Origin of the sequence: Burkholderia sp. Bp9004 (assembly GCF_003858025.1) — a bacterium.
GTDB classification, from domain to species: Bacteria; Pseudomonadota; Gammaproteobacteria; order Burkholderiales; family Burkholderiaceae; genus Burkholderia; species Burkholderia diffusa.
This window is the reverse complement of record NZ_QTQD01000004.1, coordinates 282,904-340,368: the sequence shown is the minus strand read 5'-3', so window position 1 is coordinate 340,368 and position 57,465 is coordinate 282,904. Positions and strand designations below refer to the sequence as shown.

Below are 57,465 nucleotides of genomic sequence, written 5' to 3'. Positions count from 1 at the left end.
GACCACCGATCAATGGACGAACGCGTAAACGAACAGGCGCTGAAGTCGCATACCGACAGGCGCCAGCTGCACCAGATCATCGCGGGGCTCGCCGAGGGCGTGATCCTGATCGAGCCCGACCAGCGCATCGTGTGGGCGAACGAGGCCGCGCTCGCGATGCACGGCGTCACCGAGCTCGACGCGCTCGGCGCGGACGTCACCGAGTATCGCGAGCGCTTCCGGCTTCGCTACCGGAACAATCATCCGGTGCGCGACGGCCACTATCCGATGGATCGCGTGATCGCGGGTGAGGAATTCAGCGACGTGACCGTCGAAGTCGAATCGGCCGCCGACGAGAACGTGAGCTGGGTCCACCGCATCCGCAGCCTCGTGCTGACGAACGCGGCCGGCGAGCCCGACTGCCTCGCGCTCGTGCTGCACGATGCGACCGAATGGGCGAGCGCCGAGGACCGCTTCGAGCGCACGTTCAACGCGAACCCGGCGCCGGCCGTGATCTGCCGGCTCGACGACCTGCGCTACGTGAAGGTCAATCAAGGCTTCCTCGAGATGACGGGCCATGCGCGCGACGACGTGCTCGGCCGCTCCGTCTACGAAGTCGACGTGCTCGAACAGGCCGAGCGGCGCGAACTCGCGATCGAGCGGCTGGGTGACGGCGCGACGATCCCGCAGATGGAGGCCGTGCTCAAGTGCGCGGACGGCGGCACGAAGGCGGTGGTGGTTGCCGGGCAGCCGATCGACATGAACGGCGAGGCGTGCATGCTGTTCACGTTCATGGATCTCGAGCCGCGCAAGCAGGCCGAGCTCGCGCTGCGGCAGAGCGAAGAGCGTTTCGCGAAGGCGTTCCGGATGGCGCCGGTCGCGACCGCGATCGTCACGGCCGGCCGCTTCGAGCTGCTCGACGTGAACGATGCCTTCGTCGGGATGGCCGGCCATGCGCGCGACGATCTGCTCGGCAAGTCGGCGGACGAGATCGGGCTGTGGGCCGACCGCGGGGCCCGGCAGCGCATCGACAGCCAGCTCGCGCGCGACGGCAACGTGCGCAACGCGGACGTGCAGATCCGCACGCGCGACGGCGACGTGCGCGATTGCGTCGTGTCGGCCGAACCGGTCGCGATTCACGGGCAGGATTGCCTGCTGATCGCGCTGCTCGATATCAGCGACCGCAAGCGCACCGAGATGGAGCTCGTCTATGCGATCGAGACCGCGATGCAGGACGCGTCGTGGTTCAGCCGCACGCTGATCGAAAAACTGGCGAACGTGCGGCGCGCGAATGCGCCGGACGCGGGCGCGCAGCTGTCGGACCTCACCGCGCGCGAGCGCGACGTGTTCGACCTGCTGTGTCACGGCCTCGCCGACAAGGAGATCGCCGCTCGCCTCGGGCTCGCGCCGAACACGGTCCGCAATCACGTCGCGACGATCTACGCGAAGCTCGACGTGCATAGCCGCGGCGAGGCGATCGTGTGGGCGCGCGAGCGGGGGATCGTCGGCGCGTCCGACACGAACGGCGTGCGGGGCGAGAAGGGCGCCGACAAGGGCGGCGACAAGGGCGGCGACAAGGGCGGCGACAAGGGCGGCGACAAGGGCGGCGCGAGCGGCAAGGACTGACGCCGGGCGTCGGGCCATCGGTGCGAATGCACCATGCAGGCTGGTGCATCCGCATCTGCCGCGCGCGGCGCGCGGCTGCGATCCTGTCCACTCGGCGGTGCGGCGCAGGCTGCCGTGCCGTCGGCTCTCTCTCCCCAACTCATCGCAGGAGACGACCATGGACAGGAATCGCATCGAAGGCAAACTCAAACAAGTGAAGGGTTCGGTCAAGGAAGCGCTCGGCAAGGTGACGGGCGACCGCGAGACGGAAGCGGAAGGCGTGGCCGAACAGCAGGCCGGCGAGGTCCAGGAGAAGGCCGGCGAGGCGGCCGATGCCGTGCGCAAGCAGACGGGCACCGATAGGCATTGACCGGCCCCGCGTCATCGACCGGATCGCGCGATGTGCCGAGCGTTACCGCTGCCTGATTCGGTGATGATGCTTCATCGGCATTACCCCCGCGCAGCCTCGGTGCAACGGGGCAAGCGCGCACCCCGCTGATGTTTCTTCTCCCCGGCCCGCCGTCGCGCGGGCCGCGTGCCGTCGGCAGCGTCGGCACTTGATGACAATTCCTCACAACGTAGTTCCGATATTTCGTTTGCTGCACGCGTATTGGCTACCCACAATCGGTTCACCTCTTTCGCGCCGACAGGTTTCCCGGAGACGGAACCGCGAAGATCGACCGGCAAGTGACGCGCCATCGGCGCCAGGCCGGCGACAGAACAATCACCGGCACGCGGGAGGTCGCCGGCGCGCGATGATCGCGCGTCGCATCCCGACCCACAGAAGAAGGATTGGCTGATGACGTTCCGCATTCGTTCGCTTTCCGGTATTGCACTGACCGCCGCGATCCTCGCATTCCAGACGGGCGCGGCCCACGCGCAGGAGACGGTCGTCAAGGTCGGCGTGGCCGTGCCGCTGACCGGCGGCGGCGCCGCGTACGGCAAGGACATCGAGAACGGCGTGCGCATGGCCGTGGATGAAGCGAACGCCGCGCACACGACGATCGGCGGCAAGCCGGTGAAGTTCGTCGTCGCGTCGCAGGACGACCAGAGCGATCCGCGCATCGGCGTGCAGGCCGCGCAGCAGTTGACCGACGCGCAGGTGGCCGTCGTGATCGGCCACTTCAATTCCGGCACGACGCTGCCCGCGTCGAAGATCTACGCGAAGGCCGGCATTCCGATGATCACGCCGTCGGCGACCAATCCGGACATCACGCGCGCCGGGCTCGGCACCGTGTATCGGGTGATCGCGACCGACGCGCAGAACGCCGGCAACGCCGGTTCGTATGCGGCGGGTGTGACCAAGGCGAAGCGCATCGCGATCATCGACGACCGCACCGCGTTCGGCCAGGGCGAAGCCGACGAGTTCGAGAAGGCCGCGAAGGCGAACGGCGGCACGATCGTCGCGCGCGAATTCACGAACGACAAGGCCGTCGACTTCAGCGCGCAGCTCACGAAGATCAAGAGCACGAATGCCGACCTGGTGTTCTTCGGCGGCCTCGACGCGCAGTCCGCGATGCTGGTCAAGCGCATGCGCCAGCTCGGCATCCGCGCGCAGTTCCTGGCCGGCGGCGGCGTGATGAACGCGAACTTCATCAAGCTCGCCGGCAACGCGGCCGAAGGCGCGGCCGTGTGGGAATACGGGCAGCCGCTCGCGCGTCTCGCGAAGGGCAAGCAGTTCGAAACGAAGTTCAGGCAGAAGTACGGCGTCGACATGCTCGCTTATGCGCCGTTCGCGTACGACGCGACGTGGATCGCGATCAACGCGATGCAGAAGGCGAACTCGACGAAGCCGGCCGATTTCAACGGCGCGCTGAAGGGCACGCGCTACGACGGCATCACCGGCACGATCGCGTTCACGAACACGGGCGACCTGAAGAACCCGAGCTCGACGCTGTATGAAGTGAAGAACGCCGCGTGGCAGCCCGTCACCACGCAAACGGCGGACTGAATACCCGAACGCGCGCGGACTTTCGCGGCGACGCAGGACGTGCTGAAATAGCCGGAGCGATCGGATGCGGTCGCGGCGCACGTCGGGGCGATTCGCCGGGTGGTCCGCTCGCACGGCGCCGCGCGCGACGCGGCACGAACAACCTTCGGCGCGGCCGGCCGGCCGCGCCTTTCACGTGCAACTGGAGTCAGTCGTGAGTTCTCAAGTCGTCATCGTCGGCGGTGGTGTGATCGGCAGCTCGATCGCCTATTTCCTGCGTGCTACCGATCCGACGGTGTCCGTGACCGTCATCGAACGCGATCCCACCTATGCGAGGTCGTCGTCGGCGCTGTCGGCCGCGTCGATTCGCCAGCAGTTCTCGACGCCGCTGTCGATCGAGATGTCGCTGTTCGGGATCGACTTCCTGCGCACGATCGGCGAACGGCTCGAGGTCGACGGCACGCGGCCGTCGATCGATCTGCACGAAGGCGGTTATCTGTTTCTCGCGACGCCGGCGGGCGATGCGACGCTGCGCGAGAACCATGCGCTGCAGACGAAGCTCGGCGCCGATATCCTGCTGATGGATCGCGATGCGCTGCGCGCGAAGTTTCCCTGGCTGAACGTCGACGATCTCGTGTCGGGCTGCTATGGCGTGAGCGGCGAAGGGTGGTTCGACGGTTACGGGCTCGTGCAGGCGCTGCGCAAGAAGGCGCAGGCACTGGGCGCGCGGTATGTGCCGGCCGATGTGACCGGCGTCGTTCGCGACGGTCGCAAGGTCACGCACGTGGTGACGAACGACGGCGAGCGCTACGCATGCGACACGCTCGTCAACGCGGCCGGTGCGTGGACGCGCACGCTGTCGTCGATGATGGGCATCGACATCCCCGTGTATGCGCGGCGTCGCAGCATCTTCAACGTGTCGTCGCCGGCGAAGCTGACCGATTGCCCGCTGCTGATCGATCCGACGGGCGTGTATTTCCGGCCGGAAGGGCGCACGTACATCTGCGGAACATCGCCGAGCCCGGATCGCGATCCCGACGACCTGCCGCTCGACGAGGTCGATCACGACCTGTTCGACGAGGTGATCTGGCCGACGCTCGCGAATCGCGTGCCGGAGTTCGAAGCGCTGCGCGTGGAGAACTGCTGGTCCGGGTACTACGAGTACAACGTGTTCGATCACAACGCGATCATCGGATATCACCCCGAACTCGACAACGTGGTGTTCGCGAACGGGTATAGCGGGCACGGGCTGCAGCAAGGGCCCGCGACGGGGCGTGGAGTGAGTGAACTGATCCTGGGCGGGCGGTATGAATCGCTCGACCTGTCGTCGCTCGGCTGGGAGCGTGTGCTCGAAAACCGGCCGATCGTCGAAAAGAACGTCGTGTAGCGCGGCGTGACCGCCCGGTGTGGGGTGGGCGGGATTCTCCTTGTGTCTCAATCTGATTGGCCCGGCTTTGCCGGGCTTTTTTTTCGGAGCGGGGATGCAGGATGCGCCGCTCTCGCGCGCGCAACTCACGCCAGCAGGCACGCGATCAGTTCGTGGGTCGTGCGTACCTCGTATTTCCTCAACAAGCTCGCGCGATGAATATCGACCGTGCGCGGGCTGATGCTCAGTTCCTTGCCGATTTCCTTGCTGGTGAGCCCGTGAACCAGGAATGCCGCGACGTCGCGCTCGCGATCGGTCAAGGTGCTGGTGACGTCGGGATGCTTGGCGTTCTCCGACAGGTCGGTGAAGGTCCAGATGGCCAGCTCGAAGGGCCGCTTCGGGTTGTAGCCGAAGCCGCACACGGTGACCCAGAAATGACTGCCGTCGACGCGACGCATGATGCGGTCGTCGCTGAACCCCGCATGTTTCGCGAGCAGCGGCGCGAGGCGGCGGCCCGTCGTCGCGAAGTCCTTCTGCTGCGGATACAGCTTCGCGAACGACTGGTCGATGATGTCGTCGCGGGTCGCCCGGAACAGTTGCAGCGCCTTCTCGTTGCAGTCGACCATGATGCGTTCCCTGGCGACGATGGCCGCGACGGGCAGATGCCTGAAGAGATCTTCGTAGTCGAGGCTTGGCATCGTGTCGGTCATGGTCGGCATCTTGTCGACGGGTCCGAACCGTGTTCGGACCAAGGCTATCGGGCGGGTTCGCTCCCGTCGGATTGTAGCGCTTGCAACGGTTTGCGCCCGACATGAAAGACACAGCAGTCGTGTCCTTCTCCCGCGCACCGGACCTCCGAAGCATGCGCGCGCGGGCCCTTGCTCGCCGTGTCGAGCGCGGTGTCGTTGACCCAGTCCATCGCGCCGGCGAACCAGCCCGCGAACATGTAGCAGAGCTTGCCGTGCTTGTCGGGCTGCGCCAGCACGAACGACGAGTGGTGCAGATGGATGCGCGCATGCGACGTCGCCGGATCGGCTTCCGCGATGCTGAACACGCCCCAGCCGCGCTGCGACAGCCGTTTCAGATAATGCTCGAACACGGCCATGCCGCCGATGCCGTGCTGCTTCGCTTCCTTGTCGCACCAGTGATGGGCGGACTTGTAGCCGGCCGTGTAGAGAATCGACGCGTAGGCGGCGCGGCCGAGCGCTTCCTCGACGGCGACATGATTGTTCGTGAAGAAGTGACGCGGCACGTACAGCATCGGCAGCGCGTCGGTGGTCCAGACACCGGAGTCCGGATCGACGTCGATGGGCAATTGCGGTTGCATGGCGGGTGTGTATGCGTCGTGCGATTCAGCCGTTCCAGACTTCGCCGAACACCCGCAGCCAGTTCTCGCCCATCACTTTGCGGATGCGCGATTCGCTCCAGCCGGCGCGTTGCATCGCGGCCGTGAGGTTCGGGAATTCGCCGATCGTTCGGATGCCTTCCGGATTGACGACCTTGCCGAAATCCGTCAGGCGACGATAGCGGCCCTTGTCGTGCGTGATCCAGTCGAAGAACTCGGTGCTGTAGCCCTGCGTGAAGTCCGTGCCGATACCGACCTTGTCCTCGCCGATCAAGTCGATCACATATTCGATCGCTTCCAGATAATCGTCGATGGTCGCGTCGGCGCCGCGTCGCAGGAACGGCATGAACATCGTCACGCCCACGAAGCCGTTTGCTTCCGCGATCTCGCGCAGCTGATCGTCCGTCTTGTTGCGCGGATGCGCCTTCAGCGCGGACGGGCAGCAGTGCGAATAGGTGACCGGCTTCTTCGAACAGGCGATCGCGTCGGACGACGTCTTCGCGCCGACGTGCGAGAGATCCACCATGATGCCGACCCGGTTCATCTCCTGAATCACTTCGCGGCCGTATCCGGACAGCCCGCCGTCGGGTTCGTAGGAACCCGTGCCGACGAGGTTCTGCGTGTTGTAGCAGAGCTGCACCACATTCACGCCGAGTTCCTTGAATACCTCGATATAGCCGAGGTTGTCCTCGAACGCATACGAGTTCTGGAAGCCGAGAATGATGCCGGTCTTGTTCTCCCGCTTCGCGCGCACGATATCGTCCGTCGTGCGCACGAGCGTGAGGATTTCGCTGTATTCGCGGATCTGCTGCTTCATTTCCGCGATGTTGTCGATCGTCTTCTGGAAGTCTTCCCACACGGAGACCGTGCAGTTGACGGCCGTGACGCCGCCCGTGCGCATGTCTTCGAACACCGAACGCTCGAATCGGGAAATGTTCAGGCCGTCGATGATGATGCTGGAGTCGTGAAGGCTGGTCATGGTGTCTGTCGATGCGTTGGATGCTTGCGGACAGGCTGCGGAAGCGGCGCCCGTGCTCAAACGGCGCCTTCGACGCCGCGCTTGGCGGACCGGGCGGCGCCCGCGATCGCCGGACCGGCTTCCTCGAGTGCCGTCTTCGACGTTTCCGGCAGGGACAGGCCGCCGATCATCGCGAAGAGCGACACGGCGATCAGGTAGTACGCGGGCGACAGGTTCGTGCCGGTCGCGGAGATCAGCCACGTGGCGACGAGCGGCGCGGTACCGCCGAAGATCGTGTAGGCGAGGTTGTACGTGATCGCCGATGCCGTGTAGCGCGTTTTCGTCGCGAACACTTCGGACATCAGCGGTGCCGTCACCACGCCCGAGAACACCGCGCCGATCGCAAGCAGCGCGACGCCGATCAGCGATTGCGACAGCACGCCCGAGCCGCCGAGCGAGAACGCCGGATAAACCGACACGATGATGAAGATGCCGGTCGTGGCGATCGTCGCGCGGCGGCCGACGAGGTCGGAGAACAAGCCGGCGACCGGGCACAGGGCCGCGGCGAAGAAGAGCGCGAGCACCGTCACGAGAAGCGACGTGCCGCGAGACAAGTGCCCGGCCACTTGAAGGTAGGTCGCGAAATACGTCGTGAACGTATAGAACGACAGCGCCGTCACGGAAACGAACGCGCCGAGCTTCAGGATATTCAACGACTGCGAATGCAGCGTTTCCATCAGCGGGGCATGCGCGATGTCGTGCTTGCCTTCGAGCGCCTGGAACGCGGGCGTTTCATTCAGGTTCACACGCAGGTAGACGCCGATGAGGCCGACCGGTGCCGCGATCAGGAACGGCACGCGCCAGCCCCATTCGACCATGGCCTGCGACGACAGCGACGATTCGAGCAGATAGGCCACCACCGCCGCGCAAGCGAACGACGAGAAGGTCGATACCGGCACGAAGCTGCCGAAGAAGGCGCGGCGGCGGCGCGGTGCATGTTCCATCACGTACGCGCATGCGCCGGCGTATTCGCCGCCTGCGGAGAACCCCTGGACGCAGCGAATGATCGTGAGCAGCAACGGTGCCCAGTAGCCGATGCTCGCGTAGGTCGGGAGCAGGCCGATCAACGTCGTCGAGCCGGCCATCATCAGGATCGTCAGCGCGAGGGTGCGCTTGCGTCCGATCCGGTCGCCGATCACGCCGAAGACGAGGCCGCCCAGCGGGCGGAATGCGAAGGCCACCGCGAACACCGCGAAAGTCTTCAGGAGCCCGATCGTTGGGTCGCCGCTGGGGAAGAATTCGCGCGTCAGGATGGTGGCGAGAAAGCCGTATGCGGCGAAATCGAACCATTCGACGAAATTGCCGATCGACGCTGCGGCGATCACGCGTCGTAGCGTGCTGGTATCGACGTCCTGGGTGGTCATGGTCGTGTCCTCTTTATGTGGGCGCTTGGATTCGCGTCGAAAACCATGGTAAGGAGGACAATTACCTAGGTCTATACGTGTCAATTACCTAGGTAATCAGGGTGGGCTGCGAGGCTGCCGACCATTGAACCGGGCAACCGGGGTTGCCGTTTTGACGGTGTTACCGTCCCGCGAGCATGGCGCTGCGTTGTAAAAGTCGGCGCGCGGCCGATGAAGAGAAGGGCGTCAGAACAGGAGTCCCAGAATGGTCGCCTTGACCGCGGCTTCGGTCTTGTTGGTCGCATTCAGCTTGCGCATCGCATTGACGAGGTGAAATTTCACGGTGCGCTCGTCGACATGCATGATCTTGCCGATCTCGACGTAGGTTTTCCCCGCAGCAGACCATTGCAGCGACTCCCGCTCGCGAGCTGTCAACTCGACGGCAAAGTAGTTTTGACTCACATCGCGCTTGACCCACGGCTCCGGATAATTGGGCTGCAGCATGAACTGCGGATTGGTCACCGGGAACGGAATGCGCAGGCCGAACGAACAATACTCGAATCCAAGTGCTCGCACATCGCACGCAGGCGTGTCCGCCCGGCGTCATGGCGTTGATGGTGTCGCGGCGTGTGCGGGCCGGACGGACGTGGACGAAACGCGGCTCTGCCTCAAGTGCGGACGCCGCGGGTGTGCTGGGAATTCTGCGCAGACCCTGGCCACCCGCCTCGCACACAGCCCTCAACGAACCGTCGCCTCGACGCGCGCATCCCCGCCGACTTCCCGGCGCTCAGTCGCCAATACGGTGGCCGGTACATGCGGTCCCGGCACCCGGAATACGGCGACCCTGCGAATCAGATACAGCGTGATAAAGCTGACCGTCACCGCGATGCATTTCGCGGCGTTATTGCCGAGCAGTGCCGAAGCAACGTGCACGATGCCCCCAGTTAGCAGCGAACCGAACCCGCAGCTCGCCGCGAACAGCAGCGCTTCGCCGAGCTGCCGGCGGCCTGTCGTCTCCGAGCGGAATACGAAGCGGCGCGAAAGCATGTAATTCACGACGCCGCCGATCAGGTACGCCATCCACGCCGACATTCCGGCATCGATCTGCATGGTCGAGGTCAGCGCGAGGAACAGAGACCAGTCGGCGACGAGCGACAGTGCGCTCACGACGAAATAGCTGGAAAACATCATGTCCGCCCCCACTGAACAGTGCGGGCCGGGACCGCGCGCAACCCCGATGCGCCGGCTTGCGGTTCGCTGCCACTCTCGTGATATTCCGCGTCCTCATTGACGGCCCAGACGTCGCGAAGCTTGTGCCCGGCGACGATGTTCTCGACGGTCAACATCGCGGTCATCATCGCGTGATCCTGATTGTTGTACTTGTGCATTCCGTTACGGCCGACGAGATGCAGGTTCGGATAGTGCTCGGCCAGATCCGTGCGGACCTGATCCACGATGTCGCGATATTCGTCGTCGTACACGGGATATGCTTTCGGCTGACGAACGACGCGCGATCCGCGAATCTGGTCGCGCGTTGCAAGACCGATTTTCGCGAGTTCAACGATCGCAAGTTCGGTGATATCGGCGTCGCTGCTTTCCCACATCGAATCGCCGTCGAAGCAAAAGTATTCGAGTCCGAGGCAACCGCCCGTCGCCGCGTCCGGCACCATCTCGGGCGACCACGACGCGAAATTCTGGATGCGCCCGACCTTGACGGACGGGTCGTGGATGTAGATCCAGTTGTCCGTGAATGTGGCGGGCCTATCGAGTATCAGTGCGACCGTGATGAAGTCTCGATACTGCAGCTTCGACGCCGCAGCCGCGGATGACGGAGCGGGTGAAATTGCGTTAAGCGTTTCACGCAGCGGCGCGGTGCACACCACGTCACGCGCGCTGATGCGATTTATCTGGCCGTCCTGGCCGAGGGTTTCGACGAGCCAGCGCTGCGCGCGGCAGTCGTAGTGCATCGCACCGGCAGCTTGTCCCATCATCAGTCGTCCGCCCTGATCCTGGAATTTCCGGGCGGCGGCTTCCCACAACATGCCGGGGCCGCGGCGCGGGTAATGGAAGGATTCGATCAGGGTCTTGACCTGGGTCTTGCGCGACCGGATGCCGAGTGAGCGCTTCACTGCACTGACGATGGCGGTAGACAGGCTCAGGCCCTTGATGCGTTGCGCGGCCCAGTCGGCCGAAATCTCGTCGCACGACATGCCCCAGACCTTTTCGGTATACGTCTTGAAGAAGATCGAGAAAAGTCGTTCTCCGAATTGATTGGCGACCCATTGATGAAAGGACTTCGGGTTCGGGCAAGGCTTGACGCGGGCTGCAAGGTACGAAAGCACGCAGCGAGTACTTTCGATGATGCCGAGATTAAGCAGGGCCTCGATTCCGTCGAGTGGGTAACGGTAGAACTTGTTTCGGTAAAAGATGCGCGAGCTGCGCGGGCGCTCGATGAAGTCGTCCGGCAGCAGTTCATGCCACAGTGCGACCACGTCCGCGGATTTGGAGAAGAAGCGGTGTCCCCCGATGTCGAAGCAGTGGCCGTTGAACCGTTCGGTACGACTGATGCCGCCGACATAGTGAGGATCCTTCTCGACGAGTGCGACCGACAGCTCGGTCTGCTTGGTCAGCAGATAGCCGGCGGTGAGGCCGCCCGGCCCCGCGCCGATGATGAGTACGTCAACCGATTGATCCATGTTGTCACCCCGAGTCTTAGATCGCTGGTCCATTGACTTTCGTATCGGCCGCGCCAGCTGGACGGCAAACTGCCATGTCGAATCGATGATTGGGATTTCCCGTTCAAACGTCGTGTGCTGGCGCGGAGCGAGATCGGGATGCATCGCCTCGAGCGGCAGTTGGTGGTCGCGCGGGCACCGCGTTGATCTTGTTGGCTTGTTGCGTGCTCACGAATGACGCGTTCCGAGCTGCGGCAGTCGTCCTGATGCTGCGGCAGTCGTACAGCCAGACAGTGTTGTTGGGTTCGGGTGACCAGGCGTAGCGGGTCACCAGCTCCGGGTAGCGCTGATGCGACACGATGAAATCCAGCACCGGGTCTGCACAGATGTGCTGGATGCCCGCTCGGGTCAGCGGAACGTATTCATACTTGGACACGAAAACGGTCGACTTTTTTTCCGTGCCGTTGTCGCCGCGTGGTCGCGCGGCATACGGGTCTTGTTTGATCAGTTCGACCCGCCGTACGGCCTCGAAGGTAGTCCGGCGGTGGAAGATCAGACCTGCAGCCTGTGTCGACGAGTAATAGCTCGACGTCTTCATCATTAGCCACGGATAGACCACTTCGTCCTCCGGGCCGTCCCAATAGACGATGTCGCCGCGTGCGACCGTACCTTCGAATGGCGCGAGGTCCGCGCGGTCGGCGCCGGCTTCCATGATCTTGGCCGGTTCCGAGCGCTGGTCGATATTGACAAGTCCGTAGCCGGCGAATGCGACCAGCATGACGGGCAGGCCGATGACCGCGATGCGTTTTCGCGACAGATTGAGCATGACGAACAACGCGACCAGTGTGACGGCCAGGTGCGTGTGAATGAGCGTTTCGAGCCACGGGATGTCCAGCATCACGCTGCCGGTCGGATATGCGACGCGACCGACCTGATACGCGCACTGGAAGACGATCCAGACCGTCGCGGCAACGAGCGTCGTGCCGATCCACGTATAGCGAAGTGCCGGGGCGAGGTCGCTGAGAAGTGCCCTCGGAGCGCCGGGTGCCGGCCGTCCGGCCGTCGCGTTGTGCGCCACGGAGATTGCCAGCGCGATGATTCCACCGCCGACGTCGAGCAGTAGCCAGCAAATCGCGAACAACCAGATCAGCGTCGGTTGCGTGTGACACTCGCGTCGCACGAGCAATATCGCCGCAGGCCATTGCATCAACGTCAGCAGCCACAGCGCGCGCCAAGGTTGCAGCTGTATCCAGACCGCGTCCTGTCCGGTCAAGTCCGCGATCGTGGTTAGCGCGACACCGGCAACACCGATCAGCGTGAGGTTCGACCACAGCGTCCGGTAATCCTGAACTTGGGTCGCACATAGCGTCGCAGGAAGTGCGATAGCCCAACACACCTTGCTCCACTCAGTGAGCGACCATAAGGTCGGAAACAGGAATGGCGCGTTGTAGCGCGCGATTGACCGCCATTCCGGATCGAACGGATACAGGTGCAGCGCCTTGAACGGCGGCATCTGGACGACGGCGAAAGCGATCAGCGCGAGCGGCAATAGCCGCCACCACTTCGCCCGTGGCATCCGGCCGAGTACGACGAAGATAAACGAAGCGCCGCCGATCAGCGGATGAACGGCAGTTGCGACGATTGTCAGCGCAATGGCAATGCGATATCGGCGCTCGAGCATCGACGCAAGCGCCCACAGGCCAAGCGCTTCGGCGGGAAGCCGGGCGGTGAGAAAGCCTTCGTCGTACGAGAAGATCAACCCGGCGCCGTAATCGGACGGCATGCAGGCAACGAAGAACAATGCGAGCCAATGCCATGGTTCGGGCAGCAGTTTCTTTGTCAGCCGCCACATGCCGCTCCACCAGAGTGCCTGCGCTGCGATCAGGCACGCGAGATTGCTCGCGCGGAGTCCGAACGCTGAGACGAGCTTCGCGAAGATTCGGCCATAAATCGTCCAGCGATCCTGGGAGCCATATTCAAAGAACAGGTCGTGCGAAAAATTCTCGGGATGAGCGTTATATAGCGCCTGCGCGGTATACAGGATCGCGTCGTGTCGAATGCCTGTATAAGGGTGAGTTATCAGGAACAGAACGACCAGCGAAAGCGCAAGTGCGATGACCGAATAAGGTCGTTTCTGAGTCCGATTCATGATTGAATGGAAGACTTTTATCGACGATATTTCATGAGCCCGGCAATCCGTACGCGGCGGAGCGAAACGAGGGGTTCAGGCTTCGCTGATGGCGGCGGGTACATCCTGACGGTCCGGGCCTTTCGGTGAAAGGCCGGGCGGCGCTCAGGGCGTGCGTTGCGGCTTGCAGTCCATAGCCCGCGATACGCGGGTGCTCATGCCGACGACGTGAGAGGTGGCATGGTGCGGTCGTGCGCGCACAGACTTCCGCGGTTTCTGATTCCGCGCGGATGCCTGTCGGAATGTCCGGCAACTGCCGGAGACCGCTCCCGGTGCGATCGTTGCTGCGCCGCTGCTCATCCCCGACGACGCCGCGATCGAAATGATGATGCTTGTTCTCATCGTGTCCCCCGATGCGTCCTGCACCGAAAAAGCGCTTTTACTGGTGCATCGGACGCGGACTCTGTAGAAATTTTTGGTTAAGCGCCGGGACGGCTGGCCCAGCGCGTTTGACGCGAACGCACGGAGCGTGCCACGGCGTTCGGAGCGTGCGTTCCAGGCTGATGAGGCGGCATCGATGCGAGCCGAAGTCCCGGTTGTCGTGCGAAATGTGTCAGTCTTGAAACCACCGGATCGGCTCGGCAGTCCATCGCGGCGCGGTTGAACGTGGACGGCGGGCACATCACGATCGGTTTTGATCTTGAAGCAGAGGCCGGCGAGCGATGGCGAGACCCTCCCCCGGCGAGCGAGTCCTCGGTGTCGGACAGGCAACCAGGCACTCGCCGACCGCGAGCATGGCGGGAATCAGCGGTCGTGTCGGCGCATGTGCGCATGGGGTGCGCCCGGACAACCGGAACGTGCGCAATGTTTCAGATTTGAAACGTTGCTTTGGAAAATGCCCTTGCGATCACGCTGGGCCGAAAGTCGGCAACGGATCGAGAACCGCCGGTCATCTCGACCACACGGTCCACCCGGTCGCGTGCTTTCGCACCGCCGGCAAGCACCGGCCTGCTGCCGCCAATTGATGACCAAACCGCAAGACCTAGTGCATAGATATCGTTTGCCGCGGCGTTAATGACTATCGACAATCGTGGCTCGAATTCCCGCCGTTGCGCCAGAAGCGCGCGTTGGCGGGCGGCCCCTGTCGGCTATCCCGGCCGTCTCCGCCACCCAGATCACGACGACATGTACGCGTTCACGCCCTCATTCCAGAATCCCGCCGGTTCGCCGATCCGCGAGCTGTTCAAGTACCTCTCCGAGCCGGGGATGATTTCGTTCGCCGGCGGCTACCCGGCCAGCGACCTGTTCGACGTCGACGGCCTGAACACGGCTGCCGAACGCGCGTACGCGCAGCCGGTCCGCTGCCTGCAATACGGCCCGACCGACGGCCTTGCCGAACTGAAGCAGCAACTGATCGCGTTGATGGCGCGCCGCAACGTGACGTGCACGCCGGCCGAACTGCTCGTCACGACCGGCTCGCAACAGGGCCTCGATCTGCTGCTGCGCGTGATGGTCGCCCCGGGCGACGTCGTGTTGACCGAACAACCGGCGTATCCGGCGACGCTGTCGGCGATGCGCCTGCAGCAGGCGCGCATCGTGACGATCCCCGTCGACGGCGATGGCCTCGATGCCGACCGCCTCGCGTCGCAACTCGCATCCGGCGCGATCGTGCAGCCGAAGCTGCTCTACACGGTGCCGACCTTCGCGAATCCGACCGGCGCGACGCTTGCGCGCGAACGCCGCCTGAAGCTGCTGCGCCTCGCGGTGCAATACCGTTTCCTGATCGTCGAGGACGATCCCTACGGCGACCTGCGTTTCGCGGGAGAACCGGTGCCGTCGATGCTCGCGCTCGCGAACGAAGTCGAAGGCGCACGCGACTGGATCGTGCACTTCGCAAGCCTGTCGAAAATCGTCGCGCCGGGGCTGCGCGTGGGCTGGACGATCGCGCCGGCCGAGATCGTACGGCGCTGCGTGATCGCGAAGCAGACGGTCGACCTGTGCAGCGCGCCGTGGACGCAAGCCACCGCCGCCGAATATCTCGCCGCCGGCGCGCTCGAGCGTCATCTGCCGCGCATCACGGCGGCCTACAAGCGCAAGTGCGATGCGATGTGCGACGCGCTGCGCGACGGCTTCGGCGATGCGATCACGTTCCATCGTCCCGAAGGCGGGATGTTCGTGTGGGCGCGGATCGGCGCGGTGTCGTCGGACGTGCTGCTGCAACAGGCGATCGCGAACAAGGTCGTGTTCGTGCCGGGCAAGGCGTTCTTCGCGGACAACGTCGACGCCGCTTCGCTGCGGCTGTCGTTCGCCGCGCCCGACGTCGACGCGATCCGGGAAGGCGTGGCGCGCCTCGTGCGCGCGTATGGTGCGGCGCTGGCCGCGTGAGGAGGAGAGACACATGAGCATCGTCGTCAACGACACCGCACGGATGGATGAAGCGCCGCGCATCGCCGGTATCCGTCCCGTCCAACACAAGTCGTCGCAGATCGGCGCGGGGCCGCAGTACGTCGCCGACGTGCTCGGCCGCTTCGGCGCGGATTCGACCGACACGCACGACGCCGCACCGGTCGTCCTCGGCTACAACTGAACCGCATGGCGGGGGCCTGCAACGCAATCCCGCCGCCGAAACGATTAAGCTGGCGTGATCGAACCACGCAGGATCGCCAGATCATCATGTCCGACATCGATATCGAATCGCTCACGGAAACGTACGACCGCCTCTGGTCGTGCCTCGAGTCCGGCGTCGGCGCACAGCGCTCGCCGTTCACCATGGTGCAGGCCGCGACGCTCGGCCTCGACGGCGCGCCGAAGGTGCGCACGATCGTGCTGCGGCAAGTGAGCCGCGCCGATCATCGGCTGTCGTTCCATACCGATGCGCGCTCGGAGAAGGTCGTGGAGCTGCGCCGCGATCCGCGTATCGCGATCGTCGCGTACGATCTCGATTCACTCGTGCAGATTCGCGCGGAAGGCGTTGCGACGATTTGCGACGACGAAGCACAACGTCGCGCGGTCTGGCAATCGAGCCGTCCGCATACGCTGCTGCTGTATCGTGCACCGCTGCGCCCGGGCACGCCGATCGAGTCGCCGGAAGACGCGCACGTCACCGCAAGTCCGGGCACGGGCACGGCGACCACCGACGACGGCTACCGGAACTTCTGCCTGCTCCACGTCACGGTGACGCGCATCGACTGGCTCGACCTCGCCCGCGACGGCCATCGTCGCGCGGTGTTCGACGTGAGCGGCGACGGCTACGAAGGCCGCTGGATCGCGCCCTGACGGCGCGGTCGCGTCCCGGCTACAAACGCGTACAAACCAGACACATCCCCGATACGTCAGACCTTTCAAATGGGCAACGCCGCGCAACCGGCGCCCGCCCGAATGAAAGCGAAGGCGCGCCCCGCCGCGCGGCATGTTCACTTTCCACTTCACGAAAGGAGATGCCGAACGATGTCTTCCACACAGTTTTCCCCGATGCGTCGCCACCTGCTGGCCACTTCCGTGGCCGCCGGCGTATCCGCGATGTTGCCCACCGCGCTGCAGGCGGCAACCGGCGGCGACGGCATACGTCCGTTTACCGCCCATATCCCCGATGAAGCGCTGGCCGACCTGCGCCGCCGCATTGCAGCGACGCGCTGGCCGGGCCGCGAGACCGTCGCCGACGAATCGCAGGGCGTGCGGCTCGCGCGCATGCAGGCGCTGCTCCGTTACTGGGGCACCGACTACGACTGGCGCAAGGGCGAGGCGCGCCTGAACGGGTTCCCGATGTTCATCACCGAAATCGACGGGCTCGACATTCACTTCATCCACGTGCGTTCGCGGCACGCGAACGCGATGCCGATGATCATGACGCACGGCTGGCCGGGTTCGATCTTCGAGCTGCTGAAGGCGATCGGCCCGCTGACGGATCCGACCGCACACGGCGCGAGTGCCGACGATGCGTTCCACGTCGTCGTGCCGTCGCTGCCGGGTTTCGGTTTTTCGGGCCGTCCGACGAAGACGGGCTGGGGCTCCGATCACATCGCGCGTGCATGGGGCGAGCTGATGGCGCGCCTCGGCTATACGCGCTTCGTGTCGCAGGGCGGCGACTGCGGCTCGGTGATCTCGCACCGGATGGCGATGCAGCGCGTACAGGGCCTGGCCGGGATTCACGTGAACATGCCGGCGACGGTGCCGCCGGATATCGCGACGCTGCTCCAGACCGACGCGCCGGCACCGGCGTCGTTGTCGCCGAAGGAGAAGGCCGCGTACGAGAAGCTCGCGACGTTCTACCGCGACAACTGCGGCTACTCGGCGATGATGGTCACGCGCCCGCAGACGGTCGGCTATGCGCTCGCCGATTCGCCGTCGGGTCAGGCCGCGTGGATGTACGACAAGATCTCGCAGTGGACCTACAGCGGCGGCGTGCCCGAACGCTCGATCCCGCGCGACGAGATTCTCGACGACATTTCGTTGTACTGGCTGACCGACACGGCGACGTCCGCCGCGCAGATCTACTGGGAGGATCACTCGAACAACTTCAACGCGGTGGACATCTCGCTGCCGGCGGCGATCACGGTGTTCCCCGGCGAGATCTACCAGGCGCCGCGCAGCTGGGCCGAGCGCAGCTATCGGAACCTGATCTACTTCAACGAAGTCGACAAGGGCGGGCATTTCGCGGCCTGGGAGGAGCCGGAACTGTTCGCCCGGGAAGTGCGTGCCGGGTTCCGGCCGTTGCGTCGCGCGTAAGCGGGGTTTGACGGGAAAACGCGGGCCGGTTGCGATGCCGGCCCGCGTTCATTGCGACGTGAGCGTCTTCAACGCGTGCGCAAACCGCTTGTCCGCCAGATACGCGACGTTGAACCGGCAATACGCGGACGGCTGATCGGCCTGCGGCGAGAACACCGCGCCCGGCGCGAGGATCACGCCGCGCTCCAGCATCGCCTGCGCCAGTGCCATCGAATCCGGCCAGCCGGGCATCGCGGCCCACAGATACAGGTTCTGCTCGCTCGGCCGATAGACCTGTGCGCCGAGCCGGTCGAGCGCGTCGAGGGCGGTGCCGGTCGCACGTCGCAGCTTCTCCTGAAGATGATTCGTATGCCGGAGAAAATGCCCGTCGCTGACGATTGCGTCGAGCGTGCGCTCGCAATACTCGGAGCTGCTCACATGGGTCAGCATCTTCACGTCGGCGAGGTCGCTCGCGAGTGCCGCATTGCACGCGAGGAAACCCACGCGCAGCGCTGCCGATACCGACTTCGAGAAACTGCCGATATAGATCGTGCGGCGCAACTGATCGAGTGTCGAGATGCGCGTGAGCGAGCGTGGCCGAAGGTCGGCCAGCGCGTCGTCCTCGACGATGATCAGGTCGTGCGCCTCAGCGAGCTGCAGGATGCGGTGCGCCTTGGCCGCACTGGTATCGGTCGCGGTCGGGTTGTGCCCGACCGATTGCGTGAAGAACAGCTTCGGCCGGTAGGCGGCGATATGCTCGGCCAGCTTCGCGACATCGGGGCCGTCGATCTCGCGCGGCACGCCCACGACGTTCGCGCCGCTCAGCTTGAGCTTGCCGAACAGCGGGTAGTAGCCCGGGTCGTCGACGAGCACGGTGTCGCCGGGGCGCACGAAGTAGCGCAGCACGAGATCCATCGCCTGGTTCGCGCCGTGCGTGAGTACGATCTGCGCGGGCGGTGCCTCGATCTCGTAGCCGGCGAGCTTCTGCTGCAGCGACTGGCGCAGCGGCAGATACCCGAAGCGGCTGCCGTAGCGGAACAGCGACGCGGAGCCGGTACGCATGATGCGCTGCTGGTACTGGTTCAGCCGCGTCTCCTCGAGCCATTCGATCGGCGGGAAGCCTTCGCCCAGATTGAGCACGTCGGGCTTCTCGTGAAGCTGCTCGCGCATCAGCCACACGATGTCCATCGCGCGGTCGAGCGAGCTCGGCTCGTCGATGGTGGGCGCGGCTGCCGCGCGCCGCGTGACGAAGAAGCCGGAGCCGCGGCGCGGCTCGATCAGGCCATCGGCGGCGAGCAGCTCGAACGCGCTGATCACGGTGTTCTTCGAACACCCGGACGCCTCGGCGTATTCCCTGATGGAAGGCAGTTTCGCGCCGGCCGGCAACACGCCTTCCTCGATCTGTCTGGCGAGATTGTCCGCCATGGCGCCAGACAGGCTGGCTCTTGCACGCTGTTTCATCGCGATGTTCCGTCGGGCGGATTCACTGTCATGGGTACGGATGTCCGGCTGTCTGGACGGTCTGTACCTTTTCAATGGGTACAGCGTGACTATTATTCGGCTATCCGCTGCCCGCCGCAACCGTGGCAGGCCACACCGCCACCCCGAGACAGAACGACATCATGTCCATCGATTCCGCGTTGCCGAATTTCCGTGCGCTGACGCCCGCACAACGTTTGTCCTACCTCGCCGGCGTCGTCGGGCTCGGCGATGCCGAGCACGCGCTGTTCGCTTCGCCGGGCGCGCTGCCGCTCGATACCGCGAACGGGATGATCGAGAACGTGATCGGCACGTTCGAGCTGCCGATGGCCGTGGCCGGGTACTTCCGGATCAACGATCGCGACGTGATCGTGCCGATGGCCGTCGAGGAACCGTCGATCGTGGCGGCCGCATCGTATATGGCGAAGCTGTCCCGCGCGGCCGGCGGCTTTCGCACGTCGAGCAGCGGCCCGCTGATGCGCGCGCAGGTGCAGGTGATCGGCGTCGGCGACCCGTACGGCGCGCGGCTCGCCATCCTGCGGCACGCGGCCGAACTGGTCGAACTGGCGAACAGTCGCGACAAGGTGCTCGTCGGCCTCGGCGGTGGTTGTCGCGACATCGAGGTACACGTGTTTCCCGACACGCCGCGCGGTGCGATGGTGGTCGCGCACCTGATCGTCGACGTGCGCGACGCGATGGGCGCGAATACGGTCAACACGATGGCCGAAGCCGTCGCGACCCGCATCGAAGCGATCACCGGCGGGCAGGTACGGTTGCGGATACTGTCCAACCTCGCCGATCTTCGCCTGGCGCGCGCAGAGGTACGGTACTCGGCGCAGACGCTCGCGACCGACGACTATTCGGGCGAAGCGGTGATCGATCGGGTGATCGATGCATACGTATTCGCGGCGACCGACCCGTACCGCGCCGCGACACACAACAAGGGGATCATGAACGGCATCGATCCGGTGGTGGTCGCGACCGGCAACGACTGGCGCGCGGTGGAAGCCGGCGCGCACGCGTATGCGAGCCGCAACGGCCGCTACACGTCGCTGACGACGTGGGAGAAGGCCGACAACGGCGACCTCGTGGGCACGATCGAGATGCCGATGCCGGTCGGGCTCGTCGGCGGCGCGACGAAGACGCACCCGCTCGCGCGTCTCGCGCTGAAGATCATGAACGTGACGTCGGCGCAGGAACTCGGCGAGATTGCGGTCGCGGTCGGGCTTGCGCAGAATCTCGGGGCGCTGCGCGCGCTCGCGACCGAAGGGATCCAGCGCGGCCACATGGCGCTGCATGCGCGCAACATCGCGGTGGCGGCCGGTGCAACCGGCGCGGACATCGACCGGATCGCGCAACGGATGGTCGCGGCGAACGACGTGCGCACGGATTTCGCGGTCGCGTTGCTGGCAGGGCGCAGCGACGGCTGATCCGCGGCCCTCGTGCGGCATGCCGCATGACGCGCCGGTACGGCCGGCGACATATCAATCAAGGAGGAGACACATGGAACAGACCGGTTCAAGCGCCGTATCGGCGGTGCCGCCTCGCGGACGGCCATCCGCGCATGTCGATGCGTCCGCCGACACGCTCGTCGAGGTGTGGGGCGACACGGTCGCCACGAAACACCTGGCATGGTCGGTCCTGCTCGGCGTCGCGATCAGCCTCGGCGCCTTCGAGGCCGGCCGGTTCGCACTCGCGTCGTTCGTGCAGGATGCGGCCATCGCGCGGGCTTATGCAATGCTGATCGGCCTCGGCGGCTGCCTGCTGGGCGGCGTGCTGTGCGCGTTGCTGTTCAAGCCGAAGCGCACAGTGATCGAGCACGCGGCCGGCGGCCCCGAGCGCGACGAAGCGCTCCGGCAACTTGCCGAAGCATCGGGCGGCCTCGGCGCGGCAAGCGACCTGTCACCGAGTGCGCGTGCCGAAATGGAAGAACTCGGGCTGCTCGACCTGTTCGCCTCCTACGAAGCGTCGTCCGCGCGGGCGCGCACGGGAGGCCGCTGATGGACGCATTCGTGCATGCGTTGCCGTCCGCGCTGGCGATGGGGCTGCTCGGCGCGATCGTGTTCTCGGGCATCGGCCTGATCTCCGGCACGGACGAAACGACGACGATCGCGCCGCTTACGCTGCTCGTCGCGCTGCTCGGCGTGCCGCCCGCCGGTGTGTTCACGTTCTTTCTCGCGGGCGCGGTGGCCAAGCACATCACGCATTCGATCCCGACGGCGCTGCTCGGCATTCCCGGCGACACGATGGCCGCGCCGCTGTTGCAGCAGGCGACGCTGCTGCGGGCGCTCGGCGTACCGCACATCGCACTGCGCAAGATGATTTCCGGCGCGATCGTCGCCGCGTTCGTCGCGCTGCCGCTCGCGGTGCTGTTCGCGTCGCTGCTCGCACCGTTCGGCACGGCGATCGCGAAGGCCGCACCGTGGGTGTTCCTCGCGGCAGCGGTCGGCATCGCATATTTTTCGGCCGGGCGCTGGGCGTCGGTGCTGCTGCTCGTGCCGTTCGTGATGCTGGTGGTCGGGCTGCAGGCGCTGACCGGTCGTTACGGCGTGAAGCTGAGCGTCAGCTACTTCCTCGGGATCGCGATCGGTCCGTTGGTCGCCGACCTGTTCTCGATCCTGTCCCCGGCCGAGCGGCGGCGCATGCGTCGCGACGGGCCGTCGACGTTCGTGCTCGCGCCGGACGTGAAGGGCTGGCGCGGTTACTTCCCGAATCCGCTGAAGGTGCTGGACCGCGAACAGGTCGGATGGACCATCGGGACGGCCGTCGTGTCGAGCGCGACCTTCGTGTTCAGCCCGGTCGCGATGACGGTGCTGATGGGCGAGATCGTCGGCGCGCGCGTGCGCCATGCGTATCAGCGCCTGACGACCGTGATCGCCGCGCGCAACGGCGTGACCGAGGCGACCTACATCGCGGAGGCGCTGATTCCGCTGATCGCGTTCGGGTTGCCGCTGAGCCCGGTGGCGGCAGGCCCGGCTGCGCCGCTGTTCAATGCGCCGCCGCGCTTCACGGTCGACGCGGCGAGCGGGCAAATTCACAACCTGCATACGCTGATGAGCTGGCCGGAGTTCCTCGGCTACGGCCTGCTGTCGATCCTGCTGGCCGCGCTGATCGCGTATCCGCTCGCGATGCACCACGCGCACCGCGCGGCGGCGTTCGTCGCGCGCAAGCTGAGCCACGAGGCGATCATCGCGACATTCGCGGGGCTGATCGTCGTGATCGGCGTATGGGAAGGGCAGTTGCCGGGGCTCGCGGTGATCGTCACGGTCGGCCTGTTCGGCGGGATGCTGTCGCGCCTGTTCGCATTCAACACGGGCGTGCAGTTCATGGGGTATTACGTCGCGGTGCTCAGCGTGCCGGCGATCGTCAAGCTGTTCTGAAGCGCCGGCGCACGGGGTCGCGTGTGCCGCGCGGCCCCGGGACGCGCCGTTTCGCAGGTGATTTTTGAATCGCTGTATGTCGTACCGGAACACAGATACGTTGGGATACAAAGCGTCCGGATGGTTCGGCTATAAAACCGGTGAAGCGATTCACAAGGGCGGCGCGGTGCCACGTGCCGCCGCCGTGAACGGCGATACCTGAACGCCCGCACGCGCCGCGGGCCACTTCCTTAGCGATCGACAATGGAGAACGCGTCATGCCTGATACCGTGAACACCCGCCGCCGCCTGATTCTGGGCACGACACTCGCCAGCCTGAGCCTCGCCGACCTCGGGTTCGGCTCGCTGGCACGCGCGCAGTCGGCGCCCGATGCGTCTGCGCCGAAGCGCGCGGCCGGCGCGGCCTCGCTCGGCAAGATCCAACAGATCGACGCGGGCGTGCTGAACGTCGGGTATGCGGATCTCGGACCGAAGAACGGCCCCGTCGTGTTCCTGCTGCACGGCTGGCCGTACGACATCTACAGCTACGCGGAAGTCGCGCCGCTGCTCACGGCGGCCGGCTATCGCGTGATCGTGCCGTACCTGCGCGGCTACGGGTCGACGACGTTCCGCTCGGCCGACACCGTGCGCAACGGCCAGCAGGCGGTGACTGCTGTCGACATCGTCGCGCTGATGGATGCGCTGAAGATCGATCGCGCGGTGTTCGGCGGCTACGACTGGGGTGCGCGCACGGCCGATATCATCGCGGCACTCTGGCCGCAGCGCGTGAAGGCGCTGGTGTCGGTGAGCGGCTACCTGATCGGCAGCCAGGAGGCGAACCGCAAGCCGCTGCCGCCGCAGGCGGAATTCCAGTGGTGGTATCAGTTCTACTTCACGACCGAGCGCGGTGCGCTCGGCTACGCGGCGAACCGCGACGCGTTCAACAAGCTGATCTGGCAGCTCGCGTCGCCGAAGTGGCAGTTCTCCGACGAAACCTACGCGCGCAGCGCCGCATCGTTCCAGAACCCCGACCACGTGGCCGTCGTGATCCACAACTATCGCTGGCGCCTCGGGCTTGCGAAGGGCGAAGCCCAATACGACGACATCGAGCGGCGGCTCGCCGCCGGCCCGGCCATCACCGTGCCGACGATCACGATGGAGGGCGACGCGAACGGCGCGCCGCATCCGGAGCCTGCCGCTTATGCGAAGAAGTTCACGGGCAAGTATCAGCACCGGACCATCACCGGCGGCATCGGCCACAACCTGCCGCAGGAAGCGCCGCAGGCGTTCGCGGATGCGATCCTGCAAGTGGAACACCTGTGATGCGGGCAGACACGGGTGCGTTGCGCCGCGGCGCGCGCCGTGCGCTCGTCGCGGGCGCGCTGCTGGCGGGCGCGTGGTCGGCGAGCGGTCCGGCCGCGTTCGCGGAGCAGCCGAAGCCGGCGGCATCGCCGATCTACGGCGTGACGATCCCGCCCGGCTACCGCAAGTGGGAAATGGTCGCGCCGGCCGAGGAAGCGGCGCCGCTCGACGAATTGCGCGTGGTCCTCGGCAATCCCGTCGCGATCCGCGCGCTCGAACGGTCGACGCTACCGTTTCCGGACGGCACGATCCTCGTGAAGCTCGCGTACAAGCGCAAGCAGTCCGAAGAGTTCGCGCCGGCGACGGTGCCCGGCCAGGCGACGACCGTGCAGGTGATGGTGAAGGATTCGCGCCGTTACGCGTCGACGGGCGGCTGGGGCTTCGGGCGCTTCATCAACGGCGTGCCGGCTGATATCGGTCAGCACCAGACCTGCTTCGCGTGTCATCAGGCGCGCGTGAAGAATCACGATTTTGTGTTCACGCGGCTTGCGCCATGATGTGACCTGACCGGATCGGTCTGACGGAAAGGCGTGCCCCGCGTGGCACGCCTTTTTTCATGGTGGGGGGCGAGCGGTGTGTTGGTTACCGGGTTTGTATCGCACTGTATCGGGAACCGCTGCGGAAACATCGGATTGCACAACGCCCCTGTTTCGGAAACATGCCGGATACGTGAGCGGGTTCTACTGTCGACATGCAGCAAACGTTCGGTGCGAGACGTTCGCACCGGATGCCGAGTGATCGATACCCCAACTTCCTCCAAGGAGAAATCTCATGAAAGCCGCTCGAATCCTCGCAGTTGCCGTGCTCGCTTCGATCCCCGCATTGTCGTTCGCCGATACCGGCCACGGCCTCACGCGTGCCGACGTGCGCGCCGACCTCATCCGGCTCGAGAAGGCCGGCTACAACCCCGCCGGCAGTGAAGCGCATTACCCGGACGATATCGCCGCCGCAGAGAGCGCCGTCGCCGCGGCGCAGCAGGTGGCACGCTCGGACCAGAACGGCCCGTCGAAGTCGCAGGACGACAACGTGGCTGCCGCGTCGGCGCCTGCCACCCGCTACGCCGCGGCCGACAAGCGCGCCGCACGGAACGCGCGGACGGACACCGACGATCTGTACGCACATTCGTGATGCAATCGCCGCGCCTGCCGCGCGCGGGCGCGGCCGCATCGGAAACACTTCAGATGAACGACACGACGGAAAGGAGCATGAAGATGATCGGTTTGACGAAACGGGTTCTGGTGTCCGCAGCGGTGCTCGGCGGGCTGTTCGGTGCGGTCGCGGCGCAGGCCGCGCCGAAGGACGACCTGAAAGGCACGAACGTCGTGCTCGTGCACGGCGCATTCGCCGACGGGTCGAGCTGGAACCGCGTGATTCCGCTGCTCGAAGCGCGCGGCCTGCACGTCGTGTCGGTGCAGAACCCGCTGAGCTCGCTGGCCGACGACGCAGCCGCGACGAAGCGCGCGATCGACGAACAGAAGGGCCCTGTCGTGCTGGTCGGCCATTCGTGGGCCGGCGTCGTGATCAGCGACGCCGGCAATGACGACAAGGTGAAGTCGCTCGTCTACGTCGCGGCATTCGCGCCGGACAACGGCCAGTCGATCGCCGACGTCACGCAGGGGTTGCCGGCGCCGTCGTGGGCCGGCGAGCTGCGCAAGGACGGAGGCGGTTTCGCGACGCTGTCGGACAAGGCGATCGCGCAGGATTTCGCACCGGACCTTCCGCCCGCGCAGCAACGCGTCGTCGCGGCGACGCAAGGGCCGTGGTACGGTGGCTGCATTTCGGAGAAGGTCGCGCAGGCCGCGTGGCATGCAAAGCCGTCGTCGTTCGTCGTCGCGACGCAGGACCGGATGATCGATCCGAAGCTGCAAGAGGCGATGGCGAAGCGGATCGGCGCGACGGTCACGCGCGTGAACGGCAGCCACGTCGCGATGCTGAGCCAGCCCAAGGCCGTGGCCGACGCGATCATCGCGGCCGCGGAACGTGCGAAGCAGGATGCGCAGTGAGTGAATGCGGCGCCGCGTGGCGGATGACGTGGCGCCGTCGGTGATTGTGATGTCCTTTCACGAGGAGAAGTCATGACGCAGCAACTCTGGCAACTGTCGGCGACTGAAATTGCGAAACGCGTGCGGCAACGTGAAGTGTCCGCGCGGGAAGTGGCGGATGCCGCACTGGCCCGCCTCGAGGCGGTGAACCCGGCGATCAACGCGGTGGTCGAGCATCGCCCCGACGACGTGCGGCGGCAGGCCGACGACGTCGATCGCGCGATCGCCCGCGGCGACGATCCGGGCCCGCTTGCCGGGGTGCCCGTGACCGTGAAGATCAACGTCGACGTCGCGGCGTTCGCGACGACCAACGGCACGCGGTTGCAGGAAAACCTGATCGCGAGCGCCGACAGCCCGTCGGTGTCGAACCTGAGAAAGGCCGGTGCCGTGCTGCTCGGCCGCACCAATTCGCCGACGTTCGCGCTGCGCTGGTTCACGTCGAACCTCGTGCACGGCCATACGTACAATCCACGCAACCGTTCGCTGACGCCGGGTGGTTCGAGCGGCGGCGCGGCGGCTGCCGTGGCCGCCGGGATCGGCCCGATCGCGCTCGGCACCGACATCGGCGGCTCGGTGCGTTATCCGGCCTATGCGTGTGGCGTGCATGGCATCCGGCCGTCGCTCGGGCGTGTGCCGGCATTCAATGCGTCGTCGCCGGAACGTGCGATCGGCGCGCAACTGATGTCGACGACGGGGCCGATCGCACGCTCGATCGACGATCTCGCGCTGGCGCTGCGTGCGCTCGCCGCACCGGACCCGCGCGACCCGTGGCACGTGCCGGTGCCGATCGACGGTCGCCCCGTGCCGAAGCGCGCGGCGCTGTGCGTGCGTCCGCGCGGTCTGGAAGTCGTGCCCGGGGTCGAGGCCGCGCTGCGCGATGCCGCGCGACGGCTCGTCGACGCGGGATGGGCGGTCGAAGAAATCGACGATACGCCGCCGATGCGCGAGGCCGCGCTGTTGCAGGAGCAACTCTGGCTCGGCGACGGATTCGATGCGCTGGCAAACGCGGTGGCAAGCGACGGCGATCCGGGCGCGGCCGCGGTGATCGCCGCCGTGCGCGGCAAGGTGCGCGATCTGCCGGCCGACGTGATCAGCCGTGCGCTCGTGCGGCGTACGACGCTGACACGGCAGTGGCGCCTGTTTCTCGACGAATATGCGGTGTTGTTGTTGCCGGTGTCGTCCGAGCTTCCGTTTCCCGACGATCTCGATCGGCAAGGGCCGGAAGCGTTCGAGCGCGTATGGGAAGCGCAGCTCACGCTGCGGGCGCTGCCGGCGATGGGGCTGCCGGGGCTCGCGGTGACGACCGGGATCGTGAACAACGTGCCGGTGGGTGTGCAGGTGGTTGCCGCGCATCATCGCGAGGATCTGTGCTTGCTCGCGGGGCGTGACATCGAGGGGCGCGGCGCGCCGATCGTGGCAGTCGATCCGGTACGCTGATGCGGTGACGGGCGCGGTGCGTCGACGATGCGTCACGCCCGTCGGCCATCGATCCATCGTTCCATCGAAGCGCGCCGTTCGACCCGGCGCGCGATTTCATTTCGGATTCCGTTTCAACGTGTGGCGCATCGCGTGCAGGGTGTCGCAAGTGGCTCTTTCCATGGCGATGCGGGGGCGTAATGGCGCTCAGCGCCCGGCCAGCATCCGCCCGCCAAGCCCCATCAGCAGCAGCCCGGCCGTCGTGTCGAGCACGGCCTTGCGCCGGATCAGCAGCCGACGCACCGACGGGTGCGACGCGAGCAGCGCCATCGTGCAGTACCACGCGCCCGAAATTCCGATCGACAGCGCGACGACCGCGAGATCGAACCACGCCGGCGCATGGGCCGGCACCATCAACGCGAAGATGCTGCCGTAGAACGCGACGGATTTCGGGTTCGTCATGCTGACCACGTAACCCTTCTTCGCGGCATGCCAATCGGAGGACGCGGCCGGCGCGGAAACGGCGAGCGGCTGGCGCGCGGTCAGCACCATTTTCAGGCCGAGCCAGATCAGGTACGTGGCACCCGCCAGCCGCAGCGCGCTGTGCACCCAGGCGACGTGGGTGACGAGCAGGCCGAAGCCGGCAATCGCGATCGCGGCCCAGGTGCCCGATGCGGCCGCGAGGCCGAGCCCGGTCATCACGCCGGCGCGGCGCTGCGCGACCGCGGTCGACGTGACGATCACGAAGTTCGGGCCGGGGCTGGCCACGCTCAGGAGCAGGACGCCGGCGAGCGGCAGCAGGGGGGCGATGGTGGTCGACATGGCTTGGGCGGCGAAGCGACGGAAGGAGCGTCCATCTTACCCGAGCGCGACGCTCCGGCCGTCGCACGGCTGTTACCGCGATTGTTGACGGCGTTGGAAAGGTCCAATCCAGAAAGAGCAATAGGTGCCGCGAATATGACCGATTATTCTCCCGAGCGCTATACCGGCAGGCGGACACGAATGCTGTCGGACTGCTTACAAAATCAATCGCTCAGGGAGGCATTTCATGAAACGCATCGTCGTATCCGGTGGTGTCGGCGCAGTATTCGTCTTGACCGCGGCATCGTCCGCATTTGCGCAGAGTTCCGTCACGTTGTATGGCCTCGTCGATACGGCGATCCGTTATCAGACGAATGCCGGCCCCGACGGGAAGGACCTGATCGGAATGACGGTCGGCCCCGAAACGCACAGCCGCTGGGGCTTGCGCGGCAGCGAGGATCTCGGCGGCGGCCTGTCGGCGATCTTTCGTCTGGAGAACGGTTTCGAGCTCGGCGACGGCAAGCTGCACGTCGCGAACACGCTGTTCAGCCGGCAGGCATACGTCGGCCTGTCGAGCGACCGGTACGGCTCGCTGACCTTCGGCAACCAGTACGCTCCGCTGTACGACACGATGGGCGACGTGTTCGATCCGATGACCGTCGGCGACTACTGGCAGGACAGCTGGGCGTACAACGGCATCGGCAATTACCTGACGGTGCCGAACTCGGTGAAGTACAAGTTCTCGTACAGCGGCTTCAGCGTCGATGCGATCTACGGGTTCGGCAATCATGCCGGCGCGATGGGCCTCGACAGCACGTACGGTGTCGAGCTGACCTACGCGCAAGGGCCCGCGTCGATCAACGCCGGCTACCAGCAGACCTCGGTGTCGTCGGTGAACGGCAGTTCGGTCAACGGTGCGAAGGTGAGCTTCGTGCACGTGAGCGGCGCGTATCAGGTCACGCCGTCCGTGCGCCTGCTGGCCGGCTGGCTGCACGGTCAGGACAAGACGGGCACGACGGACTTCAACATGCAGCAGGCCGGGGCGCCCACGCTCGGCGGCGGCAGCCCGAATCGCATCGACGATACGTTCTACGTCGGCGCGAACTGGCAGGCCACCGCGCCGCTGCTGATCACGGTGGCCGGCTATTACGGCCATGCGCGCAATGCGGAGCGGCTCGACGGCACGCTCGGCTCCGGGATCAACTACTCGGCGACCGTGCTGGCCGAATATGCGCTGTCGAAGCACACCGAGGTGTACGGCACGGTCGATTTCGCACGCGGCAACGGCGCGTTCGCGGCCGACTATCCGGGTGCCACCAACCGGCTCACCGGCAAGGTCGACCAGATCGGCAGAACCAACAACGTCGGGGCCGCGATCGGCCTGCGCCAGATGTTCTGACGACGGCGCGCGCGGCTGGCGCGAAGCGTGCGGCGAGGAGAAGGCGGCGTGCGCCGCCTTCATCCGTCACGACGCGACGCGAATCACGACCTTGCCGAAATGCTGTCCCGACTGCAGGCAGGCATAGGCCTGCGGCGCTTCGTCGAAACCGAACACGCGATCGACCACCGGCTTGATCCGTTTTGCGTCGACGAGCCGCACGACGTCGTCGAGCATCGCGCGGCTGCCGACCATGAAGCCGTGCAGCTTCCGGAAGCCGCCGATCAGCGAAAGCAGCCCGAGTTCCGGGCCGCCGAAGCTGCTGAGGCCGCCGATGACCGATACGATGCCGCCCATTTTCGTCGCGGCGACCGAGCGCGCGAGCGTATCGCGTCCGCCGACTTCGATGACGAGATCCGCGCCCGCACCGTCGGTGAGCCGCAGCACTTCATGCTGCCATTCGGGTGTCGTGCGGTAGTTGATCGTTGCGTCCGCACCGAGTGCGCGGGCGCGTTCGAGCTTTGCATCGCTCGACGAGGTCACGATCGTGCGCAGTCCGGCCGCATGCGCAAGCTGCAGCGCGATGATCGATACACCGCCTGTGCCGAGCAGCACGACCGTCGCACCCGGTCCCAGCCCGCCGTCGACGAACAGCGCATTCCACGCGGTGATGCCCGCGCACGACAGCGTTGCCGCCTCGTCGTAGTCGAGATGGGCGGGAATCGCGACGAGCGCGGTTTCGTCGGAAACGAAGCGTTCCGCGAGCACGCCGTCGAAATGCGAGCCGGGTGACCCCGAGACCTTCCGCGGCGTGGGCGGCCCGTCGATCCAGCGCGGGAAATACGTGTTGATCACGCGATCGCCCGGCTTGAACCGCGTGACGTCGCGACCGGTTTCGACGACTTCGCCCGCGCCGTCGGCGACGGGTATCAGCGCTTCGGTGCCGATGCCGAGATAGTCGCCGCGCGCGAACATCAGGTCGCGATAGTTCAGTGCGGCCGAGTGGATCTTCACGACGACGTCGGTCGGCCCGACCGGGCGAAGCGTCGCGTCGACGCGACGGAGCCCGGCAATGCCGTCCCCCGGTTTGATTTGCCATGCATGCATGTTGACTCCTTTTTCGAGATGGACCGGACTATCATAGTGTTGCGCAGCGGGACGCATTGGCGAGAATTCGGCCAACGATTGTCGCCGTAGCGGACACAAACCTGTCATCCCAACGGAGCGGAATTGCATGGACGAGCGGCTGAGAGGCATCGCCGAATTTGTCGACGTCGTGGAGTCGGGCAGCTTCGCGGCGGCGGCGCTGCGCCTCGGCATGACGCGCTCGGCTGTTGCGAAGATCGTCGCTCGGCTCGAACAGCGGCTCGGCGCGCGGCTCTTGCAGCGCACGACGCGCCAGATCGGCTTGACCGACGAAGGGCTCGTCTATTACGAACAGTGTCGGCGGTTGCTGGCCGAACTCGGCGAGACGGAAGCCGCGCTCGACGCGGGCCGGCGCGAGCCGACCGGGCGCGTGCGGGTCAGCGTGCCCGTGCTGTTCGGCCGGCAATGCGTGGCGCCCGTCGTGCGCCGCCTCATCGAGCGCCATCCGCGGCTTGAAATCGACGTGTCGTTCAGTGATCGCGTCGCCGATCTCCTCAACGACGGCTTCGACATCGCGGTGCGTATCGGCCCGCTGGCCGACACGAGCGCGCTGGTCGGCCGCAAGCTTGGGGTGCAGCGCATGGGCATCTGCGCGTCGCCGACCTATCTCGATCGTCATGGCCGGCCGTCGAGGCTCGACGAACTCGCGCTGCACGACGGCATCGCCTATTCGCGCGGCGGGCAGCCGACGCCGTGGCGCATCATCGGCGCGGACGGCGCGGTGCACGACCATCGCCCGGCAGGCCGCCTGCGATTCGACGACCTGCAGGCGATCGCAGACGCGGCGGCATCCGGCGCGGGCCTCGCGTGGCTGCCGTGCTGGCTGATGGCGCCCTACGTGCGCGACGGCCGTCTCGCGCTCGTGATGGACAGCGACAGCGTGTCGGGCGCCGAAGTGTTCGCGGTGCGGCCGGCGTCGCGCAACGTGCCGATGAAGGTGCGCGTCGTCATCGATGCGCTCGTTGACGAGATCCCGCGCATGCTGGCGTCGGACGACGCGGACGGCGAGCACGTGCCGCAGCGCATCGTCCACGCTTCGTAGCCACGACGCACGCGCTCGCGTTTGCGCACAGGTTCGGCCGCGACCTGCCGACCGAAGCCGAATGGGCATGCGCGGGCAAGGCCGGTCGCGACGACGCATCGCTCGACACCCGGCTACCTCGGCGAGGAGGCATGGGAGAACACCGAGGCGGGGCCGATCCAGAACGTTTGCTACCGGGAATCGGAAGCCGCGCTGCAACAGTTGATTCGGCATCACGCGCATCTGGAAGCGAAGGTGAAGCAGGCACACTTACCGGACGTTCGCGTGAACGACGCACCGTTCAGTTTTCGCGTTGCTGGGCGACGTCGCGCGGCGCGTCTGTCTGCGTCGCGCGCTCCCAGATCGGGAACATCGCGTTCTGTACCGACGTCTGCGCGTCGATCACCTTGCGATGATCGATGCCGGGCAGGTCGAGCAGCCGGTCGACCGCCGCCTTCGCGCCTTCCGCGTCCTGCGGGAACGCGCAGGCAAGCTGCTTGCGCGTGTCGAACAGCATCCACCACACGTCGGACACGAACGGCCCCTGGTCGTTGGTCTCGATCGCCACCGCGCCGAGTGCGGACAGCGCGATTCCGCGTATCGCGCCTTGCGGGTCGATTGCGCTGATCTGCGTGTCGGTCGCGGTGACGGTCCATCCGCCCGGCTTGCCGATCGAGCGGATCGGCACCGTGCCGGCATTCGACGCATCGGCGGCGCCGTTTTCGGCCGCGGCGGAAACCTCGCCCGCCGCGACAGCGCCTCTCATCTTGCGCTCACCGACCCACGGCAATGCCGCCGCGCCGACCATCGCCGCTATCCACAGGTAGTACCCGAATCCGAAATCGCTGATCGTTTCGACCCGTGCGTCGGTCGGCAGCGTGTGCCACGCGAGCGCGAGCACCACGACGACGCCGAGCAGCCCCGACACCGTCCGGTTCGGCTTGACCAGCGCGGCGACCAGCAGCGGATTGCCGAGCCAGGCGAACTGCAGGTCGAGCATCCCGAGCCAGCCGAGCGCGAGCACCGTGTAGCCGTGCCACCAGCTCACCGCACCGGCCCCATTGGGCGGCTCGGCGAACGCGGGCAGCAGCAGCGACGCGACATACACGGCGATGACGACGATGCGCGCGCGTTTCAGGGAAGGAGGTGAAGCGGTGCGGGTCTGCATGTCTGCCTTCTTGTTTCTTGTCGTGCAGGGGCGTGCGAAACGATGAATGCCTGACGGCCATGCCGGCATTCACAAAGCGAAGCGGGTGTCACAAGTGTCGAGTGCGATTGTGTGCGATTCGCGCGGCGATGTCGAACCACCTCAAAGCGCCTCGACCAGCAACCGGTTGCTCTTTTCGCAATACTCGTGACAGGCAGCCCGCGCCGCGATCGACGCCCCGTGCACGAACTTCGGCGCGTCCGCCCGCCGCGACATCGACACGACGATCGACGGCGGCGACGGCTGCAGCGGTAGCTCGACGACCTCGCCGCTGGCGATCAACGCATCGACGAACAGCACCGGAATTGCCGCCACGCCGTAGCCGTCGCGCACGAGCTGCACGATCACCGAGATCGACGGCGAGCCGGTGATGCGCGTCTCCGACAGCGGCACGCCATGCGCGTGCGCCAGCGTGCGCACGATGTCCTCGAGCGCGCGGTGGGGCGCGGTGCCGCGACCGTAGGTCAGGATCGGCTGGCGCAGCACCTGCCGTGCGAGGCCCGTGCGCGTGGTCGGCAGCAGCCCCGCGCGCGCGATCCAGCGCACCGGATAGTTCGCGAGCGCGTCGCAGACGACCGATGCCTCGTCGCTGCCTTCCACGCGAATGATCAGGTCGAGTTCGCCGGCCATCAGCCGGCGCTGCAGCACGACGCTGACGTCGACGGTCAGGTCGATCTCCAGCTGCGGATAGTCGGCGGCGAGGCGGCGCAGGTAATGCGGCAGCCAGCTGTGCACGACCGTCTCGATCACGCCGAGCCGCAGCTTGCCGCGCAGCGCGCTTTCGCCGGCAGCGGCGGCCTGCAGCTCGTGCGTGGCCTCGACGACGGCCTTCGCATAGCCGAGCAGATATTCGCCGTTCGGCGTGAGCCGGAACTCGCGGCTGTCGCGATCGACGAGCACGGTCTGCAATTCGTCCTCGAGCGCCTTCAGGCGCTGCGAGATCGCGGCCGGTGTCGCGTGCAGCGCGGCGGCCGTCGTGCGGAAGTTGCGCAGCTTCGCGAGCGTGACGAAGGTTTCGAGGAAACGCGTGTTCATGGCGATCGGGCGGACGGTGGATGCGCAGCTTGCCGGTGAAGAAAAGTGAACGGGACCGGGGAAAACCCCGAGATCCGTTAAGAAATTCTATACGCGCGGTGCAAAAAAACTCGTTGGCGACGAAATTTTTTCTTTTCTATTCTTCGCCGTATCGCTGACGCAACCGTCATCCCGACGACATATCGATCTGCCAACGACCATCATGACGCCTACCGAATTCCGCCAGTCCGTACGCAACGGCGCATTCCGCAGCCCGACGGCCGGCCAGTGCGGCCCGTTCGCGCAAGCGAACCTCGCGATCCTGCCGGACGCGTACGCGCACGATTTCCTGCGCTTCTGCCAGGCGAACCCGAAGGCGTGCCCGCTGCTGGGCGTGGGCGAACCGGGCGCGTTCCGGCTCGACGTGCTCGGCGAGGATCTCGACATCCGCACCGACGTGCCGAGCTACAACGTATACCGCGACGGCCGCCTGACCGAGCGGATCGAATCGCTCGAAGCGCTGTGGCGCGACGATTTCGTCGTGTTCGCGATCGGTTGTTCGTTCTCGTTCGAGGACATGCTGGCGCGTGAAGGGATCGGGTTGCGCCACATCGAGGAGGGGCGCAACGTGCCGATGTACCGCACGTCGATTCCGAATCGCCGCGCGGGGATCTTCGGCGGCCAGCTGGTCGTGTCGATGCGCCCGCTGCGCGGCGCCGACGCGATCCGCGCGGTGCAGATCACGAGCCGGTTCCCGGGCGTGCACGGCGCGCCGGTCCATATCGGCCATCCGCGTGAACTCGGCATCGCCGATCTCGGCGCCCCCGATTTCGGCGACGCGGTGACGGTGCGCGACGACGAACTGCCGGTGTTCTGGGCGTGCGGCGTGACGCCGCAAACCGCGCTGATGGAGGCGAAGCTGCCGCTCGCGATCGCGCATACGCCCGGCTACATGCTGATGACGGACATCACGAACGCGTCGCTGGCCGTGTTCTGATCCGGCTGGCGCCGGCGGCCCGCACGGTTGCTGGTCTGGCCCCGACGCGGCGGCGCGTCGCGACCGCAGACGATCCGCCCGACCGGAGGGCGGCGCGCAGCCGCAGCCCGGCGATCGCTAGCACGACGTACGACGCACCACGCACGACACGCACGACACGCACGGTTTCGACCGCACATTTCGACAGGAGCTTCACCATGGAAAGCAAGACCCTCGCGGCGCCCGCCGCCGACCCCTCGGGCCCCGCGCGTAACGGCCTGTTCGGATGGTATGCGGACGCGCAGCCGCGCGAGCGACGCGCGTTCTGGAGCTGCAAGGTTGGCTACATGCTCGACGGGATGGACACGCAGATGCTGTCGTTCGTGATCCCGACGCTCGTCGCGACCTGGGGCATCTCGCTCGCGGACGCCGGCTTCATCGGCACGATGACGCTGCTCGCGTCGGCGGCGGGCGGCTGGATGGCGGGCATCCTGTCCGACCGGATCGGCCGCGTGCGCACGCTGCAGCTGACGGTGCTGTGGTTCGCGGTGTTCACCGCGCTGTGCGGGCTCGCGCAGAACTACCACCAGCTGCTCGCGGCGCGCGCGCTGATGGGCTTCGGCTTCGGCGGCGAATGGACGGCCGGCGCGGTGCTGATCGGCGAAGTGATCCGCGCGCGCGATCGCGGCAAGGCGGTCGGCCTCGTGCAGTCGGGCTGGGCGATCGGCTGGGGGCTGTCCGCGCTGCTGTATGCGCTGCTGTTTTCGGTGCTGCCGGCCGAGCAGGCATGGCGCGCGCTGTTCCTCGTCGGCCTCGCGCCCGCGCTGCTGGTGGTCGTGATCCGCCGCTACGTGAAGGAGCCCGACGTCTACGAGAAGGAGAAAGCCACGCAGGCGAAGGTGGCGGGCGCGCCGCGCCTCACCGAGATCTTCGCGCCGAAGCTGCTGTCGACGACGCTGCGCGCGGCGCTGCTGACGACCGGCGCGCAAGGCGGCTACTACGCGATCACGACCTGGCTGCCGACGTTCCTCAAGACCGAGCGGCACCTGACCGTGATGGGCACCGGCGGCTATCTCGCGATGATCATCCTCGGCTCGTGGGTCGGCTACCTGACGAGCGCATACCTGACCGACCGCCTCGGCCGCAAGCCGAACTTCATCCTGTTCGCGGTCGGCTCGATGGTGATCGCGTTCTCGTACACGTCGCTGAACCTGACCAACGCGTCAATGCTGTGGCTCGGCTTCCCGCTCGGTTTCTTCGCATCGGGCATCTTCTCCGGGATGGGGGCGTTCCTCACCGAACTGTTCCCGACTCGCGTGCGCGGCTCAGGGCAAGGCTTCTGCTACAACGTCGGCCGCGCGATCGGCGCACTGTTCCCGTTCCTGATCGGCGCGCTGTCCAAACAGTACGGGCTCGGCATGAGCATCGGCATCTTCGCGGTCGCCGCGTACGGCGTGGTGATCGTCGCGGCGCTGACGCTGCCTGAGACGCGCGGCCGCGAACTCGACGCTGCCTGACCAACCCCGGCGGCAGGGCCGCCGGCCCTTCGTTTTTCTTCCCCCTCGATCGACACCGTGACACGGCGCGCGACGCGCGCCGTGCGGCGGCGCTCGTCTTTCGAATCAACGACGCATCGAGTTCATCGCCATGACTGATCGACACATCTTCCCCGTTTCCTCCGACGCCGCGCGCTGGCAATTCTGGATCGACCGCGGCGGCACCTTCACCGACATCGTCGCGCGCCGGCCCGACGGCTCGCTCGTCACGCACAAGCTGCTGTCGGAGAACCCCGAGCAGTATCGCGATGCGGCCGTGGCCGGCATCCGCCACCTGCTCGGCCTCGCCGACGGCGAGCCGATTACGCCCGAACGCGTCGACATGGTGAAGATGGGCACGACGGTGGCGACCAATGCGCTGCTCGAGCGCAAGGGCGAACGCATTGCGCTCGCGACGACGCGCGGCTTTCGCGACGTGCTGCGCATCGCGTACCAGAACCGCCCGCGCCTGTTCGACCTCGACATCGTGCTGCCCGATGCGCTGTACGAGACCGTCGTCGAAATCGACGAGCGGATCGGCGCGCACGGCGACGTCGTCGTGCCGCTCGACGTGCAAGGTGCGCAAGCAGCGTTGCGCCGCGTGTTCGACTCGGGCGTGCAGGCACTGGCCATCGTGCTCATCCACGGCTATCGCTACACGGCGCACGAACGCGCGCTGGCCGACCTCGCGCGCCGGATCGGCTTCACGCAAGTGTCGGTGTCGCACGAGGTGTCGCCGCTGATGAAGATGGTGTCGCGCGGCGACACGACCGTGGTCGACGCGTACCTGTCGCCCATCCTGCGCCGCTACGTCGAGCAGGTCGCGCACGAGATGCCCGGCGTGAACCTGCAGTTCATGCAGAGCAGCGGCGGCCTGACGCGCGCCGATGCGTTCCAGGGCAAGGACGCGATCCTGTCCGGCCCGGCCGGCGGCATCGTCGGAATGGTGCGCGCCGCGCGCGCGGCCGGCTTCGACCGCGTGATCGGCTTCGACATGGGCGGCACGTCGACCGACGTGTCGCACTACAACGGCGAATTCGAGCGCGTGTTCGAGACGCAGGTGGCCGGCGTGCGGATGCGCGCGCCGATGATGAGCATCCATACGGTCGCGGCCGGCGGCGGCTCGGTGCTCGGTTTCGACGGCGCGCGCCTGCGCGTCGGGCCCGAATCGGCCGGCGCGAACCCGGGGCCGGCCGCGTACCGGCGCGGCGGCCCGCTGACGGTGACCGACTGCAACGTGATGCTCGGCAAGATCCAGCCCGATCACTTCCCGCGCGTATTCGGCGCGCATGCGGACGAACCGCTCGACCGCGACGCCGTGGTCGCGAAATTCGCCGCGCTCGCCGACGAGATCCACGCGGCGACCGGGCGGCGCGACACGCCCGAGGCGCTGGCCGAAGGGTTCCTGGAAATCGCGATCGGCAGCATGGCGAACGCGATCAAGAAGATCTCGGTGCAGCGCGGCCACGACGTGTCGCGCTACGTGCTGACGACGTTCGGCGGCGCGGGCGGCCAGCACGCGTGCGGCGTGGCCGACGCGCTCGGGATGACGCAGGTATTCGCACATCCGCTCGCGGGCGTGCTGTCCGCCTACGGGATGGGGCTTGCCGACCAGACCGCGATGCGCGAGCGCGCGGTGGAGGCCGTGCTGTCCGATGAATCGTTGCCGGCGCTGAATGCCGCGCTCGACCGGCTGACCGACGAAGCCGTCGGCGCGCTGCTCGAACAGGGCGTGCCGCCGGAGCGCATCGCGACCGAGCGTCGCGTGCACCTGCGCTATCAGGGCACCGATTCGGCGCTCGACGTGCCGGCCGGCAGCGTCGCGGCGATGCAGCGGGCGTTCGAAGCCGCATACCGGCAGCGTTACGCGTTCCTGATGCCCGGCACGCCGCTGGTCGCCGAACTGGCATCGGTCGAGGCGATCGGCCGCTCCGATGCGCCGGTCGAGATCGCGCCGCTCGTGCCGCGCGACGAGGGCGCGGCGCCGCACGCGCACGGCGCCGTGCGTTTCTATTCCGGCGGCCAATGGCATGACGCGGCGCTGTACGTGCGCGACACGCTGCTCGCCGGCGACGCGATCGATGGCCCCGCGATCGTCGCGGAGAAGAACGGCACGACCGTCGTCGAACCCGGCTGGCGCGCGCGGATGACCGCGCAGGGCAATCTCGTGCTGACGCGCACGACGCCGCTGCCGACGCGCCGCTCGCTCGGCACCGACGCCGACCCGGTGCGGCTCGAGATCTTCAACAACCTGTTCATGTCGATCGCCGAGCAGATGGGGCTGCGGCTGCAGAACACCGCGTATTCGGTGAACATCAAGGAGCGGCTCGACTTCTCGTGCGCGATCTTCGACGGCGACGGCAACCTGATCGCGAACGCGCCGCACATGCCCGTGCACCTGGGCTCGATGGGCGAGAGCATCCGCACGGTGATCGAGCGCAACCGCGGCCGCATGCGCGACGGCGACGTGTTCATGCTGAACGACCCGTATCACGGCGGCACGCATCTGCCGGACGTGACCGTCATCACGCCGGTGTTCGCGGACGGCTCGGACACACCGTTGTTCTACGTCGGCTCGCGCGGCCACCACGCGGACATCGGCGGCACCACGCCGGGCTCGATGCCGCCCGATTCGACGCACATCGACGAGGAGGGCGTGCTGATCGACAACTGGCAGCTCGTGTCGGCGGGCGCGCTGCGCGATGCCGACACACGCGCGCTGCTCGCCTCGGGCCGCTATCCGGCGCGCAACGTCGAGCAGAACATGGCCGACCTGCGCGCGCAGATCGCGGCGAACCAGAAGGGCGTCGACGAACTGCGGCGGATGGTCGAGCAGTTCGGCCGCGACGTCGTGCTCGCGTTCATGCGACACGTACAGGACAACGCGGAGGAGGCGGTGCGGCGCGTGATCGGTGCGCTGCAGGACGGCGCGTACCGCTATCCGCTCGACAATGGCGCGGAGATTCACGTCGCGATCCGCGTCGATCGCGCGGCGCGCCGTGCGGAGATCGACTTCACCGGCACGTCCGCGCAGCTCGACAACAACTTCAACGCGCCGAAGGCCGTCTGCATGGCCGCGGTGCTGTACGTGTTCCGTACGCTGGTCGGCGACGACATCCCGCTGAACGCCGGCTGCCTGAAGCCGCTGACGGTGATCGTGCCGGCTCGCTCGATGCTGAACCCCGAGTATCCGGCGGCGGTCGTGTCGGGCAACGTCGAGACGTCGTCGGCGATCACCAACGCGCTGTACGGCGCGCTCGGCTGCGTCGCATCGAGCCAGGGAACGATGAACAACTTCACGTTCGGCAACGATCGCTACCAGTACTACGAGACCATCGCCGGCGGCAGCGGCGCGGGCGACGGTTTCGCGGGCGTCGGCGCGGTGCAGACGCACATGACGAACTCGCGGCTGACCGACCCGGAGGTGCTCGAGTGGCGCTTCCCGGTGCGGCTCGACTCGCATCGGCTGCGCGCGGGCTCCGGCGGCGGCGGGCGCTGGCGCGGCGGCGACGGCGCGGTGCGGCGGATCCGCTTCCTCGAGCCGATGACCGCGTCGATCCTGTCGAACAACCGGATCCACGCACCGTTCGGCGCGGCGGGCGGCGAGGCCGGCGCGCTCGGCCGCAACACGATCGAGCGGGCGGACGGCACGGTCGAGACGCTCGAGCACGTCGGCCGCGCGCAGATGGCAGCGGGTGACGTGTTCGTCGTCGAAACGCCGGGCGGCGGCGGTTACGGCGCGGCGGGCTGAGCGGCGCGGCGAGGCAATGCAACGCGCGGAAGCGGTGCGGCGGCGCGCCCGCCGGACGGTTTTTGCGCGTCGCGGCCGGGTAATCGCACCGGTTCCATCACATGCCGCCGCAGTGCCTGCGCGAGGCGGCGATATAGTCGCTCGCACTAATCGGCCCGCTATTGCACGAGTCATGGGAATAATGACGCGCATTCCCGCATGAACGGAAATGGAAATTCCCCATTCCGCGTGCCGCCCGATGCGATCCGACCCCGCCAGAACGCCATTGGGGGCAGATCGTTGCCGGGCGATGGCGATTCCCCGCAAACGCCCGCCTGGCAAGGCGCGCCGAGGGATCCGCCGGCCCCGCTCAGGGCCGCTGCGAGCACCCGCGCGCCGGTCGCCGATCACGAAAAATCCCGCGTGCCAATCGAGTGCCGATTCCTTGACACCCCGTGTCAAATGTGAGTGCCAATCCTTGTCGTCATTTGATAAGATGGCTTCCATCATTCGCTTGGAAACCTGCGCGCGACATGCGCGAACGCCGGTTCGCATTGGTTGGAAACAAGTACGGAACGAGGGCCGCTGGCACAGTCATCACGACTGCCCCGCCGGGTACGCATGCAGCGCGCCCGGGGAACGGTGGCGGCCGGCTCGCCTCCGTCTACACTGTGCGTTTTTTCTGGATCGGGGCGTGTCCATGGATGACGAAAACGATAGCGCCGTGCTCGAAGCGCATCTCGGTACGCGTAGCCCATGCTGGCGTCTCGGCAGCGACAGCAATGCGCTCGAACTGGCCGCCGTTCGCGGCATGACCAATGTCGCGGTGGCACTGACCGGCGAGCAGGCTGCGCGGATCCGCGTGCTGACCGGCGTCACGTCGCACCTCGTGCTCGAACTCGCGCTGTTCGGCGATCCGGTCAGCCTCCATCTGGTCGGCCGGAAGGTCGATACCGCCAATTGGGCCGGCACGGCCTCCGCCTATTCCGATACCGCGTCCGTCGCGAGCGACCTCGCGCACGGGCTCGCGTTCGCCGAGCAGGTCGTGTCCGAAGTGAATTCGCTCGTCGTGATCCTCGACCGCAACGGCATGGTGCAGCGCTTCAATCGTCTGTGCGAGGAAGTGACGGGCAAGCGCGAGGTCGACGTGATCGGCCGCAGCGCGTTCGAGCTGTTCATGAGTCCCGAGCAGGGGGCGCAGTCACGCAGCAACATCACCGGCTTTTTCGCGAGCAACCGCTCGTTCGCGGTCGAGCGCTACATCAACACGGTCAACGGCCCGCGCCTGTTCCAGTTCCGCAACAAGTTCGTGCAGAGCGGCAGCGGTGTCGACGAGCAATATCTGATCTGCTCGGGCATCGATGTCACCGAGGAGCGCAAAGCGCAGCAGCGGCTCACCGAGCTCGCGAATACCGACGTGCTGACCGGCTTGCCGAACCGTCATGCAATCAGCGAGCGCATTCGTGTCGCGCTGGCCGCGGACCGCACCGACGTGCGCGGCCAGGTCGGCATCCTGTTCCTCGATCTCGACAACTTCAAGCGCGTCAACGACCACTACGGACACATCACCGGCGACCGCCTGCTGCAGGACGTGTCCGCGGTCATCGGCGGCTGCCTGCCGTCCGGCGCGACGCTCGCGCGGCTCGGCGGCGACGAATTCCTGGTGCTGTTCGAGCACGGCACGCGGCCGCTGCTCGAGGCGACCGCGCAGATCATCCTCGAGCGGCTGCGTACGCCGATCCACCTCGGGCTGGTGGAGGTCTACACGAGCTGCTCGATCGGCATCGCGATGTATCCGCAGCATGGCGATTCGCTCGAAACGCTGATTCGCAGCGCCGACACCGCGATGTACGTCGCGAAGGAAGAGGGCAAGCATACGTACCGCGTGTTCTCGCTGGAGATGAACCAGAAGGTCGCGAAGTACATGTGGCTCGACACGAACCTGCGCAAGGCGCTCGAGGAAGAGCAGTTCGTGCTGCACTACCAGCCGGTCGTCGACATCGCGACCGGCGACGTGCACAGCGTCGAGGCGCTGATCCGCTGGCAGTCGCCGGATCGCGGGCTCGTCGCGCCGATCGAGTTCATCCGTTTCGCGGAGGAGTCGGGGCTGATCGGGCCGCTCGGCCGCTGGGTGATGCGCACCGCGGCCGCGCAGGCCGCCGCGTGGAAGGCGAAGGGGCTCGGCGTGCGGATCGCGGTGAACGTGTCGGCGCGGCAGTTGCAGGACATGAACATCGTCGACCAGTTCGCGTCGATCCTCGACGGCGCGGGGCTGAAGCCGAGCCTCGTCGACATCGAGCTCACCGAAAGCAGCTTCATCGAGGACGAGGAGTCGGCGCACGAGCTGATGAAGCAGTTCCGCCAGCTCGGCGCGGAGATTCACCTCGACGATTTCGGCACCGGCTATTCGTCGCTGTCGCAGTTGTCGCGGCTGCCGCTCGATTCGATCAAGCTCGATCGCACCTTCATCACGGGCATCGACCGCAACCCGCGCTCGCAGGCGCTGGTGCGCTCGGTCGTGTCGCTCGCGAAGGCGCTCAGTTTCTCGGTGGTCGCCGAAGGTGTCGAGACGCACGCAGAAGCCGAATTCCTGAAACAGATCAACGTCGATCACGCGCAGGGGTTCTACTTCGCGCGGCCGATGCCGGCCCAGGCGTTCGAGGCCTGGCTCGCGGAAACGAGAAAGCTCAGGCTGATCGCCTGAGCTCCACCGCATGACGGGCGCCGCCGCTTTCGCGGCGGCGCTTCGCTCACATCACACCGTGCGCAGCTTCGACACGCGCCGGTTCTGCAGCATCACCAGACGTTCCATGTACGCGAGATCCTTCGGCTCGATCGTGAACGCCGCGTGAACCCATTGCTCGGTGATGTCCATCAGCTCTGAACGCGTGAGATTGAACACGCGCTCGCGTGCGCGCAGCATCGCGCGGATGCCGTTCAGCTTCGGCTTCATCACGTCGATGAAGGTGCGCGTAGCGAGATACGCGTCGCCCGCGTCGAACGTCTGGTCGATCAGCCCGCGATCCTCGTACCACTCGGCCGCATGCGCCTCGCCGGACGAGATCAGCGATTCCGCGACCCCTCGGTCCGCCTTCCGTGCGACCAGCGAATAACCGCCCATGCCCGGGAACAGGTTGAACGCGATCTCGGGAAAGCCGAGTTTCACGCCCTTCTGCGCGAGCATGTAGTGGTGCGCGAGGGCGGCCTCGAAGCCGCCGCCCAGCGCGCTGCCCTCGACCATCGCGATCGAGATCGCACCGGTGCCGAAGCCCGTGTAGATCTCGTACACGCCGTCGATGCACGAGCGCGCGTAGGCCATCAGCTGGTCGCGGCGGCCGCTGCGGATCGCGTCGACGAAGAAGCTCAGGTCGCCGCCGACGTTGAACAGCTCGGGGACGAGCGAGCCCGTCACCCAGAAGTCGAACGGCAGGCCCGAGTCGCGTGCGACGCGCGCGAGATGGATGATGTCGGTGACGAGTTGCTGGTTGAAACACGGCCGCGGCTCCGATCGCAGCATCATCCACATGACGTTGCGGCCTTCTTCGTAGAACGCGGTCAGTTGCGTGAGTTCGCCGGCTTCGTAAAACGGACGGCACGCCGGATGGGATTGGAGTTGCATGGTATGTCCTCGTGAGATGTGGTTTTCAGGAACCGCCGCGGCCGGCGTCGTGGAAACATGCCCCCGGGCGGCGCCGGCCGCGAGGCACCGCCATTGTTGCGCGCGCACAAATGTCGAATTGCGCGGAGCAACGCATGAACGGGACGCGAGTGGGCAGCGCGTTCGGCGCGAACCGTGCGAGCCATGCGAATGACGCAATCGATGTGATCGTTCGGCGGGAAAATGACGACGAGGAAGGCCGGGATTGGGCGCGGCGTCCGGGGCGCGCGGCGGTGAGGGTGGTCGGTGTGACGATGCGGTGAGCGTTCGCGCGACCGGGCCGTCGGCCGGTGCGGTTACGCGGCCGAGGGGCGGCGCGACAGGCCGGTCGCTTACGCGTTGAAAGCGGCGCCGCGCCGTCGGTCGCGTCTCATGGAATGTGCGGACTGGTGCGGCGGCCGGGCGTCGGCTAGCGTTAGAGGATGACGCCGCCGCGCCCGGCGTTCCGGGAGGAGACCATGACCGCATTCCAGAAGATGTGGCAGCTGCTCGTCGGAAAGCCGCTGGACCCGCTCGATCCGCGCACGCGTCACGCGATCGCCGTGACGCCGTTGCTGGCCTGGGTCGGGCTCGGCGCCGACGGGTTGTCGTCGTCGTGCTACGGCCCGGAGGAGGCGTTCCTCGCGCTCGCGCACCACACGCCGCTCGCGCTGTTTCTCGCGTGTGCCACCGCGGCGACCGTGTTCATCATCGCGCTTGGCTACAACCAGGTGATCGAGCTGTTCCCGACCGGCGGCGGCGGCTACCGCGTCTCGACCGCGCTGCTCGGGGCGAAGCCGGGGCTCGTGTCGGGCGCGGCGCTGCTGGTCGACTACGTGCTGACCGTCGCGACCTCGCTCGCGAGCGGCGTCGACGCGTTCTTCAGCCTGCTGCCGGTGAGCGCGCAGGCGTTCAAGCTCACGACCGAGATCGTGCTGATCCTGCTGATGACGGGGCTCAACTTCCGCGGGATGCGCGAATCGATCATGGTGCTGCTGCCGATCTTCATCGGCTTCGTCGTCCTGCACTTCGCGCTGATCGTGTATGGCGTCGCCGTGCACGGCAGCAACCTCGCGACGATCGTGCCCGATGCCGTGCACGAGGCGCACGGGATGTCGCAGTCGCTCGGCGTGTTCGTGATGCTCGCGTTGCTGATGCGCGCGTTCTCGCTCGGCGGCGGCACCTATACGGGCCTCGAGGCCGTGTCGAACAACGTGAACATGCTCGCCGATCCGCGCGTGCCGAACGGCAAGGTAACGATGTGGTACATGTCGACGTCGCTCGCGTTCACGGCAGGCGGCATCATCCTGCTGTACATGCTGTGGCACGCGCGGCCGGTCGAAGGCCAGACGCTCAACGCGGTCGTGTTCGGCAGCGTGATCGACCATCTCGGGCTTGGCTCCGCGTTCGCGCGGCATGCATTGCTCGCGGCCGTGCTCGCGTTCGAGGCAGGGCTGCTGATGGTCGGCGCGCAGACGGGCTTTCTCGACGGCCCGGCCGTGCTGTCGAACATGGCGTCCGATTCGTGGGTGCCGCGCCATTTCCGCGACCTGTCGACGCGTCTCGTGCGGCAGAACGGCATCATCGTCGTCGGCCTGTCGAGCCTGCTGATCCTGCTGTGGACGCACGGCAGCGTCGACGTGCTCGTCGTGCTGTACAGCATCAACGTGTTCCTCACGTTCAGCATGTCGCTGCTCGGGCTATGCACGTACTGGTGGCGCCATCGCAGCGAGCGCGGCTGGTTCAAGCATTTCTTCCTGTCCGCGCTCGGGCTGACCGTGACGGCGACCGTGCTCGTCATCACGCTGGTCGAGAAATTCACGGCCGGCGGCTGGCTCACGGTGCTCGTGACGAGCGCGGTGATCGCGCTGTGCTTCATGATCAACCGCCACTACGCGTACACGCGCGCACAGCTCGCGAAGGAGGACGCGCTGTTCTCGGGGGCGCCGCCGGAAGTCGACGAAGCGACCGCGCCCGGCAAGCCCGACCCATCGCAACCGACGGCCGTGCTGCTGGTCGGCAAGCATCGCGGCGCGAGCATGCACGCGCTGCTGTGGGTCAACCGGCTGTTTCCCGGGCACTTTCGCAACGTGATCTTCCTCGCGGTCGGCGAGGTCGATGCGAAGGCGTACGACGGGCACGAACATCTCGAACGGCTGCGTCACTCGATCACCGAAGCGCTCGAATACTACGTCGCGCACTGTCGCCGCCACGGCATCGCCGCCGACTACCGGATCGCGTTCGGTACGAATCCCGTCGTGGAATTCATGAACCTCGCATCGTCGACGCTCGACGACTATCCGAACGCCGTGTGCTTCGCGAGCAAGCTGATCTTCAGGCGCGTGAATTTCCTGACCGCGTGGTTGCACAACCAGACACCGGTCGAGTTGCAGGCGCGCCTGCATGTCGAGGGCAAGCAGATGGTGCTGCTGCCGATGAACGTCGGGTAGCGATGGAGCGGCAAGCGCGTGAGCGACTGCCGGTGGCAGCCGTCAGGGTTGATGATGCCGATGCGGGCGGTTGGGCCGCCGCAGCGGCGGATGACGGAATTTGGCTCTCAGCCGGTCGCGCCCCGGACGCTTGACGAAGAACAGCACGGCGAGCGCGACGAACGCCAGCAGCACGACGATTTCCACGATCCCGTTTTCCATGGTGCCTCCTCGTCGCACGCGGACGATCCATCGCCGTCGTTCGGCGATCGAGCCGATGCCGGCGGCCGCACGCGATGACGCTTCCATGTCTCATTGTAGGTCGGCGCGCAACGGCTTGACGCGTGCGGGTGCGGCGCCCACACTGGCCGACACGAGGGGGGCGCGGTCAGCCCTGTCCGCTGCGTGACCGCGCTTTCCTTGAACCGCGACGAGGTGCGATGTGGTGCGCTTTTCTGTCGGCCTGGCCGGCTGGATGCTGGCATGCGCCGCCGCGTTCGGCGCATCGAATGCCGTCGGTGCGACGCCGGGCGCGGGCCCGGCCGTGGACGCAGCGAACGACGTGGCCGACGAAGCGCCCGTCACGCTCGTCAGCGATGTCCACGAATTCGTGATCCAGCACGACGGGTCGCTCGACGAGCACGACGATTCGACCTTGCGCGCGAACAACGCGAACGGCATCGATGCGGTCGCGCAGCGCTACGTGTGGTTCGACAAGAACCTGGAGAAGGTCGACCTGCTCGCGGCCGAGACGATCGATCGCGACGGCGTCGCGCATCCGGTCGGCCCCGACGGCATCCGCGACGTCCAGGAGCCGCGCTCGGCCGGCGCGCCGACGTTCCAAGACGGGTTGCTGCGCACGGTCGTGTTTCCCGGTGTCGAGGCCGGGTCGGGCACGCGCATCGCGTTCCGCAAGTCGCGCACGAGGCCGGTCAACGCGGGTTATTTCGGCTACTACGTCGAGCCGTCGCGCGAGCCGGTGGAGAACCAGCGGCTGATCTTCGACGTGCCGGCCGACATGACGCTGCACGCGGACGCGCGCGGCTACGTCGCGCTGCCGCCGGTGACCGCGAACGGCCGCACGCGCTACGAATTCGACTACCGGCACGGCCCTTACGAGCGCATCGAGAGCGGCGCGGTCGGCTACCCGACCTACGGCGACCGGCTCATGGTCTCCACGCTGCCTGACCATGCGGCATTCGCCGCGCGCTACCGCAACGCGGCCGTCGACCCGAGCGCGAACGATCCGGCCGTCGTGCAACTCGCACGCGCGCTCACCGCCGACGCCGCCGATCCGCACGACAAGGCGCGCATCCTGTACGACTGGGTGCAGGCGAACGTGCGCTACGTCGCGCTCTTTCTCGGCGAGACGGCCGCCGCGCCGCATCGCGTGACCGACATCCTGCGCAACCGCTACGGCGACTGCAAGGACCATGTCGCGCTGTTCGGCGCGTTGATCGCGGCGGTCGGCATCCGCAGCGAACCGGTGCTGATCAATCTCGGCTCCGTGTACACGCTGCCGTCGGTGCCCGGTTACGGCGGCGGCGCGATCAATCACGCGATCACGTGGCTGCCCGATCTCGGCCTCTACGCCGACACGACGACGGCCGGCATCGCGTTCGGCTACCTGCCGCCGATCGTGATGGATCGGCCGGCGCTGCTCGTCGACACCGGCGTGCTGTCGCGCACGCCCGCCGTGCAGACGAAGCGCCGCACCGCGCGCGTGGCGATCGATGCCGCGCAACCGGGCGCCGCGCGGTTTCACGCGCTCATCGTGGACGACGGCTGGACCGCAGAGCTCGAACGCACGCTGTTTCGCCGCGCAGCGCCCGACCGCATCCGGCAGCTCGCGAACGAACGCCTGCGGCAAAGCGGGCTGCGCGGTAGCGCACGGATCACGACGAGCGATCGCCGTGCGACGGGCGGCCCGTTCGATGTGACGTATGACGGCACGCTCGATCACTTCGTGTGGCCGGACGGCACGACCGCCGTGCCCGTGCTGTCGAGCCTCACGGGCGGCATCGCGACGCAGGTCGAGGGCTGGCTGGCCGAACCCGTGCGCACGCAGCCGTGGACGTGCATCGGCGGAAGTTTCGAGGAGACCGGCCAGATCGCGCTGCCGGCCGACGTCGCGGTGAGCGACCTGCCGACCGATGCGGCCGTGCACGACCGCTTCGTCGACTTCGCGTCGCATTACGTATTCGATGCGGCCACGCGCATCGTGCAGGTCACGCGGCGGATGACGGCCGAATTCGGCCGCCAGGTCTGCACGTCCGACGAATTCACGGCGCTGCGCGCGTCGCTCGAACGCATCGAACGCGACACGCAGGCGCAGATCGTCGTGCGGGCGAAAGGGCATTGAGCGGGCAGCGGCAATGAGCGCGTCGCCGTCATCGGCCGGCGCGCAGGAGCGACATCATGACGGAACGGGAACACGAGATCGCCGACCTGGCGAAGGAATTGCTGGGCCGGATCGTGCAGGGCGCGATGACGAACGGCGAGCCGGTGGATGCGCAACAGTGCGCGGCATTGGCCGTGGAGTGCGCGACGGCGCTGGTGGACACGCTCGACGCGCACAGCGGTTGAACGCAATCGTCGCGTGCGACGGCGCATCGAGCGATGCCGGCGTGACTCGGCAGGCGTTCGCTTGGCCCCGCGCTGCACGCGAAGCGTTACACGTCACACGTCGGCGTGCGTGTCGCCTTCGGCACGCACGGCGCCCGGCGGCTTTCCGACCACGCGCTTGAACGCGCGGCTGAACGCGGCCAGCGAACCATAGCCGAGCCGGTACGCGACGGCTTCGATCGTCTCGCCCTCGCGCGCGATCCACTGCGCGGCGAGCCGCATCCGCAGCTCGGTCAGGTAGCGCACGGGCGTCATCCCGGTCGCCGCGAGAAAGCGCTCGGCGAACACCGAGCGCGACACGCCCGCTTCGGCGGCCAGCTCCGCGACGCTCCAGTTGCGGCCCGGGTCGCGATGCAGCGCGACGATCGCGCGGCCCAGCTTCGGCTCGCGCAGCGCCTGCACCCAGCCCGCCGCGTCGCCGCATCCGCACTCGACCCAGCCGCGCACGATGAATGCCGCGACCACGTCCGCGAGCCGCGCGAGGATGCCCGCGAAGCCCGCGCGCTCGGAGCACGATTCACGTTCCATCGCGTCGAGCATCGGGCGGATTTCCGGGTAGCGCGCGAGCAGCGTGCCGACGTGCATGAACTCGGGCATCGCGCCGACCAGCGGCTGCATGCCGCCGAGGTCGAGCTCCATGCATGCGCTGAAGATCAGCGCGTCGCCGGCGCCCGGCTCCGTCGTTGCGCAGGCCGCGGGCGACGTGCCGGCCGATGCCACCGATGCGACCGTATCGCAAATCTTCGCGGCTTCGAAGCCGTGGATCTCGCGGCACGGCGCGTCCGGATCGGACACCAGCGCATGCATGCGCCCGTGCGGCAGCAGGATTGCATCGCCGGCCTCGAGCCGCATCGTTGCGCCGGCTTCGTCGCGCAGCAGCACGGGCCCGCGCCCGACGAAATGGAACTGCGCGCGGCCCGGCGCCTGGCCGAAGCTCAGCCCGAACGGCCGTGCGACCTGGATGCGGCGGTACTGGACGCCGCTCAGGCGCATCCCCAGCAGCAGCTCGCTGACGAGGTCGTGCACGTCGGGGACGGGAGGAAGCAGGGGCTCGGACATCGCGAAATTCGGACGATCGATCAATAAGAACGGATTGTATGTCATAGACCGTCCTGTCGTCGTTCCTTACGATACGCCGTCATCAGTATTTTCCCTACACGACTCGGAACGACGCATGAATCCCGGAATCTCCTCTGCCGCCAGCACGGCGGCCCCCCGCGAGCCGGCCTGGGGCGCTGTCTTCGCGATGACGCTTGGCGTGTTCGGTCTCGTCACCGCCGAATTCCTGCCCGCGAGCCTGCTCACGCCGATGGCCGACAGCCTCGGCGTGACCGAAGGCGTGGCCGGCCAGGCCGTCACGGCCACCGCGACGGTCGCGCTCGTCACGAGCCTGCTGATCTCGGCGCTGACGCGCACGATCGACCGCCGGCGCGTGCTGCTCGCATTCTCGGTGCTGCTCGTCGCGTCCAATCTCGCGGTCGCGTTCGCGCCCGACCTGACGACGCTGCTGATCGGCCGCGTCGTGCTCGGCGTCGCGCTCGGCGGCTTCTGGACGATGGCGACCGCCACCGCGATGCGGCTCGTGCCGACGGCGATGGTGCCGCGCGCGCTGTCGATCATCTTCAGCGGCGTGGCGGTCGCGACGATCGCCTCCGCGCCGATGGGCAGTTATTTCGGGCACCTGATCGGCTGGCGCAACGTGTTCCTGATCGCGGCCGGGCTCGGCGGTCTCGCGTTCGCGTCGCAGGTGATGACGCTGCCGTCCATGCCGCCGAGCGGCACGACGCGGCTGCGCACGCTCGTCGACGTGCTGCGCCGGCCGACCGTCGGCCTCGGGATGTTCGCGACGATCCTCGTGTTCACCGGTCATTTCGCGTTCTTCACGTATCTGCGGCCGTTCCTCGAACAGGTCGCCGGCGTTGGCGTGAACGGGCTGTCGGCGATCCTGCTCGGCTACGGCATTGCCAATTTCGTCGGCACGTCGCTCGCGGGCCGCGTGCTCGAACACCGGCTGCGGCCGATGCTGATCGGGATGCCCGCGCTGATGGTCGTGCTCGGCGTCGCGCTCGTCGCGCTCGGCCGCGCACCGATGATCGACGCGGTGCTCGTGGCGTTGTGGGGGATGGCGTTCGGCGGCGTGCCGGTCGCATGGTCGACGTGGGTCACGCGCACCGTGCCCGATGAGGCCGAAAGCGCGGGCGGGCTGATCGTCGCGGCGATCCAGCTCGCGATCGCGACGGGCGCGGCGGCGGGCGGCGTCGTGTTCGACGCGAACGGCGCGGGCGGCGTGTTCCTGGGCGCGGCCGCGGTGCTGGCCGTGGCGGTCGCGACGATCGTGACCGGCGTGCCGAAGCGGGTGGGCGTGGCGCCGGCGCTCGCCGAGTGAGATGCATGCGGGCGATCGACGCGAGCGCGGATCGGCCTGCTGTTCGGACCGGGGAGAAACCGGCGTGTCTGGATGAAGTGACCCGCGCGGGCACGCTGCACGTTGCGGCGCGCCCGCTGTCACCGCATGGCGCGCCGCGTCAGCCGCGCGTAGCCGGATCCTCCGACAGCGCGCGCAACTGCCCGCGCAACACATCGACTTCGCCCGCTGCGAACGGCCGTTCGATCTCGGCGTGCGTTTGCTGCCATAGCGGGAATGCTTCGGCCAGCAACTGATGGCCGGCCGGCGTGAGTTCGAGCAGGCGGCTGCGCTTGTCGTCCGGATCCTGCGTGATCGTGAGCAGCCCGCGCCGCTCGAGCGGCTTGAGCGCGGCGGTTAGCGTGGTGCGGTCCATCGCGAGCAATGACGCGACCGATTTCATCGCGGCCGGCTGCGGCCGGTTCAGCGACATCAACAGCGAAAACTGGCCGTTGGTGAGATCCAGCGGACGCAGCACATCGTCGAAGATGCGCGCGAGATTACGCGCCGCGCGCTGCATGTGCAGGCACAGGCAGCAATCGCGCACCATCAGCGTCGTTTCGAAAGGGAGCTGTTCTTTGCGTGCCATGTTGCAATTGTGTTGATATCAACCTATTGTGTCAAGGGCGGGGAGCGGCAGCCCGTCGTTCCCGCCATCGGACGGAGGAAGCATGAGTGCGCAACAGCAGTTGTATCTCGCGGTATTCCTCGGCAGCAAGGATAGCCCGGGCATGAAGGCGTGGATGGCGCTGCCCGAGGACGAGCGGCGTGCGCGGGAGCGCGAGGGGATCGCCGCGTGGCACGCGTGGGTCGACCGGCATCGCGATGCGATCGTCGAGCTCGGCGGGCCGCTCGGCAAGACCAAGACCATCGGCGCGGGCGGCGTGACGGACACCACCAATGCGATGAGCGGCTTCACCGTCGTGCGCGCCGCATCGCACGACGCGGCCGCCGCGCTGTTCGAAGGCCATCCGCATTTCACGCTGTTCCCTGGCGACGCGATCGACGTGATGCCGGTGCTCGCGGTGCCGGGCATGTGAGCGGCGACAGGCGCTGCGTGCGCGGTCGTCGCGGCCGATGGGCCGTCGCCTGCGCGCGGCGATTTTCCCCGACATTATCGATGGAGACATTGCGATGAAGCTTTACGGATTCGCCGGCACGCGCTCGCAACGCGCGCTCTGGGGGCTCAAGGAACTGGATGCGGATTTCGAGTTCGTGTCGGTCAACCTGCTCGAGGGCGAGCACAAGCGGCCCGAATTCCTGCGCCTCAATCCCGCCGGCAAGGTGCCCGTGCTCGTGGACGGCGACCTGGTGATTCCCGAGTCGGCCGCGATCGTGCTGTATCTCGCGGACAAGTACCCGGAGAAGGCGCTGTTGCCCGTCGATCTGGCGCTGCGCGCGCAGGCCTATCGGTGGGTGATGTTCGCGGTGACGGAGCTTGAACAGCCGCTGTGGCGGATTACGCGCCATTCGTTCCTCTATCCGCCCGAAAAGCGCTCGCCGGCCGATATCGAGCTGGCGCGTGAGGACTTCGCGACGATGGCCGCGATCCTCGACAAGCATCTCGAAGGACGCGAATTCATCGTCGGCGACGCGTTGACGGTGGCCGATTGCGTGACGGTCTACCTGATCGACTGGGCGAGCGAATGCCACCTGATCGAACCGTTCCCGCAATTGCGCGCGTATCTCGAGCGGCTTTATGCGCGACCGAAGGCGCCGCAACGGATCGCGGACGCGCGCAAGGCGGCGTGAAACGGTGGCCGGTCGTGCCGATGTGGGTGATCGACCTCGACCGCGCGAACTCGCAGCCTTGCGGGCTCGCGGTTACGACGCGTCGACGGGGCCGCCGAGCGCACGGCACAGCGCCGACAAGTCGTGAACGGTCAGATGTGGGGACGGGGCACGCCGCGCGGCGTGCTCCGCTTCCGTCCCCGGGTGGCGCACGACCCATGCTGCCTGCAGCCCCGCATTCAACGCGCCGACGATATCGAGGTGAAAGTCGTCGCCGACGTGGAGCAGTTCCGCCGCAGGCACGCCGAGTTTCGCGGCGGCCGCATGGAAGATTTCCGGCTCGGGTTTCGCGAACCCGCACGCACGCGCGCTGAGCGTTTCGCGGAAGAACTCGCCGCCGCCGGTCAGCCGAAGATCCGCATTGCCGTTCGTCACCGCGATCAGCGGAAATCGCGCGCTCAACCACTCGAGCGCCGGCAATGCATCGTCGAAGAACTCGACCTGGTTTCGCATGGAATAGAACACGTCGTACGCGCGGTCGGTCAGCGTGAGGTCTTCGTTCGCGCGTTCGAGCGCAAGCCGGATCGATCCGATGCGCAACGCGCGAAAGTCGCTGACGAGGTCCGGCCGCGAGCGTTCGTATTCGATGCGCAGCTGGCCCAGTGCCTGCGACGTGGGCACGACGCTCGCGGTACCGGGCGCGTGCGCGATCAGCCACGCATGCAGCGACGCCTCGGCCCGTTCGACGGACGGTCCGAACGGCCAAAGCGTGTCGTCGAGATCGAACGAGAGGGCGGAAACTCTGGATAGGCGCATGGCGATGGAAGATACCACGCAGTGCCGTTCACCACGGCCACGGGATCGAACGTCCCGCGTCGTTTTCGACGGCCTGCCGGTACAGGAAACGCGCAACGGTCAGGTCCTGCAGCGCGAGTCCCGTCATGTCGAACACGGTGATCTCGTCCGGCGATCGATCAACGGGCACGGTGCCGGCAAGCACGTCGCCGATTTCAGCACGCGGCAGATCGGGCGCCCATTGGCATTCGCCGATGCTGCGCGCCTGCTCGTGATCGTCCACGAAAATGCGCGCGCGCGCCAATACGCCTTCGGGAAGCTCGCGCTTGCCCGCGGTGTCCGCGCCGACGCAGGTCAGGTGGGTGCCGGGTTGAACCGCGTCCGCGTCGAACAGCGGGCCGCCGCCCGGCGTTGCCGTGATGACGACATCGCTGTCGGCTACGGCATCGTTCCGGTCCCGTGCGACACGGATGTCGCAACGTTCGCGGAATGCCGATTCGAACACCGCGTCCGGTTCGCCGCTGACGTTCACATACTGCACCGAGCATCGTTGCGGCAGCAGACTGAGCGCGTAGTCGAGCTGGACGCGCGCCTGCACGCCGGTGCCGAACACGCAGATGCGGGTACTGTCGCGGCGTGCCAGCGCCTGCAGGCCGAGGCCGCCGGCCGCACCGGTCCGGGCGGTGGTGATCGCATTGCCGTCCATGATGCAGAGCGGACGGCCGGTGGCCGGATCGAACAGCGCGATCGTCGCCTGATGCGGCTCGCCGCCCCGGCTTCGATTACCGGGCCAGAAACCGGCTGCCTTGAAGCCGAGCAGATCCTGGCCCGCGACGTCGCCGGACTTGATGCCGAACACGCCGCCGGTGTGCAATCTTTCGCGCACGACCGGGAACACGCGCCCCGCACGTCGACTGTGCAGCACGAAGGCTTCGCGCACCGCCGCCATCACCGGTTCGGCTTGAAGGGCCGGTTCGACGACATCCCGGTCGAGAAGAAGGAGGTGGGCGTCAGTCGGCATGGTGGGAGAGCCTGTCGGATGCGATGCGAATCGCGATCTTTAAAGTTTGTATAGTTTTGGAAAAATAGTCAATTCCGATCGGGCGACGGTGCGGTGGCCGGTTTCTTCGTTCGACATCCGCCGCTGCACCGGTCGTCGCCTTCAGGTGTCCTACCATCCGTAGAAGCGCGGCCAGGTCTGCACGGTGCCGTCGCTGCCCAGCGCGTGGTATTCCGGGTGCTGCGCACCGGTCGCGCATGCGTGGTTCGGGAGGATCCGCAAACGGGTGCCGATCGGAAACCGCTTTGCGATCGCGGTGTCGGCCATTCCCGCGCGAGACACGATGCCGTGCTCCTGGTTGGCCGCGCTCATCACGTACTCGCCGAGCACTTCACCGTCTTCGGTACACACCTGCCCGTAGCCGAAATCCCGCGCCTGCCGCTGCGTGCCGCGATCGCGGCTCATCGCCATCCAGCCCGCGTCGACGATGGCCCAGCCTTTTTCTTCCTGGTGTCCGATGACGGTGGTCAGCACCGACAGCGCGATGTCGGACAGCGCGCACACTCCGACGTTGTGCATCACGAGGTCGAACAGCACGTACACGCCCGCGCGGACTTCCGTCACGCCGTCGAGGTGCTCCGCGGACAACGCGGTCGGCGTCGAACCGATGCTCACGATCGGGCAGGGCAACCCCGCGGCCCTGAGGCGTTCCGCGGCGCGCACGGTCCGGCTGCGCTCCTGTTCGGCGATCGCGACCAGCGCGTCGCGGGTGTCGTAGTCGTAGCTGGAGCCGGCATGCGCGAGCACGCCGCCAAGCGTCATCCCGCCGTCGAACAGCGCGCGGCCGACGTCGATCAGCAGGTCGTCGTCGGGCACGATCCCCGAGCGGTGACCGTCGACGTCGACTTCGATCCAGACTTCGAAGCGCTCGCCGTGCTCGCGCCCGAATTCGGCGATGGCGTGCGCGGTCTGCAGGCTGTCGGCGACGATCTTCAGGTCGCAGCCCTGCCGGCGCAGCGCGAGCGCCTGGCCGAGCCTGGCGGGAATCATCCCGACTGCATAGACGATGTCGCGTACGCCGCCCGCGAAGAATTGTTCGGCCTCCTTAAGCGTCGACACCGTGATGCCCTGCGCACCGGCCGCGATCTGCGCGTCGACGACATGCTGGCATTTGGTGGTCTTCACGTGCGGCCGGAACCTGACGCCGAGCGCGTCCAGATGCGCCTGCATGCGCGCGATGTTATGACGCATGCGACCGACGTCGATCAATGCGGCGGGGGTATTCGGAAGCGGGATGCCCATGGTGCGTTGCCTCGGTGGTTTGCCGACAGCGAACACTGTAGGGTGTTTGGCCAGCAGCGTGTTTAACGTGTGCCAAATTGATCATTAAGCGCGATTTAATCGCGGGAAGTCGCTCATGCCTTGCCGCGCCACGGCGGCGGATCGAAAAATCGTGTCGCGGCTTCGAGGAAGACCCGTTGCCGCGCGGAGCGGCCGGTGCGCGACGGCAGCAGCGCGGTCACTGGCGCGGGCGGCAGATGCCAGTCGGGCAGCAACCTGACCAGCTTGCCGCTGGCCAGCAGCGGCGCGACGTCCCACTCGGAGCGTTCGACGATGCCGAGCCCGGCCAGTGCCCAGTCGGTGATGACGGTGCCGTCGTTCGACGAAAGCGCGCCCGTGACGCGAATCACCGCCGATCGCCTGGATTCGCCCTTGCCATCGCCGGCTTGCGAGAAGCGCCAGCGCGGAACGTCCTCGTCGTTTTCGCGCAGGCACAGGCAGTCGTAGCGGGCGAGATCGGACGGATGGTCCAGTTCGTTGATGCGCCGCGCGTAACCGGGGCTCGCGCACAGGAAGCGCTCGTTGGGCGCGAGCGGATAGCCGATCCACGACGACGACTTCAGGCTGCCGACATGGACGACCACGTCGGCCCCCGACGCGCTGGTCAGCGGACTCTCCGACAGGTGCAGTGAGATTTCGAGCTTCGGATGCGCGCGTTGGACGTCACGCACGATCCGCGCGACGTACTTGCGCCCGAAGCCGAACGGCGCGACGACGCGCAGCGTGCCCTGCACGTCGCCGTGATCGCCGGAGATGTTGGCCGGCAGTGCCTCGACGCGCTCGAGAATCCCGACGGCTTCCTGGTACAGCCGCTGACCCTCGTCGGTCAACGCGATCCCTTTCGGCCGCCGCACGGCGAGCCGGACATTGAGTCGTGCCTCCATCCGCTGCAGGCGGATCGTGACCGCGGGCGGGGTGAGGTCGAGCAGGCGCGCGGCGGATGCC

At 66.9% G+C, this 57,465-nt stretch carries 50 protein-coding genes and 1 pseudogene (1 of these 51 only partly in view); 29 read left to right on the top strand and 22 right to left on the bottom strand.

What is annotated here, in order from left to right; genetic code table 11:
* Positions 1-12 precede the first annotated feature (12 nt).
* The 4 genes from DIE08_RS07560 (at position 13) to DIE08_RS07545 (ending at position 4,901) form a co-directional block, all read left to right on the top strand.
* On the top strand, positions 13-1,605 hold the full coding sequence (locus tag DIE08_RS07560; RefSeq protein WP_124901486.1) for a helix-turn-helix transcriptional regulator: 1,593 nt from the start codon (positions 13-15) through the stop codon (positions 1,603-1,605).
* A gap of 157 nt (positions 1,606-1,762) precedes the next feature.
* Positions 1,763-1,954: a CsbD family protein gene (locus tag DIE08_RS07555; RefSeq protein WP_059601065.1), complete on the top strand. Its 192-nt coding sequence runs from the start codon at positions 1,763-1,765 to the stop codon at positions 1,952-1,954.
* A 429-nt stretch (positions 1,955-2,383) separates the two neighbouring features.
* Positions 2,384-3,535: a branched-chain amino acid ABC transporter substrate-binding protein gene (locus DIE08_RS07550; protein WP_124901485.1), complete on the top strand. Its 1,152-nt coding sequence runs from the start codon at positions 2,384-2,386 to the stop codon at positions 3,533-3,535.
* 193 nt (positions 3,536-3,728) lie between these two features.
* Positions 3,729-4,901, top strand: a complete 1,173-nt coding sequence (locus DIE08_RS07545) for an FAD-binding oxidoreductase (protein ID WP_059601807.1) — start codon at positions 3,729-3,731, stop codon at positions 4,899-4,901.
* A 125-nt stretch (positions 4,902-5,026) separates the two neighbouring features.
* Here DIE08_RS07545 and DIE08_RS07540 read toward each other — a convergent pair whose 3' ends face one another.
* The 9 genes from DIE08_RS07540 to DIE08_RS07500 all read right to left on the bottom strand — a co-directional run bounded on the left by DIE08_RS07540 (position 5,027) and on the right by DIE08_RS07500 (position 14,477).
* On the bottom strand, positions 5,027-5,599 hold the full coding sequence (locus DIE08_RS07540) for a PAS and helix-turn-helix domain-containing protein (protein ID WP_124620675.1): 573 nt from the start codon (positions 5,597-5,599) through the stop codon (positions 5,027-5,029).
* A gap of 35 nt (positions 5,600-5,634) precedes the next feature.
* The gene (locus tag DIE08_RS07535; protein WP_124901484.1) at positions 5,635-6,207 is read right to left on the bottom strand and encodes a DUF5943 domain-containing protein; all 573 of its coding nucleotides are present in this window, start codon (positions 6,205-6,207) and stop codon (positions 5,635-5,637) included.
* Positions 6,208-6,232: 25 nt separating this feature from the next.
* Positions 6,233-7,204 (bottom strand): dipeptidase, encoded by a 972-nt coding sequence (locus tag DIE08_RS07530; protein WP_124901483.1) that lies wholly within the window; start codon positions 7,202-7,204, stop codon positions 6,233-6,235.
* A 56-nt stretch (positions 7,205-7,260) separates the two neighbouring features.
* A complete protein-coding gene (locus DIE08_RS07525; RefSeq protein WP_124620681.1) occupies positions 7,261-8,607 on the bottom strand; it encodes an MFS transporter in 1,347 nt (448 codons plus the stop codon).
* A 225-nt stretch (positions 8,608-8,832) separates the two neighbouring features.
* Entirely contained in the window at positions 8,833-9,162 is a 330-nt protein-coding gene (locus tag DIE08_RS36530) for a LuxR family transcriptional regulator (RefSeq protein ID WP_124901482.1), read from the bottom strand.
* Between the two features lie 162 nt (positions 9,163-9,324).
* On the bottom strand, positions 9,325-9,777 hold the full coding sequence (locus DIE08_RS07515; protein ID WP_124901481.1) for a GtrA family protein: 453 nt from the start codon (positions 9,775-9,777) through the stop codon (positions 9,325-9,327).
* The gene (locus DIE08_RS07510; RefSeq protein WP_124901480.1) at positions 9,774-11,282 is read right to left on the bottom strand and encodes an NAD(P)/FAD-dependent oxidoreductase; all 1,509 of its coding nucleotides are present in this window, start codon (positions 11,280-11,282) and stop codon (positions 9,774-9,776) included. The genes DIE08_RS07515 and DIE08_RS07510 overlap by 4 nt, the downstream gene beginning before the upstream one ends.
* A gap of 103 nt (positions 11,283-11,385) precedes the next feature.
* The gene (locus DIE08_RS07505; RefSeq protein ID WP_260436471.1) at positions 11,386-13,410 is read right to left on the bottom strand and encodes a hypothetical protein; all 2,025 of its coding nucleotides are present in this window, start codon (positions 13,408-13,410) and stop codon (positions 11,386-11,388) included.
* Between the two features lie 848 nt (positions 13,411-14,258).
* Positions 14,259-14,477, bottom strand: a complete 219-nt coding sequence (locus DIE08_RS07500) for a hypothetical protein (RefSeq protein ID WP_124901479.1) — start codon at positions 14,475-14,477, stop codon at positions 14,259-14,261.
* Positions 14,478-14,574: 97 nt separating this feature from the next.
* On the opposite strand from DIE08_RS07500, the gene DIE08_RS07495 reads away from it, so the two are divergent.
* The 4 genes from DIE08_RS07495 to DIE08_RS07480 all read left to right on the top strand — a co-directional run bounded on the left by DIE08_RS07495 (position 14,575) and on the right by DIE08_RS07480 (position 18,114).
* Positions 14,575-15,774: a PLP-dependent aminotransferase family protein gene (locus DIE08_RS07495; protein WP_124901478.1), complete on the top strand. Its 1,200-nt coding sequence runs from the start codon at positions 14,575-14,577 to the stop codon at positions 15,772-15,774.
* Positions 15,775-15,787: 13 nt separating this feature from the next.
* Positions 15,788-15,976, top strand: a complete 189-nt coding sequence (locus DIE08_RS07490) for a hypothetical protein (RefSeq protein WP_124901477.1) — start codon at positions 15,788-15,790, stop codon at positions 15,974-15,976.
* An 86-nt stretch (positions 15,977-16,062) separates the two neighbouring features.
* Complete coding sequence (locus DIE08_RS07485; RefSeq protein ID WP_124901476.1) at positions 16,063-16,665, top strand: pyridoxamine 5'-phosphate oxidase family protein; 603 nt, start codon at positions 16,063-16,065, stop codon at positions 16,663-16,665.
* Between the two features lie 171 nt (positions 16,666-16,836).
* Positions 16,837-18,114 (top strand): epoxide hydrolase family protein, encoded by a 1,278-nt coding sequence (locus tag DIE08_RS07480; RefSeq protein WP_124620712.1) that lies wholly within the window; start codon positions 16,837-16,839, stop codon positions 18,112-18,114.
* Between the two features lie 48 nt (positions 18,115-18,162).
* Here the strand turns inward: DIE08_RS07480 and DIE08_RS07475 are convergent, their stop codons facing one another.
* Positions 18,163-19,554, bottom strand: coding sequence for a PLP-dependent aminotransferase family protein (locus tag DIE08_RS07475; protein WP_124901475.1), 1,392 nt, complete (start codon positions 19,552-19,554; stop codon positions 18,163-18,165).
* Positions 19,555-19,715: 161 nt separating this feature from the next.
* Between DIE08_RS07475 and DIE08_RS07470 the strand changes: the two genes are divergently transcribed.
* From DIE08_RS07470 to DIE08_RS07430, 8 genes are all read left to right on the top strand, one after another.
* Entirely contained in the window at positions 19,716-21,002 is a 1,287-nt protein-coding gene (locus DIE08_RS07470; protein ID WP_124901474.1) for a hydroxymethylglutaryl-CoA reductase, degradative, read from the top strand.
* Positions 21,003-21,075: 73 nt separating this feature from the next.
* Positions 21,076-21,573, top strand: coding sequence for a hypothetical protein (locus tag DIE08_RS07465; protein WP_124901473.1), 498 nt, complete (start codon positions 21,076-21,078; stop codon positions 21,571-21,573).
* Positions 21,573-22,952 carry a tripartite tricarboxylate transporter permease gene (locus tag DIE08_RS07460; protein ID WP_124901472.1) on the top strand — a complete coding sequence of 460 codons (1,380 nt, stop codon included), beginning with the start codon at positions 21,573-21,575 and terminating at the stop codon, positions 22,950-22,952. The genes DIE08_RS07465 and DIE08_RS07460 overlap by 1 nt, the downstream gene beginning before the upstream one ends.
* 257 nt (positions 22,953-23,209) lie before the next feature.
* Positions 23,210-24,253 (top strand): alpha/beta fold hydrolase, encoded by a 1,044-nt coding sequence (locus DIE08_RS07450; RefSeq protein WP_124901471.1) that lies wholly within the window; start codon positions 23,210-23,212, stop codon positions 24,251-24,253.
* Complete coding sequence (locus DIE08_RS07445) at positions 24,253-24,789, top strand: cytochrome P460 family protein (RefSeq protein WP_124620724.1); 537 nt, start codon at positions 24,253-24,255, stop codon at positions 24,787-24,789. Before DIE08_RS07450 ends, DIE08_RS07445 begins: the two co-directional genes overlap by 1 nt.
* A gap of 274 nt (positions 24,790-25,063) precedes the next feature.
* Complete coding sequence (locus DIE08_RS07440) at positions 25,064-25,420, top strand: DUF4148 domain-containing protein (protein ID WP_059601148.1); 357 nt, start codon at positions 25,064-25,066, stop codon at positions 25,418-25,420.
* An 83-nt stretch (positions 25,421-25,503) separates the two neighbouring features.
* Positions 25,504-26,295 (top strand): alpha/beta fold hydrolase, encoded by a 792-nt coding sequence (locus DIE08_RS07435; RefSeq protein ID WP_124901504.1) that lies wholly within the window; start codon positions 25,504-25,506, stop codon positions 26,293-26,295.
* 72 nt (positions 26,296-26,367) lie between these two features.
* Positions 26,368-27,771, top strand: a complete 1,404-nt coding sequence (locus tag DIE08_RS07430; protein WP_124901470.1) for an amidase family protein — start codon at positions 26,368-26,370, stop codon at positions 27,769-27,771.
* A 186-nt stretch (positions 27,772-27,957) separates the two neighbouring features.
* Here the strand turns inward: DIE08_RS07430 and DIE08_RS07425 are convergent, their stop codons facing one another.
* On the bottom strand, positions 27,958-28,572 hold the full coding sequence (locus DIE08_RS07425; protein ID WP_124901469.1) for a LysE family translocator: 615 nt from the start codon (positions 28,570-28,572) through the stop codon (positions 27,958-27,960).
* Between the two features lie 226 nt (positions 28,573-28,798).
* On the opposite strand from DIE08_RS07425, the gene DIE08_RS07420 reads away from it, so the two are divergent.
* Positions 28,799-29,950 carry a porin gene (locus DIE08_RS07420; protein WP_124620732.1) on the top strand — a complete coding sequence of 384 codons (1,152 nt, stop codon included), beginning with the start codon at positions 28,799-28,801 and terminating at the stop codon, positions 29,948-29,950.
* 66 nt (positions 29,951-30,016) lie between these two features.
* Here DIE08_RS07420 and DIE08_RS07415 read toward each other — a convergent pair whose 3' ends face one another.
* A complete protein-coding gene (locus DIE08_RS07415) occupies positions 30,017-31,036 on the bottom strand; it encodes an NAD(P)-dependent alcohol dehydrogenase (protein WP_059601157.1) in 1,020 nt (339 codons plus the stop codon).
* 127 nt (positions 31,037-31,163) lie between these two features.
* Here DIE08_RS07415 and DIE08_RS07410 point away from each other — a divergent pair, with 127 nt between their 5' ends.
* Together DIE08_RS07410 and DIE08_RS36685 are read left to right on the top strand one after the other, a co-directional pair.
* Positions 31,164-32,117 carry a LysR family transcriptional regulator gene (locus DIE08_RS07410; protein ID WP_124901468.1) on the top strand — a complete coding sequence of 318 codons (954 nt, stop codon included), beginning with the start codon at positions 31,164-31,166 and terminating at the stop codon, positions 32,115-32,117.
* Positions 32,114-32,224: pseudogene (locus DIE08_RS36685) on the top strand (SUMF1/EgtB/PvdO family nonheme iron enzyme); the annotation flags it as partial. The gene DIE08_RS07410 and the pseudogene DIE08_RS36685, both read left to right, overlap by 4 nt.
* Positions 32,225-32,397: 173 nt before the next feature.
* On the opposite strand, the gene DIE08_RS07400 reads toward DIE08_RS36685, so the two are convergent.
* Positions 32,398-33,264, bottom strand: coding sequence for a hypothetical protein (locus DIE08_RS07400; protein WP_124901467.1), 867 nt, complete (start codon positions 33,262-33,264; stop codon positions 32,398-32,400).
* 141 nt (positions 33,265-33,405) lie between these two features.
* Positions 33,406-34,338: a LysR family transcriptional regulator gene (locus DIE08_RS07395; RefSeq protein ID WP_124901466.1), complete on the bottom strand. Its 933-nt coding sequence runs from the start codon at positions 34,336-34,338 to the stop codon at positions 33,406-33,408.
* Between the two features lie 202 nt (positions 34,339-34,540).
* Between DIE08_RS07395 and DIE08_RS07390 the strand changes: the two genes are divergently transcribed.
* The 4 genes from DIE08_RS07390 (at position 34,541) to pdeR (ending at position 43,262) form a co-directional block, all read left to right on the top strand.
* A complete protein-coding gene (locus DIE08_RS07390) occupies positions 34,541-35,314 on the top strand; it encodes a putative hydro-lyase (RefSeq protein WP_124901465.1) in 774 nt (257 codons plus the stop codon).
* A 197-nt stretch (positions 35,315-35,511) separates the two neighbouring features.
* Positions 35,512-36,810, top strand: a complete 1,299-nt coding sequence (locus DIE08_RS07385; protein ID WP_124901464.1) for an MFS transporter — start codon at positions 35,512-35,514, stop codon at positions 36,808-36,810.
* 130 nt (positions 36,811-36,940) lie between these two features.
* Positions 36,941-40,579 carry a hydantoinase B/oxoprolinase family protein gene (locus DIE08_RS07380; protein ID WP_124901463.1) on the top strand — a complete coding sequence of 1,213 codons (3,639 nt, stop codon included), beginning with the start codon at positions 36,941-36,943 and terminating at the stop codon, positions 40,577-40,579.
* A 679-nt stretch (positions 40,580-41,258) separates the two neighbouring features.
* On the top strand, positions 41,259-43,262 hold the full coding sequence (gene pdeR / locus DIE08_RS07375) for a cyclic di-GMP phosphodiesterase (protein ID WP_124901462.1): 2,004 nt from the start codon (positions 41,259-41,261) through the stop codon (positions 43,260-43,262).
* A 51-nt stretch (positions 43,263-43,313) separates the two neighbouring features.
* Here the strand turns inward: pdeR and DIE08_RS07370 are convergent, their stop codons facing one another.
* Positions 43,314-44,177 (bottom strand): crotonase/enoyl-CoA hydratase family protein, encoded by an 864-nt coding sequence (locus DIE08_RS07370; protein ID WP_124620748.1) that lies wholly within the window; start codon positions 44,175-44,177, stop codon positions 43,314-43,316.
* Positions 44,178-44,674: 497 nt separating this feature from the next.
* Here DIE08_RS07370 and DIE08_RS07365 point away from each other — a divergent pair, with 497 nt between their 5' ends.
* Entirely contained in the window at positions 44,675-46,645 is a 1,971-nt protein-coding gene (locus tag DIE08_RS07365) for an APC family permease (RefSeq protein ID WP_124901461.1), read from the top strand.
* Between the two features lie 42 nt (positions 46,646-46,687).
* Here the strand turns inward: DIE08_RS07365 and DIE08_RS35535 are convergent, their stop codons facing one another.
* Entirely contained in the window at positions 46,688-46,831 is a 144-nt protein-coding gene (locus DIE08_RS35535) for a hypothetical protein (RefSeq protein WP_170296457.1), read from the bottom strand.
* A gap of 268 nt (positions 46,832-47,099) precedes the next feature.
* On the opposite strand from DIE08_RS35535, the gene DIE08_RS07360 reads away from it, so the two are divergent.
* Positions 47,100-48,986 (top strand): DUF3857 domain-containing transglutaminase family protein, encoded by a 1,887-nt coding sequence (locus DIE08_RS07360; RefSeq protein ID WP_124901503.1) that lies wholly within the window; start codon positions 47,100-47,102, stop codon positions 48,984-48,986.
* A 56-nt stretch (positions 48,987-49,042) separates the two neighbouring features.
* Positions 49,043-49,210 carry a hypothetical protein gene (locus DIE08_RS35530; protein ID WP_175814644.1) on the top strand — a complete coding sequence of 56 codons (168 nt, stop codon included), beginning with the start codon at positions 49,043-49,045 and terminating at the stop codon, positions 49,208-49,210.
* A 93-nt stretch (positions 49,211-49,303) separates the two neighbouring features.
* Here DIE08_RS35530 and DIE08_RS07355 read toward each other — a convergent pair whose 3' ends face one another.
* Positions 49,304-50,353, bottom strand: a complete 1,050-nt coding sequence (locus DIE08_RS07355; protein WP_124901460.1) for an AraC family transcriptional regulator — start codon at positions 50,351-50,353, stop codon at positions 49,304-49,306.
* Positions 50,354-50,423: 70 nt separating this feature from the next.
* Between DIE08_RS07355 and DIE08_RS07350 the strand changes: the two genes are divergently transcribed.
* Entirely contained in the window at positions 50,424-51,635 is a 1,212-nt protein-coding gene (locus tag DIE08_RS07350; protein WP_124901459.1) for an MFS transporter, read from the top strand.
* A 139-nt stretch (positions 51,636-51,774) separates the two neighbouring features.
* Here the strand turns inward: DIE08_RS07350 and DIE08_RS07345 are convergent, their stop codons facing one another.
* Positions 51,775-52,242 carry a MarR family winged helix-turn-helix transcriptional regulator gene (locus DIE08_RS07345; RefSeq protein WP_124620754.1) on the bottom strand — a complete coding sequence of 156 codons (468 nt, stop codon included), beginning with the start codon at positions 52,240-52,242 and terminating at the stop codon, positions 51,775-51,777.
* 82 nt (positions 52,243-52,324) lie between these two features.
* On the opposite strand from DIE08_RS07345, the gene DIE08_RS07340 reads away from it, so the two are divergent.
* Positions 52,325-52,693 (top strand): hypothetical protein, encoded by a 369-nt coding sequence (locus tag DIE08_RS07340; RefSeq protein ID WP_124620756.1) that lies wholly within the window; start codon positions 52,325-52,327, stop codon positions 52,691-52,693.
* Between the two features lie 94 nt (positions 52,694-52,787).
* Positions 52,788-53,405, top strand: a complete 618-nt coding sequence (locus tag DIE08_RS07335) for a glutathione S-transferase family protein (protein WP_059601195.1) — start codon at positions 52,788-52,790, stop codon at positions 53,403-53,405.
* Between the two features lie 72 nt (positions 53,406-53,477).
* On the opposite strand, the gene DIE08_RS07330 is transcribed toward DIE08_RS07335, so the two are convergent.
* The 4 genes from DIE08_RS07330 to DIE08_RS07315 form a co-directional block, all read right to left on the bottom strand.
* Positions 53,478-54,200: an HAD family hydrolase gene (locus tag DIE08_RS07330; protein WP_124901458.1), complete on the bottom strand. Its 723-nt coding sequence runs from the start codon at positions 54,198-54,200 to the stop codon at positions 53,478-53,480.
* Positions 54,201-54,228: 28 nt separating this feature from the next.
* A complete protein-coding gene (locus DIE08_RS07325; protein WP_124901457.1) occupies positions 54,229-55,200 on the bottom strand; it encodes an ornithine cyclodeaminase family protein in 972 nt (323 codons plus the stop codon).
* A 150-nt stretch (positions 55,201-55,350) separates the two neighbouring features.
* A complete protein-coding gene (locus tag DIE08_RS07320; RefSeq protein ID WP_124901456.1) occupies positions 55,351-56,481 on the bottom strand; it encodes a DSD1 family PLP-dependent enzyme in 1,131 nt (376 codons plus the stop codon).
* A 113-nt stretch (positions 56,482-56,594) separates the two neighbouring features.
* Positions 56,595-57,465: the 3' portion of a LysR family transcriptional regulator gene (locus DIE08_RS07315; RefSeq protein ID WP_124901455.1), read on the bottom strand. 56 nt of this gene lie beyond the right edge of the window; the window shows 871 of its 927 coding nt (coding positions 57-927); its start codon lies beyond the right edge, outside the window; it ends in the stop codon at positions 56,595-56,597.

Bases quoted from the DNA above. Each gene is read 5' to 3' on its own strand.
- DIE08_RS07560 (WP_124901486.1), top strand. From the start codon at position 13: ATGGACGAACGCGTAAACGAACAGGCGCTGAAGTCGCATACCGACAGG.
- DIE08_RS07555 (WP_059601065.1), top strand. From the start codon at position 1,763: ATGGACAGGAATCGCATCGAAGGCAAACTCAAACAAGTGAAGGGTTCG.
- DIE08_RS07550 (WP_124901485.1), top strand. From the start codon at position 2,384: ATGACGTTCCGCATTCGTTCGCTTTCCGGTATTGCACTGACCGCCGCG.
- DIE08_RS07540 (WP_124620675.1), bottom strand. From the start codon at position 5,599: ATGCCGACCATGACCGACACGATGCCAAGCCTCGACTACGAAGATCTC.
- DIE08_RS07535 (WP_124901484.1), bottom strand. From the start codon at position 6,207: ATGCAACCGCAATTGCCCATCGACGTCGATCCGGACTCCGGTGTCTGG.
- DIE08_RS07530 (WP_124901483.1), bottom strand. From the start codon at position 7,204: ATGACCAGCCTTCACGACTCCAGCATCATCATCGACGGCCTGAACATT.
- DIE08_RS07525 (WP_124620681.1), bottom strand. From the start codon at position 8,607: ATGACCACCCAGGACGTCGATACCAGCACGCTACGACGCGTGATCGCC.
- DIE08_RS07515 (WP_124901481.1), bottom strand. From the start codon at position 9,777: ATGATGTTTTCCAGCTATTTCGTCGTGAGCGCACTGTCGCTCGTCGCC.
- DIE08_RS07510 (WP_124901480.1), bottom strand. From the start codon at position 11,282: ATGGATCAATCGGTTGACGTACTCATCATCGGCGCGGGGCCGGGCGGC.
- DIE08_RS07505 (WP_260436471.1), bottom strand. From the start codon at position 13,410: ATGAATCGGACTCAGAAACGACCTTATTCGGTCATCGCACTTGCGCTT.
- DIE08_RS07495 (WP_124901478.1), top strand. From the start codon at position 14,575: ATGTACGCGTTCACGCCCTCATTCCAGAATCCCGCCGGTTCGCCGATC.
- DIE08_RS07490 (WP_124901477.1), top strand. From the start codon at position 15,788: ATGAGCATCGTCGTCAACGACACCGCACGGATGGATGAAGCGCCGCGC.
- DIE08_RS07485 (WP_124901476.1), top strand. From the start codon at position 16,063: ATGTCCGACATCGATATCGAATCGCTCACGGAAACGTACGACCGCCTC.
- DIE08_RS07480 (WP_124620712.1), top strand. From the start codon at position 16,837: ATGTCTTCCACACAGTTTTCCCCGATGCGTCGCCACCTGCTGGCCACT.
- DIE08_RS07475 (WP_124901475.1), bottom strand. From the start codon at position 19,554: ATGAAACAGCGTGCAAGAGCCAGCCTGTCTGGCGCCATGGCGGACAAT.
- DIE08_RS07470 (WP_124901474.1), top strand. From the start codon at position 19,716: ATGTCCATCGATTCCGCGTTGCCGAATTTCCGTGCGCTGACGCCCGCA.
- DIE08_RS07465 (WP_124901473.1), top strand. From the start codon at position 21,076: ATGGAACAGACCGGTTCAAGCGCCGTATCGGCGGTGCCGCCTCGCGGA.
- DIE08_RS07460 (WP_124901472.1), top strand. From the start codon at position 21,573: ATGGACGCATTCGTGCATGCGTTGCCGTCCGCGCTGGCGATGGGGCTG.
- DIE08_RS07450 (WP_124901471.1), top strand. From the start codon at position 23,210: ATGCCTGATACCGTGAACACCCGCCGCCGCCTGATTCTGGGCACGACA.
- DIE08_RS07445 (WP_124620724.1), top strand. From the start codon at position 24,253: ATGCGGGCAGACACGGGTGCGTTGCGCCGCGGCGCGCGCCGTGCGCTC.
- DIE08_RS07440 (WP_059601148.1), top strand. From the start codon at position 25,064: ATGAAAGCCGCTCGAATCCTCGCAGTTGCCGTGCTCGCTTCGATCCCC.
- DIE08_RS07435 (WP_124901504.1), top strand. From the start codon at position 25,504: ATGATCGGTTTGACGAAACGGGTTCTGGTGTCCGCAGCGGTGCTCGGC.
- DIE08_RS07430 (WP_124901470.1), top strand. From the start codon at position 26,368: ATGACGCAGCAACTCTGGCAACTGTCGGCGACTGAAATTGCGAAACGC.
- DIE08_RS07425 (WP_124901469.1), bottom strand. From the start codon at position 28,572: ATGTCGACCACCATCGCCCCCCTGCTGCCGCTCGCCGGCGTCCTGCTC.
- DIE08_RS07420 (WP_124620732.1), top strand. From the start codon at position 28,799: ATGAAACGCATCGTCGTATCCGGTGGTGTCGGCGCAGTATTCGTCTTG.
- DIE08_RS07415 (WP_059601157.1), bottom strand. From the start codon at position 31,036: ATGCATGCATGGCAAATCAAACCGGGGGACGGCATTGCCGGGCTCCGT.
- DIE08_RS07410 (WP_124901468.1), top strand. From the start codon at position 31,164: ATGGACGAGCGGCTGAGAGGCATCGCCGAATTTGTCGACGTCGTGGAG.
- DIE08_RS07400 (WP_124901467.1), bottom strand. From the start codon at position 33,264: ATGCAGACCCGCACCGCTTCACCTCCTTCCCTGAAACGCGCGCGCATC.
- DIE08_RS07395 (WP_124901466.1), bottom strand. From the start codon at position 34,338: ATGAACACGCGTTTCCTCGAAACCTTCGTCACGCTCGCGAAGCTGCGC.
- DIE08_RS07390 (WP_124901465.1), top strand. From the start codon at position 34,541: ATGACGCCTACCGAATTCCGCCAGTCCGTACGCAACGGCGCATTCCGC.
- DIE08_RS07385 (WP_124901464.1), top strand. From the start codon at position 35,512: ATGGAAAGCAAGACCCTCGCGGCGCCCGCCGCCGACCCCTCGGGCCCC.
- DIE08_RS07380 (WP_124901463.1), top strand. From the start codon at position 36,941: ATGACTGATCGACACATCTTCCCCGTTTCCTCCGACGCCGCGCGCTGG.
- pdeR (WP_124901462.1), top strand. From the start codon at position 41,259: ATGGATGACGAAAACGATAGCGCCGTGCTCGAAGCGCATCTCGGTACG.
- DIE08_RS07370 (WP_124620748.1), bottom strand. From the start codon at position 44,177: ATGCAACTCCAATCCCATCCGGCGTGCCGTCCGTTTTACGAAGCCGGC.
- DIE08_RS07365 (WP_124901461.1), top strand. From the start codon at position 44,675: ATGACCGCATTCCAGAAGATGTGGCAGCTGCTCGTCGGAAAGCCGCTG.
- DIE08_RS07360 (WP_124901503.1), top strand. From the start codon at position 47,100: ATGCTGGCATGCGCCGCCGCGTTCGGCGCATCGAATGCCGTCGGTGCG.
- DIE08_RS35530 (WP_175814644.1), top strand. From the start codon at position 49,043: ATGACGGAACGGGAACACGAGATCGCCGACCTGGCGAAGGAATTGCTG.
- DIE08_RS07355 (WP_124901460.1), bottom strand. From the start codon at position 50,353: ATGACATACAATCCGTTCTTATTGATCGATCGTCCGAATTTCGCGATG.
- DIE08_RS07350 (WP_124901459.1), top strand. From the start codon at position 50,424: ATGAATCCCGGAATCTCCTCTGCCGCCAGCACGGCGGCCCCCCGCGAG.
- DIE08_RS07345 (WP_124620754.1), bottom strand. From the start codon at position 52,242: ATGGCACGCAAAGAACAGCTCCCTTTCGAAACGACGCTGATGGTGCGC.
- DIE08_RS07340 (WP_124620756.1), top strand. From the start codon at position 52,325: ATGAGTGCGCAACAGCAGTTGTATCTCGCGGTATTCCTCGGCAGCAAG.
- DIE08_RS07335 (WP_059601195.1), top strand. From the start codon at position 52,788: ATGAAGCTTTACGGATTCGCCGGCACGCGCTCGCAACGCGCGCTCTGG.
- DIE08_RS07330 (WP_124901458.1), bottom strand. From the start codon at position 54,200: ATGCGCCTATCCAGAGTTTCCGCCCTCTCGTTCGATCTCGACGACACG.
- DIE08_RS07325 (WP_124901457.1), bottom strand. From the start codon at position 55,200: ATGCCGACTGACGCCCACCTCCTTCTTCTCGACCGGGATGTCGTCGAA.
- DIE08_RS07320 (WP_124901456.1), bottom strand. From the start codon at position 56,481: ATGGGCATCCCGCTTCCGAATACCCCCGCCGCATTGATCGACGTCGGT.